Raw genomic sequence first — 47,633 nt, 5'->3', positions numbered from 1 at the left:
ATATCGCTTTGTCCAAAAGTGATATGGTTAAAAGTTAGTGCTAAAGCCAGAACCAAACTGGTGCACTATGCCTCGGAATGTGGTGTACTTTGTTCGGAATAATCATTTCAGACATATTCAAAATTAAGAAATTATTTATTGTAGCGAATATCAAATAACGTTATGCATTAATCACTTAACGTATTTCCTTTTATTCATAATTTTATCAAGCCTATCATCAGCTTTCTGTTCAAATGATTTTTGTTTTACTGGAAGTTTTTTCAAAGTGTCTACCTCCTGGGCATTAATCTTCTTGAATTTAGATGTGGTATCAGTCGATACATTCTCTTGGTTATCTTTTGCACTGCAGGCAGAAAATCCAATAATTATTACAAATAATGCCTTTTTCATAGTCCAATTAAAATTAATAGGTTGTTTTAATAAGTAAAACTACAAAAATTTTACTTATACCTGTATCGGTGTTTAGAAAAGTTGCTTTTCCGTTATTGCATCGCAATGAGTAAAGCGCTTTTAAAATCAGAAATAGATATTTATGTAATTAATAAAGTACGTGAATTAAGAACTGTTGCTGGAATTTCACAAGCTGACTTGGCACTTGCATTAGATTTATCTGTTGGATTTATTGGTCATATTGAAAGCACAAAATATAGAGCAAAATACAACTTAAGTCACTTAAACAAATTGGCAAAAATATTAGGTTGTTCAATCAAGGATTTTCTTCCTGATTTACCCCTTTAACTACCCAAAAAAAAATGAGTTGCGAATTTTTTAATCAAAATTTTCTTTAAAAAATTTTGCAAGACGTTATTGTGTAAATCATAAAACCATAGGTTTATGATACACAAAAACACACCTTGCAGTATACATTACAACCGAGAGAAATTAGAACAAAATCTAACAGCCATAATATATACAGATATACATATATACCAATATCTGTATATACGGATATATGGTTAATTACTTCGGCAACTTTCTTTACAAAAACAACAGATTTTGGGCACACAAAAGACATCTCGCACTATAAAACCATCCATTATTTTACCTACATTTTCAATTCAACTTTGTATATCTGTATATACGTATAATTAGATAGCCATATATCTAGATATTCATATAACTGTATATGCAATCTTTATCATTCTTAAAAAGTCTGCGCTTATTGAGATATAATTTAGAGTTGATATTTATGATATTTTGATATTAAAAGAATATAAATAACTATATAACAATCATTTATGTATAAAAAATAAATTTTAAAGCTGATATATTTAATGATACTTTGATATTTTCAATAAACTTTATAAATCAAATAAAAACCTAAAAGACAGACAGTTGAAATTACAAATATCAAAATATCGAAAATATCATTTTATAAAACACTATAAATTCCGTGACTAATTTTAACGAATAAAAGTGGCTCATTTTTATCACTGTTTTTTCTTAACCATCGCTTTGCTGTGGCAATAGGAATTTCCATAGAATTAGTTATCGAAATAAAATGAGAAGTGGTAAATGTTTCTCCTAAATTCGGTAACACATCATAAACACTTTTCCAATAGCCTTGTAATAATTCAGATGGCTCTTTCACCCTCACTTTTTCGACCATACTATAAAAATAATTTGCCATTTGTACAGCTCCTTTTGCAGATTTTATTCCTACAGCTTCAGAATTATTTTTATAATCACTACAGCTAATTTCAATGATGTGAAGTATTAAAGCGAACCTATGAACATAAATTTCAAATTTTGACAGTATAGCTCTTTCCACATCATTTTCTGTATTATTTTGCCTGTCAATGGCTTGTTTCTGCCAATGATTAATAATGTCAAATGCTTCCTGACTATAACTTAATTCTGTAGTAACCAAACCATTAGCATTTAAACAACAAAGTGTTTCTATTATACTTTTATATTGGTTTTCTATTGCTTTATCAATTCTTTCATCAGATGGATATTTCTTCTTGATATGTTCAGGATAACAAAGCAACCACCTATCAAAAAAACCACTTTCTGCTTTCGAGGAAAAATATTTATTTAGAATTGATGGCTGGGTAGTACCTACAATAGTTAAAAATGTATTTATGGTTATGGTATCTTCTGCATTTAATCTATTTCTGATTATTGAACTACCGTTGAATAATGATAAATACATTTGTTCATCTGCGCCACTATGATAACGATTAAATGAAGCGACAAAACCCGCTATTTCATCCATAAAAATAGTAACACCTCTTGGATTGTTTGCCAGCGATACCATAACTGCCTCTGGAGTGGTATCAGATAAAATGCTACTATGAATTGTTTTGGTTTCCTTATCAGGATTTATTTTGCGGTGTTTTTTATTTTCTTCTAATACTGTTCGCTGTTTTTCAATTAAATACTCATAGGCGTGATTTAGTGGGGCAGTTTTATTTAATCCTGGTTGTCCAACTATAACTAACCATAAAGATGCATTTACCGTGTAATTTCCAGTTTTTAGAATATAGCTTCTACCTATTGCCGATGAACACGCAGAAATTACAGCAGAAAAAAAATAATCAATTGGATATTTACTAATCGAAGAATAATGCTTGATAATGTTTTGTAGCTTCTCGGGTAAAATTTCTACTGGAACTTTACTTTTATACTCTTCTTGAATTAAACTTTCAGCTTTGGTAAAAGACTTTTTCATCTTTTACCTCCCTTATTTGTTAAACCTAATGATTGTATAACTTCATTGAAATCATATCTAATTACCTGACCAACTTGTGTAAATGGTATCAGCTTCTTTTTCCTCCAGCAAGCTAAAGTTTGCCTTGTAATGTTTAATTTATTACACAGATAATCTCCATCTACTATTTCAGAAACATTTTTGTTCTGATTTTCTTGAATTCTTACTAGTGCATCCTCTACACTTTTAGTAACTAGTTTTTCAAAATCGCCTACTGATAGTGGCGAAAAAATGATGTTTTCCATATGCTGTTGTTTTTAAGTACAGCACAAAAGAATAACTTAAATTAACCTAAAAAGACACAGGGACAGCGCATTACTCGGAATGCTCACTATACTCTATTTGTTATTTTGATAAATTGGTATGTTTAATGAAATACCGTCATTTCCTCCAGTATTTCCACCAGTCGGAATTTGAGTAAAGTATGTATATGTGATATCTAATCCAAAAGTATTTTTTGCAATTATTATTAACTCCCTAACATTCACTTTTCGGTAAAAGTATTTTTTCAGTTTAATTTCTTTGAGAATACCAATCAAATTACTTTTACTATCAAGAAAAATATGAGTTTCTGGCTCAATTAATATGTTGTTTTCTAAAAGCTTTATAAGTTCTTTGTATGCACCCTCATAACAAACATCTTTTAGGGTTAATTGTGGATTGGAAATGTTTTTTTCTTTTTGCTGTTCTGAAACTATATTATTTGAACTTGATAATTGTAGCTCGATAAGTTTATCTGATAAATAATCAAAATATTTCTTAACCGTCATATTGGTATTCTCGTTTAAAAGAGGAGTATCAATATCATCAGGGTCTAATTTTGTAAAAAGTGTCTTGATGTCATAAAATGGTTGAAAAATTTTATGATACTTAATATTTTTACTGGTTTGCTCAACCTTTTTATTTGGGGATAAGGTAATGGGGATTTGCAAAATAAAATTACATTTATCAATTTCCTGATTTACAAAATCGGTTTCGTTGAAAAGAAATTTTCTGTACTCGTCCTTTAGCAATAAATCATCATCTAAATATTTTACCAAAACTTCAATTCCAAATTTTTCAAATTCATCAAATGGATTAAATCCCTGTATAAAATCATTTTTCAGCAAAAAGAAAATATACTGCTCGTGATAAAACTCTTCAATATCTCCCGATAAATAAAGAGATTGAAAAATATATTTTATTTCAGGTATTGTACTAAAATTCTCCATTATCTTAGCTATTTAATACTTTCTTTAGGTGTTCCCCAAGCTTTATTCATTTCATTTCTTTTACGCTCTTCGGTTACTTTTACATACCGTTGAAAACTCTTATAATCTGAATGGCCAGTAATTTCCATTACGGTTTCAGCAGGAATACCTTTTTCGAGTGAAAGTGTTGCAAATGTTTTTCTACCCGTATGAGCGCTTATTAAATCAAATTTTGGATGTACAGTAGCCTCTTTAATTGCCCCCTTAAAACGGATGATTTCAATTTTTTCATTAATTTCTGCCAGTTCACATAGTTCTTTAATGTAATCGTTAAACTTCTGATTTGATATTACTGGGATTGGCAAAAGGTGCTCATTATACTTTTCTAAAATACTTTCAGCGTAAACATTAATTGGTATTATTAACTGCTCCTTTGTCTTTTTGATAGTTAAGCATATTTCGGTTGCTTTAATATGCTCTCGACGCAATTGAGCCAAATCTGAATACCTTAGACCCGTTACACAACTAAAACAGAAAACATCCCTTACTTTAGCTAACCTTTCATTTTTGGTTAAATCTAGATTATATAAAGTTTCAAATTCCTCGTTAGTTAGTGCAATAACTTCCAGTTTTTGCTTACGAATTTTAAAGTCTCTGTAGCTATCAGTAATTTTAATGCCATTCATTTTAGCGTAACCCAAAAATGTTTTTAGTGTACTTAATTGCTTGGCAATAGTGATATTATTAATTCCACGGTGCTTAATCAAGTAATTTTGAAATGATTGAAAAAAGGAATAATTGATATCTTCAAACCTAATTCTTGTTCTGTTATGCTTTTCGAAAGCACCTAAATGAGTTTTTAATGCTTTGTAAACACTTAAGCTACCCTTTGCCCTACTTGGTTCATTCTCTGTAACGTAATTATCAATAAAATCGAATACGATATTATTTTTTTCTTCCTTTTTAGTTTTTACATTATTCTTATTCTTTAGTTTTTCGACTAACATATCTGCGCTGTATGGCACATTGTCAAGCTCATACCGATGGGCAATGTCTTCAAGACTTTTCTTTAAGTCTTGCAAATCATCATTAATTCTTTTGATATCGTTAAGTAATGGGCTTAAACTCAAATCATAATCCTTACTAACTTCTTTTAAAGATTTTTTATTTAAATAAATCGCCTTTTGATTTTCGTTATCCCAATATTCGGGAAGCAGGGTTATTCCAGTAGGTATCTTTTTCCTTTGAGCTTCTACTCTCAAAATTAAGATGAGGGGGTGTTCGCTCTTTTTATTTACTACATCTTTTCGAAGTTCATACCTAAGTGATAATGCCATTTTTTCGCCTTTTAAATAACTCCTTCAAACATAGCAAAAAATAGTCTTGTGGGGCTAATTGTGGGGCTAATTTTACTAACATTGGTTAACTTAGCCTAACACGTGTTAACACGAATATAGCGTTAAAGCTATTTAAAAGGCATTTTATGTAAATATGAGTACATCAAAAATACATAGGTTAAAATCCCCCACTCTCCGCCAAATGGTATCAAAACCAACAAAAAGCCTGCAAATCGTAAGATAGCAGGCTTTTTTGATTTTAAAGTATTCCAAAATACACATTAAATCGGATCATGTACAAAACCTGTGGGATGGAGAATAAATGGATCAAAACTTTGTTTAAATCGCTCTTTACTTCTTTTATCATAAATCTAGTGTTGCAATAATGATTGAACAGCTATGAAGTTGGCCGCTCTAAAAAAATCTTATATACTGAACCGTGGATGCAAGTTGCTATATAGATCGATTCTGAAAAATGAGATCAATCGAGGGTGCGAAACAACCTGTGCTTATTATTGATGCAAACACAGGTTGTTTATCAGTTCGACAATTAAAAAGCAGCGTTTTTTATCCTTATTAACTTACCATTCAACTCATCAGTAAGAATGTAGAGCTTACCCATAGGACTTTGTGCCACTTTTCGTATTCTAACTCTATCGTCTGTGAAAAGTTCTTCAGCACTTTTTATGGTTTCCCCATCTAACACCATCCGCCATAAACTACCTTTTGATAATCCTCCAACAAGTAAATTCCCTTTCCAAGATGTAAACTCATTTCCCGAGTAAAAAAGTAACCCAGTGGGCGCTACGGTCTGTAACCAAGACCAGGCTGGGTCTGTATAATTATGGTCAGGGATAGGTTTTGGAGCAAATTCAGCAAAGCGATATTTGCCTGTTGTTTTCATGGGCCAGCCATAATTTGCTTTTGCTTTCAGCACATTGATTTCATCTCCCTGGTGCGTGCCATGTTCGGTAAACCAAATCTTGTTGGTATTGGTATCAAGCGCTATACCTTGTGCTGCCCTGATACCTGTAGCGTACAATCCTGGCGTTGCGTTAGTTCCAAAATCCGGATTATCCTTTGGGATGGTTCCATCAGAATTTATCCGATAAATTTTCCCCCTTTTATCTGCTGTATTTTGCGCAATAGGAATGGCAGGCTCATCCTTTTCAGTAAATAACCGCTCACCTATGGTAAAATAAAGTTTGCCATCTTTTCCGAAGGTCATTCCTCCTCCGTAATGATACCGTTCTTTAGTATAAGGCTCTGCTACAAAAAGCACCTTGACCTGTTGCAAAGATTCATTTTCCAGTACTGCTCTGATTACTTTAGTTGTTCTACTACTATCTTTTTGAGCAACGTATGACAGATAAATATATTTATTGATGTTGAAAAATGGATCAAGCACCACTTCGAATTTGCCCGTGTTATCTCCGAATCCAATACTACTTTCATCCATATCAGCCGGAAAACCTTGGATCTTTTTTTTTTCTTTATTCAATAAATTGACTTTTAACAGGTTACCTTCCTTCTCTGAGATCAATACCTCATTTTCTCCTATAAAAGCGATACTCCAGGGGCGCTTCAGGCCTTCCAAAGTGATTTCTTTCTTTGGCAGCATGGCATTTGGATTAAAGGTTTTATGAGCTGTTCTGGTAGAAACTTTATCCGCTATAAACCATCCTTCATTAGTTTTCATAAGGTTAAAATAGTCGGTAAACAGGTCCTTTGAAGTACTGATTTCGACTTTTGCACTCCCCATATTGTTGGTAATGTCCAGGGCAACTATTCGCGTACTCAGATTTTTAATTCGCTCCCTGGGTACGAATGTACTGAGATACTTATTTCTCGTAAATTCTATAAAAGTTCCATTGTTATAGTTCTTTAAGTGACAGGAACTATGCATGGCTTTACCCAATTTGGTGGTGTCTCCTGTTGCCCAGCCATCAAAGTACAATTGTATTGTGCTTTCTATTAATTGCCTTTCGGAAGGCGTGTTTTGGGAAAATGCGGAAAAAAATCCGACAGTCATGCCGATAGTAAGGATTACTTTTTTCATAAAAGTGTTTTGATAATGAATGAAATATTTTATTCGTTTCTCAAATATGTGTTACACTTTTATAATCAAGGTCTCATAAGCTGAATTCCGTAGTACGGTTTTATAAATCTAGAGTATTTAACTGCTGATAAACGCTGGGTGTCATGCCTTTCAATTTTTTAAAAACTGAGAAGAAAGTAGATTTAGCATTAAATCCTACTTCATCAGCAACAGCCTCAATCGTCAGGTGTTTGTTTCTTAACAATAACTTACAAGCTTCGTTTATTCGATACTCATTTACGAAAAGCATAAAATTCTTGTTAATATTATCATTTAGAATCTGGGATAGTTGATGTCCGGAAACGTTAACCGCCTTGGCAAGATCATATAATTTTAGGTTTGGATTTTTGAAGAGCTCTCTCTCTGTCATCAAATCTGTTAACTTTTTGATAATAAGCTGCACTTCTTCATTATCAAACCTTTTATCCGCGTATTTTTGAACAGAAAAAGAAGATAGATCGTTTGATTTCTTCCTATAGAGTAATGTAAATACCACAAAATAGAGGATCAAAGAAAAGAATACAGCCCCATTAATATAGCTGCCCTTGGTAATATTTAAAAATGCCCATACATAGCATACAAAAAGAACGAATACTCCACCAAAAATGCCAAAAATCCATTTTTCAAAAGTCTTTAGCGCTTCTTTTCTGAATATTTTTTTTATTATTGGTATCAATAACAAGGTCGAAAAGCTTATATATAGCCCCCATTGAAAGTAAATAACAGGGATAATATAGTTCCACCATAATGGGGCGAAGTCCTGATAAGAATAAATGGCACCTACAAATACGCTCAGCAAAAGCCAGCATACTAGTTGCCAGATCCAGGAAAATGGTAATCTTCTGATTTGTCTGGTCTCAGATTTTATGAAGAAATACAAAAACGGACCTATAAAAAAACAAGCAGTCAATCCAATTTGGAGATATGTCCTTGGTAAATTACTGTCAAAAAAGTAGAACACTGACTTACCTATCCTCATGCTTAAAACAACTAATAATGCTCCCAAAAGATAGTTGGACAGGTATTTTTTAGGGCTAAAGAAAAGAAAATAAATACCTAGAATGAAAGCGTTAAATGCCCCTAGAAAACTAAAAAAGAAGAGTACCTTATCTCCAATGCTCATAATAATTCATGTACGCTTAATTCCTGCTAAATATACACTTTGCTACTGTTAGCCGCTAGGTAAAGTTATTAAGCCAATAAATAAATCGGCTAAGCATGCAGTGCCAAGCCGTATGATCTGGAATCATACCTAACTTTTTCGGATATGCCCAACTATTTTATGATCAACTCTAATCAGAAAGTTATTCTAGAATTATTGCTCGGCAAGTAGAGAATAGCATGTTTTCATTATTTATTGCGTTCATTTTTAATTGGGCAACGTTATATATTTAAACATTTACCCATAATAATCACCAAACTAAGCATCAATTATGAAGTAATTCTGTAGTTTATAATTTGAAACGCAGCTAACGTTCAAGAAAATCTCAAATTCAATAAAAGTCAAAAAAGGGGGATTAATAAAATCTTAAAACCTTCCTGATAGCATAAGCCCTTTCGTACCTTGTCCGTAAAAAGGCATGAGCGTAAAATTGCTTTGCTGTTTTGGAGTAAATAAGCTTTTGATATAAGGATAAATCAGGTATGAAATTTTTGTTGATGCAATGCCAAAACCAGCTCCAGCTACCACATCACTAAACCAGTGTTTATTATTATACATCCGTAAGGCACCAGTGGCCGTAGCTACAAAGTAACCAGCGTACCCAATCCATGGGTTTACATCTTTATATTCCTGATGCAAAAATTCGGCAGCCATAAAAGCGGAAGCGGTATGACCCGAAGGAAATGAATTTTCACCATTGTTATTAGGACGTTCTCTCCCTACACCTTGCTTTACAAAATGTGTTGAAACCCCCATAATTGCAGCAGATGTAGCATACAGCATTGAGGCATCAAATAAATTATGCTTACCTTTTATACCTGATAAATTAAGGGCATAAACAGCTGCAGCGGGAGCAAATTGAATATAATCATCAACATGTGCTGCAAATAATGGGTGGTCTTCTTGAAGTTCTGCTTTTGTACTCAAATCTAGCTGTTTTAAAGCGCCTTTATCATAAACCGCGGCAAAGCCATAACCTATCAAAACCGCTGGAGCAATAAATGTAGCAGGTTTAAATTTTTGTTTCGGAATCTCTTGACCAGCATACCAATTACTCAATGAATCGGTTTTTTGACCAATTAGCGAATCTCTTTGAGAAAAGGCAGAGACTTTAAATGCAAGAATAGTAAAAAAAGTAAGGATGAATTTCTGCATGTTTTAGTTTTTTAAAGCATTTTTATTTACATAAAATAAAAAATCTTCTTTTTACTATCGATAACATTAGTAAGGAAAAAGCTATTTTATGACTCGAAAAAAAAACTTCTCATAGTTTTAATTTTTAATAAAACTATGAGCCAATTATGTAGAAATTCTGAAGTTGTGCTACGAATTAAAATAAATCGAAAAGATATGTTTACCATCAGGATTTGAGTATTCTAAATCAAATCCATACAGGTTGCAAATTTGATTCATGATGGCAGGCCACCAATTCCTTCAGATTCTGCTGATTTAGAAAAACGAGCAAATAAATTTAATCCCTCGCCTCCTGGTAAACCCAGGTCAAGCAGGGCGCAATCGTAAGTATAAAGGCTTATTTTCTCATGAGCTGTATCGAAGTTCTGTTAATATTTTATGATACTGCCTCTATAATTAAACTATCTCTTGCTGAGCTAGTTTAGTGTTTGATGGTCTGCCATTTTTAAAAGCATCACGCGTTTTTAATCCAAGTAGTTCAAACATTGCCATATCGTCTACAAACGCAGGGTTTGGAGTAGTTAATAATTTATCGCCAGCAAAAATAGAACTTGCTCCAGCCATAAAACAGAAAGCTTGCTCTAAAGTGCTCATTTCATTTCGACCAGCTGATAAGCGTACAACTGAATTTGGCATTACAATACGTGCAGTAGCAATCATTCTAACCATGTCCCAAATTGGAACACGAGGCTGATTTTCTAATGGTGTTCCTTTAACGGGAACTAAAGCATTAACAGGAACCGATTCTGGATGTTTCTCCATATTCGATAAGGTTTGTAGCATCGAAACTCTATCTTCAACAGTTTCTCCTAAGCCAATAATTCCGCCACTGCACACCGTTAATTTTGCTTTTCGTACATTTTTAATTGTGTTTAAACGGTCGTCATAAGTTCGGGTAGAAATTATTCGTTTATAATCATCTTCCGATGTATCAATATTATGATTATAAGCATATAAACCAGCATCAGCCAATCTTTGAGCCTGGTTTTCAGTTAGCATACCAAGTGTACAGCATACCTCCATATCCATTTCGTTTACTGCTTTAACCATCTCAATTACACGGTCGAAATCGCGGTTATCGCGAACTTCACGCCAGGCGGCGCCCATGCATAAACGAGATGCTCCCCCCTCTTTTGCTTTTACTGCAGCACTAACAACCTCGCCAATTTGCATTAATGGTTGCACTTCTAAATCGGTATGATATCTTGCTGCCTGTGGACAGTAAGAGCAATCTTCTGCGCAACCACCGGTTTTAATAGAAATTAATGAGCTCACCTGAACTTCATTGTAATCTTTATTTGCTCTGTGAATACTTGCGGCTTCGTAAACCAAATCTAAAAATGGTCTGTTATATATCTCTGAAATTTCTTCTCTACTCCAATCGTGTCTGGTAGTTTGCATGTTGTCAGTTATTGATTTTTAAGGTTGACAAGATTATCTATAATAAGTTATAATAAAAGTTTACTGGCTAAACCTAAAATTAACAGGAAGCCAAAAACGTCTGTAAAAGTAGTAATAATAATAGATGAAGCAATCGCCGGGTCGATACCAACACGTTTTAAAACTAAGGGAATTCCGGCGCCTGTTGCACCTGCGATGAGTAAATTACCCGTCATTGCCAGGAAGATAACTAATCCCAACATAGGATTTCCATCGAAAAAGAATGCAAAAACAAATACAATTAAACCATTTACTGCACCATTAATTAAACCAACAGTGAGTTCTTTCAATACCGCATTGTATGCTTGCTTATCTGTTAAATCGTATAGAGAAATACGTCTTACAGTTACTGCTAATGCCTGAGTTGCGGCATTGCCGCCCATCCCCGCAATAATTGTCATATATGCAGCTAAAGATGGAATCAATTTTATAGTCGGATCGAAATACCTTACAACCGAAGATGCAAGAAAAGCAGTTCCTAAATTGATAATCAGCCATGGTAAACGAGATTTTACAGCTTCAAGCCAATTACCACTAAGTTCTTCATCCTCTGATACACCTGATATTTTTAAAATATCTTCAGTACTTTCAGCCTCCATTACATCGATAACATCGTCGAAGGTTACTCTTCCTAATAGTTTTTGGTGTTCATCTATTACTGGAATACTTGTTAAATTATACTGAGAAATTAAGTTTGCTACTTCTTCCTGGTCAGTATCTGGATGAACATAAACGGCATCAATTTTTACAAGTTCAGTTATTTGTGCGTTGTGCCTAGCTTTGATTATATCTTTTAAAGAAACAATACCCTTAAAAATTTCATTATCATCTACAACATAGATGGTGTAGAATTCTTCCATTTCTTCGCTTTGGCGAATAATTTCATCAATAGCATCTTTTTTTGTTAGGTTAATGTTTACGCGGATTAATTCCGTGTTCATTAAACCACCTGCCGTTTTCTCGTCGTAAGTTAATAGGTTACGTATGTTAGAGGCATCTTCCTCGTTCAGATCTCCAAGAATTTCTTTCTGTTCGTGATCTTCTAATTGAGAAATGATATCGGTCGCATCATCGTAGTCTAGTTCCTCTACAATTTCGGTTCTCTTATCTGGATGGAGTTGAAAGAGTAAATCTTCAGGATGAGATTCCTCATCCATTTCCGAAATAATCTCTGAAGCAATTTCTGCAGGCAACAAATTGATAATATGTTGCTGCTCTGTTTTGTGTAAACGCTCAAATAAAATTGCAATTTCTGAGGCGTGATATTCCGCTAAAACTTCTTTTAAAGTTTCATCACCAGCTAAAATTGCGTTTTTAACTTTTAGTACGTCGCTTTTATCTATTTCGAATGATGACTGCATATTTCTAAAGCTTCTAAATTAGTAATTCTAACACATTTTTAATGTTTAAATATCAATTTAGAATTGAGAAAAATAATATTTACTTTATTTAAACCAGCCCCTACGCCAGAAATAGATAACCTGAACAATGGCAATAACGAGCATCACTAACCAGGTATATAAATATCCGTGTTCTGCGTAAAGCTCTGGCATATTATCTCTGAGGATTTTACCTGTAACCGGGTCTTCCCTGCTAAAGTTCATTCCGTAAATACCTGCAATAAAAGTTAGCGGAATAAATATGGATGAAATTATGGTTAAAACTTTCATTATCTCATTCATCCGATTGCTAATGATGGATAAGTTCATATCTATATTTGCGGATGCAATTTCTTTCAAAGATTCAATAAAATCGATAATTTGAATGCAATGGTCGTACGCATCTTTAACATAGGTTTTGGTTAAATCAGAAATTAATGGGCTATCGCTACGCAAAATATCGTTTAATTTATCTCTTTCTGGCCAGGTAACTTTTCTTATCGTTATCAAAGAGCGTTTAATTGCCTGCGTATCATACATGATGCGTTTATCTGGATTATCAAATAAACGGTCTTCAATGGCATCTAATTCTTCGCCCCAAAAATTAAGAAGGGTAAAGTAATTATCTACAATGGCATCCATAATGGCATACATTAAGTAACTGCTCCCCCCAATGCGAATGTTTCCTTTACCTAGTTCAAGTCTTTTCCTAACCGGGTTAAAGCAATCTTCATAATTTTCTTGAAAGGTTACCAAGAATTGTGGAGTGAGGATAAAAGAAATCTGCTCGTTGCATAAACCATTTTCTTCAGATAAATATAAATGTCTGCTCACCGAAAAAACATAATTATCATTATCGTATTCATCAAGCTTAGGCCGTTGATAAGAACTCGTAATATCTTCGAGCACTAATCTGCTAACGTTTAACTTTTCGTATAAAGTTTCGAAAATACTTGGATCGGCTAAGCCTTTAATATCGAACCAGTAGAAAAAATCTTTATTTTGAGTTAGTTTATCAATATTATTGATGTTTTTTAACTCTTCCTTCTTATAAGTTTTATCATTATAAGTGTGGAAAGTTATAATGGGCTTTAACGCATTTTCATCAATAGTATATAAACCCGGACTTGTACCCGGCTCAGGAACCTTGTAGTGAATATGTTTATTACGCTTTTTATTTTTAGCCATAATTAAAGGTATAACTTGGCCTGCGGACCTTGATTAAATAACAAATCAACTATACTTAAATTAGGTATAAATTGATGCTTATCTTCAAAAACCTGAAAGTATTGCTTATTGTTTAAATATTCGTCAGTTTTCTTTGGGCTCATCATCTCACGATAATCAAACTCGGGTTCGATATCATCATAATATTCTGTAGTAAAATTAAACTCAACAGTAAGCTTCAATTTTTTAGAAAGCCATTCCATTAATTCAAGATTGTAATCGAAAAGGAAATCGAATTTTTTATTGTAAAACAGAGCCAGTTCATCTTCATAATATTCAAAATAAGCTGAGCTCCGGTAGCAACTTTCTAAACTCATCCAGTGTAAGCGCTGCCATCTAAAATCGTAACTAATTCGAACGTCTTTCACTGCGGTACGCATTTTTGCACCCTTAACTACAGGCACAGTTATATCGAGTTTTCCGTTCGGAGAATATATGGCAGCCCTATTTCTGAAGGTTTGTTTAGGAAAATGCTCAAATTTTTCGATTAAAAAATCTGGGTTAAGTTGTTGTATTTTACTAAAATAGCTTACAGGAGGAAGATAAAATAAAGGAAGTATAGCGGTATTTTGCATTTGAAAATATATGTTTGCAGTTCAAACGTTTTAAAATTAATGATTAAAAGAGGAATTGCGCATGTAGGCGTATTTTTTTTATGCCTGATTTCGCTGCTGCCTCTGCAAGTATTATTTGTTTTTGCAAGATTACTATATTATATCCTTTATTACGTAATCTGTTATCGAAAAAATGTTGTTAGAACAAATCTGACTAACTCTTTTCCAGAAAAATCTGAGCAAGAAATTACTACAATCGAAAAGAAATACTTTAAATTTTTAGCCTGCCTAATTTTCGAGATTATTAAACAAACAACAATATCGAAAAAAGAAACTTTACGTAGAGTTAAATTTACTGGATTGGAGCAATTGGAAGCGCATTTTAGCAAAGGTGAAAGTGTTTTAGCTTGCACGGGGCATTATGGTAACTGGGAGCTTGGTACTTTAGCCTTAGGATTAAATATTTCGGCAAAAACGATTGTAATTTATAAACCCATAAATAATAAAACTTTCGATTACTGGTTTAATAAACTTCGTACTAAATTTGGAAATATTTTTGTGGCCATGAGACAAACTTTGCGTTGCATGGCTAATTACAAAAATGAACCAAGTTTACTGTGTTTTGCAAGCGACCAATCGCCTACACGCGAAGAAAGTAAGCATTTTCTAACTTTTTTAAATCAGCCAACTGCGGCATTATTAGGTGTTGAAAAGATTGCAAAATCGACTAACAGGCCAGTATATTATTTTAAAGTTAGCACAGTAAAAATGGGTTATTACAATATTGAAGTTTTGCCAATGTGCTTAAACCCTTCTTTAACTGCCGATGGTGAAATTACAAATATGCATTTTAAGTTTTTAGAAGATATAATTAAAGAACAGCCTCAGTATTGGCTTTGGAGCCATAAACGCTGGAAATTTAAACCCGAAGAATTATAATGAATCCATCAGTAGCGGTTGTAATTTTAAACTGGAACGGAAAAGCTTGGTTGCAACAATTTTTGCCAAGCGTTTTGCATTCTCAATACGATAATTTGCAAATTGTTGTAGGCGATAACGGCTCTACTGATGATTCTGTAGATTTTCTTATCGAAAATTTTCCGACGGTAAAAATTATAAAAAACGATGTAAACTACGGTTTTGCTGGTGGTTACAATAAAATTTTAGAACGTGTTGAAGCAGATTATTTCGTTCTTCTAAATTCTGATGTTGAAGTTACACCAAACTGGATACAACCAGTTATCGATTTAATGGAAAGTGACGCTGAAATTGCGGCTGCACAACCCAAAATTAAATGGCAGGAAAATAAGGCACAATTTGAATATGCAGGTGCTGCTGGCGGTTTTCTAGATATTTACGCTTTTCCGCTTTGCCGTGGAAGATTGTTTAACATCTATGAAATTGATAAAGGCCAATACAACGATACCAAAGAAATTTTTTGGGCAAGTGGAGCCGCATTTTTTATTAAAAGTAAATGCTGGATAGAAACTGGTGGTTTAGATGCCGATTTATTTGCCCACATGGAAGAAATTGATTTGTGCTGGCGCTTAAAAAACCTCGGTTACAAAATTGTTTATTGTCCTGATGCTGAAGTTTATCATGTTGGCGGCGGAACTTTACAAACTGAAAATCCTTTTAAAACTTACTTAAATTTTAGGAATAACTTAATCATTATGCAGAAAAATCTTCCTGCTGGAGATGCTATTTTTAGAATTTTTATTAGAATGTGTATCGACTTTGTAGCTTGGTGGCACTTCCTTTTAAGCGGTAAACCTAAGTTTACGATGGCTGTAACTAAAGGTCATTGGCATTTTATGAAGGCTTTAACAAAAACTGCATCTAAAAGAAAACAACACCAAAAACCGTATGCCGAACATACAGGAGTTTATAAAAACAGTGTCGTTTGGGCTTTTTTTATTAAAAAGATTAGATTCTTTTCTGAGCTTTAAAGTTCTACTAAAGATTCAATAATAGATTTTTCTATCCAAAAAATAGTATTCGGGGCCAATCCTAATGTACTGAATTTTATTTTGCCTGTTTTATCAATAACTGCATGAGTTGGGTACGCCTTTACATTGTACTTTTCAGCGATAAATCTGCCATTATCAACAACATTATAACTATATGGGTTAATTTTTAAAAAATCTTTCAGAAGATATTTTTCATCTAGTGCAATGGCCAGAAAAATAACATCTTTATTGTCTTTATATTTTTCTGTAAGCTCATTTAATTGAGGAATTTCTGCTTTGCAAGGCGGACAATTGATAAACCAAAAATTTAAAACGATAACCTTGCCTGTTGTATTTTTAAGGTCAAATTTATTACCATGAATGTCTGACGTTTTAAAACCATTAAACTTTTCTCCCACTACGAAAGAATCACTTTGTTTAGGCTTAGGCATTTTTTCCAGCATCGAAGTTTGTTGCTCTTTGGTCATTTCGTAGACAAGATATTCAGGCTGACCATCTTCTGTTTTAGTATTTCTACTTCTAATTGAGAATTTGCCTGTTTTTAAAAGTTTTTGCCAAACCGCATAAGGATAAACCATACCATTTTCGCCTCTAACAACAGAGTTCTCATCTAAAGTTGTCTTTACAGGATTAATGGTTTGAGCTAAAGAAAATAGAGAACACAAAATTATGGAGAGTAAAAGCGTTATTCTTCTCATTATTAAGCATTATTAATTAATAAGCTTTCTATCGCTAAACGATAACCATTCATTCCGAATCCGGTTAAAACACCCTGGCAGTTTTTACCCGTTAAAGAAACATGTCTGTATTCTTCTCTAGAATAAATATTAGAAATATGAACTTCTACAACAGGTGTTGTTATGGCTGCAATAGCATCAGCAATCGCAACCGAAGTATGTGTGTAGCCACCTGCATTTAGGATAATCCCATCGTAAGTAAAACCTACTTCATGCAGTTTATTTATAATTTCGCCTTCAACATTGCTTTGAAAATATTCAATATCAATAATAGAATATATCTCTTTTAACTGAACAATATATTCATCGATGCTTGTATTTCCATAAATTGATGGTTCGCGTACGCCTAAAAGATTTAAATTCGGACCGTTGATAATTTGTATTTTCATATTGATATTATAACGTTAAATGTTGTAACGTTGCAATGTTATAAAAAAATCTGAAATAAAAACATGCTTTGGCAATCATATATTAAAGGATTTAAAGCCTACTTAAAATTAGAACGTTCGTTATCAGGTAATTCTGTTGATGCTTACCTTAATGATATTGATAAATTAAGTCAGTATTATCAATCTTTAAATGTAGAACCAGCTTTAAATACTATAGCTGCTACAGATATTAAATTATTTATCAGCTGGTTAAATGAACTGGGAATGCAAGCGAGTACACAAGCTAGAGTTATTTCGGGTTTAAAAGCATTCTTTTCATATTTAATGCTCGAAGAAGTAATTGTTAACGACCCAATGGCGCTGATAGAAGCACCAAAACTGAGTAGAAAGTTACCAGACACCTTAAACATACATGAAATAAACAGCCTTATTGATGCCATTGATGCCTCTAAACCTGAAGGAATGCGCAATAAAGCCATTATAGAGGTTTTATATGGCTGTGGGTTGAGGGTTACAGAATTAACAGAACTGAAAATTTCTAATCTATACCCTCAAATAGAGTTTTTAAAGGTTATTGGCAAAGGGAACAAAGAAAGGCTTATTCCAATTGGTGGGGTGGCTTTAAAGCTTTTAGATATTTACATAAATCAAATAAGAGTACATGTAAAAATTAAAAAAGGCAATGAGGATTTCATTTTCCTGAATCGCTTTGGCGCTAAACTTTCCAGGATTTCAATTTTTAATCTAATCAAAAGTTTGGCTGTTACAACCGGATTGAAAAAGACAATTAGTCCGCACACTTTGAGGCATTCTTTTGCAACGCATTTAATAGAAGGCGGAGCAGATTTAAGAGCCATACAAGAAATGTTAGGGCATTCGAGCATCACGACAACAGAAATTTATACGCACATAGATAGAGATTTTTTAAGAGACGTAATTACTCAATTCCATCCTCGTTCTTAAGGATTAGTTCTTGCCATAATCATTCTGTCTTTACCTTGTATATCTTTCTTTAACTCTATATTTTTAAACCTCTTATCTATCAATATATCAAGTGTTTCCGAACATAAATATTCGTTAATTTCGAAGAATAAATATCCATTCGGATTAAGATTATTAAAAGCAAAATCGGCTATTGCATTATAAAATACCAAAGGGTTTTCATCACTAACGAATAAGGCAGTATGAGGTTCGTGAGCGAGAACATTTTCATGCATTTCCGCTTTTTCAAGTTCTCTAATGTAAGGCGGATTACTCACAATCACATCATACTTTTCACCCGATGAATAATTTAATATGTCGGCTTCTATAAGATTTATATCAACCTTGTTAAGCTTTGCATTTTCTGCAGCAATTTTTAAGGCTTCTGCAGAAATATCAATTGAAGAAATATCAAGGTGATGTAAATGTTTTTTTAATGCAATTGGAATACAACCAGAACCCGTACCAATATCTAAAAGTGATTCTTTTTTATTCTTAACTTCCTTAATTATCCAATCTACAAGCTCTTCAGTTTCGGGTCTTGGAATTAAAACATGCTCATTAATTTTAAATGGTAAGCCATAAAATGTAGTTTCACCTAAAACTTGCTGAATAGGTTTACCTGTTTTTAATTCGTCTAAAACTTTTGCGAGTTTATTAGAATCTTTAATTAAAAGTTCTTTATCCTTTCCCGTAAGCGCTTCACTTTTAGTAATTTTTAAAACACTAATTATAGCTACATTAAATATTGATTTTGCTTCGTCGGTATCGTAAAAATGATTTAAACTCTGTATATATTCTTTTTCTAAGGTTCTGATGTTCATCGATTACAAAAGTAATAAATTGATAATTATCCTTGTCATAATTTAACTACTTTTGCGCTTATGGGCGATGAATTTTACATAAAACGTTGTTTAGAATTAGCAGCGATCGCAATCGGAAATGTAAACCCAAATCCGATGGTTGGTTGTGTTATTGTAGTTGAAGGGAAAATCATTGGCGAGGGTTATCATCAAAAATTTGGTGAGGCACATGCAGAGCCAAATGCTATAAAATCTGTGTTTGAAAAACATGGAAATGAAGCCGAAAACTTACTAAAACAAGCTACAGCTTATGTTAATTTAGAGCCTTGTGCGCACTTCGGTAAAACGCCCCCCTGTGCAGATTTATTTGTAAAGCACCAGTTAAAAAAGGTTGTTATTGGCAACAGAGACCCTTTTTCGGGAGTTGATGGTAAGGGAATTGAAAAGCTAAAAAATGCAGGAATTGAAGTTATAAGTGGTGTTTTAGATGATGAATGCAGATATTTCAACAGAAGATTTTTCACCAGAATTCAACAACAACGTCCATTTATAATTTTAAAGTGGGCAGAAACTGCAAATCGTTATTTTGCAACAACCGATGGCCATCAGAAATGGATTAGTGGTACATTAGCTAAGCGTTTGGCACACCAATGGAGAACTGAAGAAGATGCAATTCTTATCGGAAAGCAAACAGCAATCATAGATAATCCACAATTAACAAGTAGAGAATGGCCAGGTAAAAATCCAATTCGGTTAGTTATCGATAAAAATCTTCAGGTTCCAGAAAGCAACCACATATTTAATAAGGAAGCAAAAACCATTATTTTTAACGAAATAAAAACAGATGTGATTGATAATATTCATTACATCCAAATGGAAGATATGCAATTCTATTTGCCTCAAAAAATTGCCTTCCAACTTTACTTAATGGATATTCAATCTGTAATTATCGAAGGTGGAGCAAATATTTTAAAACAATTTCTAGAATCTAATCTTTGGGATGAAGCCAGAATTTTCACTTCAACGAGTAGTTGGACTGAAGGTATCCCATCTCCGGTTGTAAATGGTAATTTAACAGAACAATATCAAATTGGTAACGATAAACTCTCTATTTACAAAAACGATATAACTAAATGATATACATAATTTTAAGCGTTTTTTGCAGTGTAACGGTTGCCATATTATTAAAGCTTGCAAAAAGATATAAAATCAGCATTATACAAGCTGTAACTTTTAATTATTTAACGGCTTTAGCATTATGTTTTCTGTTTTTTAAACCCGATGTTAAAGCAATTACTGCAGAAGCACCTTGGCCTATATATATATCGTTAGCCATACTTCTGCCAACTATATTTTTATTTTTAGCAGCCTCGGTTAAAAATTTGGGCATTGTTAAAACAGATATTGCGCAACGTTTATCTCTGTTTATACCAATTCTGGCTGCATACTTTATTTTTAAAGAAGATTTTAATCAGCTAAAATTTATTGGCTTAGGAATAGGCTTTTTAGCTATAATTTTAACTTTCTTAAGAAAATCAGAAAACAAATCAGAATCTAATAAATGGATTTATCCGATAGTGGTTTTTGTAGGTTTTGGAGTTATAGATGTACTTTTAAAGCAAATTGCATTACATAAGGAACTTCCTTACACAACATCTCTATTTACAGTTTTTAGCCTTGCATTCTTTGTTTCCCTGGCGATTGTAATCATCATGACGATCACCAAGAAAATCAAACTTCAATTAGTAAACGTGGGTTGTGGCCTAATATTAGGTTTATTTAATTTCGGTAACATTCTTTTTTACCTAAAAGCCCACAAAGCTTTAGCTTCAAATCCATCTACAGTGTTTGCAGCGATGAATTTGGGCGTAATTGTAGTTGGGAGTTTAATAGGCATTATCGTATTTAAAGAACGACTTACAAAACTTAATTACTTTGGCATTGCGCTTGCAATTTGCGCTGTTATTTTAATCACCATATCTCAATTAAATGTTGTTCGATGATTCTTACAAAACCATAAATGGTTCTGCCGAGGGCATTTTCAGAGATAAAGGAAGCAAATTTATAGGCTACGCCTATCCTATCCGCTCAGAAGAAGAAGTTAAACCGCTAATCAATAACTTAAGAGCAGAACACACTAAAGCAAGGCATTTCTGTTATGCATATCGTTTAACACCAGATAGGTCTGTTTTTAGAGTTAATGATGATGGAGAACCATCTGGAACAGCTGGCAGGCCCATTTTAAATTGCCTTTTATCAGAAGATTTAACAAATATCCTAATGGTTGTGGTTAGGTATTTTGGTGGTACTTTACTTGGCGTTCCAGGTTTAATTAATGCTTATAAAAGCGCAAGCATTGAAGCCATTAAGGCATCGAATATCATTACAAAAACAGTAAACGATGTTTATGAAATTCGTTTCGAATACCTGCAAATGAATTATGTTATGAAGGTTGTTAAAGACGAAAATCTGGATGTGTTAGCACAAAACTTCGATATTAATTGCACATTAAAATTTGAGGTAAGAAAGGCACAATTAAATCAGGTTTTAAGTAAGTTTGATAAAATTGAAGGTATCAAATTAAAATATCTTCAAACCATTTAACTAAACAAAAAACATGAAGCTGTTTAGGGTTTCATAATAAAGTTAATTACCTCATGAAAATAGCAGAAAGCGATTTAATCATTAATCCCGATGGTAGTATTTATCATTTAAACTTATTACCAGGCGATATTGCTGAAACTGTAATAACCGTTGGCGACCCAGACCGTGTTGGAGAAGTTAGTAAGTACTTCGATAGCGTAGAATTTAAAAAAGGTAAACGTGAATTTATTACCCATACAGGTTTTGTTGGTAGCAAGCGTGTTACCGTATTATCTACGGGTATTGGAACCGATAATATTGATATCGTTTTTAACGAGCTGGATGCTTTAGTAAATATTGATTTTGAAACTCGTGAAGTAAAAAAAGAGCTTACTTCGTTAAATATAATACGCGTTGGAACCTCTGGTGCCGTTCAGCCAGATATTCCGATGGGAACAATTTTAGCTTCATCTTTCGGTTTAGGTATGGATGCTTTAATGAATTATTATCTTCATGATTTATCTGGCGATGAAAGAAGTTTGCTTGATGATGTAAAAATTCACTTCGGGCATTTAAAAAACATAAATCCTTATTTAACAGCAGCCAATGATAATTTATTGAGTACGATTGGTAAGGATATGGCAAAAGGAATTACCATTACTGCACCAGGATTTTATGCTCCACAAGGCAGACAAGTTAGAGCTAAAAACGCAGTTCCAGATTTTATTGGGCTAATTAACACTTTTAAAAGTAACGAAAATAGAATCACAAATTTAGAAATGGAAACCGCCGGAATTTATGCTTTAGCAAAAGTTTTAGGACATAAAGCACTATCAGTAAACGCTATTTTAGCAAGTAGAGTGAAGTTCAACTTTAGTAGTGAACCAGATAAAATTGTAGAAAAAGCTATAAAAATGGTACTTGAGAGAGTATAAAAAAACTGCTACGATTTTCGTGTCAGTTTTTTTTATATCGATGAAATTTCTTCCTTAATAAGCTCCTTTTGTTCGGTATCCAGATAAATGCAGGTCATTTCATTCAAATCAATCACCCATTTTTCTACGCCAGCATCAGCGGCTTGCTTACAAAATGTAATATAATCCGTTTCCCCATTTTGATGAATTTTTAACGCATGTTGTAGTTTTTCTGCTGAAGATTCATTATTAATAATTAATGCAGGGTATTCATCTTGGCTTGCCTGAAGCGAATAATCCTCTTCGCCAAAATAAACAGATAAACCATTTGCAACATATACATCGTTTCGAATAACGCCCAAATCTTTAATTTCCTTAATAAATCGAGGAAAATCTGCCCCTGTTTTAATTTTAGATTCTGCGGTTTTAATCTCTTCGATGCTAAACATAATTACTTGGTTAGTGAAACTTTAAAAATTGTTGTTTGCGTGTACAAATCCTCAGGGCGTAATATTGTAGATGGAAATTCCTCAATGTTTATCGCATTTGGATGGTGTTGGGTTTCGATACAAAATGCATCATAAGCTCCATAAGCTCTTCCACCCTTTCCATTTTTAACCTTTAAATATTTCGAGGTATATAAATGTGCTACTGGCTCTGTAGTGTAAACGCTTAATGTTAAACCGCTTTCATCCTCAATTGTTTTGCTCGCCAGAGATAAATCGCCATAAGTTTTATCCAGAACAAAAGTTTGGTCGTACCCTTCCTCAGGATTCCAATCTTTTGAAATTTCTTTTAGTTCAGTAAAATCGAGTGCTGTACCTTTTACAGGAATTAATTTTCCGGTAACACAATAATTTTCATCTTGCTCTAAGTAATTATCAGCAAAAATTTGTTGCTTATGTTTTCCAATATTTCCACCCTTTGGCGATAAATTAAAATAACCATGATGGGTTAAATTGATTGCGGTCGCTTTATCTGTTTCAGCTTCGTAAGTTAAAATAAGCTCATCATTTTCGGTTAATTCGAAAGTTAAATCCACTATTAAACTTCCCGGAAAACCTTCCTCCCCGTCAACACTTTCATATTCAAGCGTTACAAATGATTGATTGTCTTCGCCAATTTCAACAATATCCCAAACCTTTTTGTCGAAACCCACAATTCCGCCATGCAAGCTATCGGTGCCAGTATTTTTAGCTAGTTGATAATTTTCTCCATCAATAGAAAATTCGCCACCTTTAATTCTGTTAGCATAACGGCCAATAACGGAACCAATGTGAGGATTATTTTCTAAATACTCAGAGTCAAAATATTGTTCAATATCATCGAAACCTAGTACTATATCTTGCATGTCTCCTCTTGCATTTTTAACTACAAAACGGTTAATAATAGCGCCATAATTAAATATTTCGACATAAGTGCCTTTACTATTGCTTAGTTCTATGGCGATAATTTCTTCGCCATCAATAAATTTTCCTGTAGATGTTTGCTGAATGCTCATAAATTGTAACTTAGGGCTTTTATTTCCTAAACAAACATACTATTATTTAAATATTTTCAACCAAATGAAGATTAAACTTGAAGAAAAATTTGCAGAGCAATACCATAAAAATGCAGATGCCGTTTACTTTACACCGGGCCGTGTAAACCTTATAGGTGAACATATCGATTACAATGGCGGTTTAGTAATGCCATGCGCAATTACCTTAGGAACTTGGCTTGCACTTGCTCCAAATACAGATAATAAATTCAGATTTAAAAGCTTAAACTTCGAGGCTCAAACGGAAGTTGAAAGTAATACTAAGCACGAAAAAAACGGCAGTTTATGGGCAAATTATCCAATTGGTGTTATCAATGAGTTTTTAAAAGATGGTAAGGAAATTCCGGGAATGGATTTTCTCTATTTTGGAAACATTCCTATTGGTTCCGGCTTATCATCTTCTGCCTCAATTGAAATTGCTACGGCCTTTGCTTTAAATCATTATTTTAATTTAGGTTATGATAATCTTGAATTGGTTAAAATTGCAAAGCGAGTTGAAAACGATTTTATTGGTTTAAACTCTGGTATAATGGATCAGTTTGCAGTTGCCTTTGGCGAGAAAGGCAAAGCAATTGTTTTAGATTGCGAAACACTAAAATATAAAATGGTCGACGTTGATTTAGGAAATTACGTTTTAGCAATCATCAATACTAAAAAACCTCGCGAACTTGCCGATTCTAAATATAACGAGCGTGTAGAAGAATGTCAAACAGCACTAAAACTATTAAACGAAGAAATTAAGCTAAACAATCTTTGCGAGTTAACTGCTGAAAAATTTGCATTGCATAGTCATGTAATTACGGATGAAGTAATTTTAAATCGTGCTACACACGTTGTTAAAGAAAACGACCGTGTTCACTTGGCGGCAAAAGCTTTAAATGCTGGAGAATTAAATGAATTTGGAAGATTAATGTATGCTTCTCATCAATCGTTAAAAGACTTATACGAAGTTAGCGGAAAAGAACTTGATGCTGTGGTAGATTTTTGTTCAGATTATGAGCATGTAATTGGTGCTCGTATGACCGGAGCTGGTTTTGGTGGTTGTGCAATTGCTTTATTAGAAAAAGGTTACGAAGAAGATTTCGCCAAACATTTAACCGATTATTATGTGGCCAAAATTGGTTATCCGGCAGAAATATATGTAAGTGAGATTGGCAATGGTCCGATAAAATTATAAAATTAAATAAACAGCAATGCTGGTTTTAAATCAATTCGGTTTGGAACCAGCATTTTTAATAAGAATGAAAAAATTAAAGTTAGATGAGCTAAACAGGGCTGATATAAAATCTTTTAAAGCACAAGAAAAACTTCCTGTTATTGCTGTTTTAGATAATGTGAGAAGTATGCACAACATTGGCTCTATCTTTAGAACGGCTGATGGTTTTGCGCTAGAAAAAGTCGTGCTTTGCGGTATCACAGCTCAACCCCCACACCGCGAAATCGAAAAAACAGCTTTAGGCGCTACACAATCTGTAGATTGGGTTCATTATTCAGATACAACAAGTGCCGTTGATGAGTTAAGGGCACAGGGATACGAAATCGTAGCAATTGAACAGGCTGAAAAAAGTACAATGTTAGATACATTTACACCCGATCAAAACAAAAAATATGCACTAATATTCGGTAACGAAGTTGATGGCGTGAGCGATGAAGTAATGGCAAAAATTGATGAATGTATAGAAATCCCTCAGTTTGGCACGAAACATTCCTTTAATATTACCATTTCTGCTGGTATCGTTTTTTGGGATTTCTTTGCTAAATTGAGATTATAACATTTATTAAATGGAAAATTTGTTTTTAAAGAAACTACAGATAAAAGCAAATAGTGTGGTTAAAGTTGTAGATGCACCTGAAAATGCGGCCGCTATTTTTGGCGATATTCCACCTGATATTTTCGTAAAATATGCTGAGGATACCGCATTCGATGTGCTTATTACATTTTCTATTACTAAAGCTCAATTAAATACTCAAATTGAAAGCAATCTAAAATCCATTAATACAAAAACAATATTCTGGGTTTTTTACCCTAAAAAATCTTCTAAAATCCCATCTGATTTGGATTTAATGAAAACCTGGAAGGAGCTAAGTGTTTACGAATTATCGCCATGTGCATCGGCTGCAGTAAACGAAATCTGGACGGGTTTAAGACTAAAATTAGCTTCAGAGGTAAAACATTCGGGATTAGGAAACGAACAAATTAAATCAAATGAATACGGCGATTATATTGATCCGGTAAAAAAAATCGTTAAAATACCAGAAGATTTAGCGGCAATATTATCTCTAAACTCTAATGCCTTAAATTATTTCGATAGTCTTTCTTACTCCAATAAAAAAGAATATGTTCTTTGGATATTGATAGCTAAGCAAGATAAAACCCGTGAAACAAGAATAAAAAAAACGATAGAATTACTATCTATAGGCAAGAAAAATCCAACTGCTAAAGTTTAATTCTTCGGGGATAAAATTCTACATTGTATAGAAAAGCCTACGAAATCTGATCGAATCTAGCTAGTTACGTAACTTTTTTGTGAAATATTTTCGCCCCCTTAATCTTCTGATTATATGATAATTGTGTTCATATTTTAAATTTTGGCAAGATTTTTTCTTATCGGTGCCCAAACAGTATTACAAAAAAGCTGTTAAGTCACTATTATTTAGAAAATAAAAAGAATGAATACGAGAATTACAAAATCAACAATGTTGGTTGCCTTAATAGGCTTATCAACACAATTATTTGCTCAGGAAACGCCTACTACATCTGGTAGATTTGGTAAGCAAAGTTTAAGAACCTGGAGCATTGGTGCGCATGGAGGCATATTAAGCCAAAACACATTTTTAGGAGGCGGAAGCGTTAAAGCAGAAGAATTTAAAAGTATTGGTTATGGTGCTTTTATTAAAAAGCAAATTTTACCAGCTTTAGGTTTACAAGCAGATTTTTTACGTGGTGAAATGAAAACATTAAACACTACAAGTACCATTGAACAAAAAAACAGTATTAACTGGGCTGGATCGTTAACAGCGGTTTTAAACATTGCTAACTTTAGCTTAAACACAGAAAATGCAGTTCTAATTCCTTACGTTAAAGCGGGTGCAGGTTACATGTCATCTGATTCACAAGTTGGAGCAACTCAGGTTTTCCAGGATAGAGAAGGTTGGTACATCCCTACCGGAGTAGGATTTAAATTTGGTGTATCTAAAGGAATCAACATCGATTTAGGTTACGATATTAACTTTATCAAATCTTCACCAACTGTTAAAGGTGCCTACAATGGTAGCAGATACTCTTACTCTCACGTTGGTTTAGAGTTCGCTTTGGGTAACAAAGAAAATTCTCAATTACAAAACTATAGCGCAGTTGCAGATTTACGCAAACAAAGTGCTGAAGAAAGTGCAGAATTAAGAAGAGCATTATCTACTGCAGAACAAAACGCAGCAGCAGATAGAGCACAATATGCAAAAGATTTAGGTGATGATGATAACGATGGTGTTGCAAACAAATTTGACAAATGCCCGGGAACAGCTTCAGGAACTGTAGTTGATGGTTCTGGTTGTCCAATTAAAGTTCAACGCGAGATTATCAAAGAAACTAAAGTTGTTGTAACTGAGGCTGACCGTAAAGTAGTTAAAGATGCAATCTCTAACTTAGAATTCGATTTAGGTAAATCAACAATTCGTTCTAAATCTTACACTACTTTAAACCGTGTTGCATCTTTATTAGTTGAGAAAAACTTTAGTTTAAAATTAGCTGGACACACAGATAACACTGGTGGTAGAGAGTTAAACTTACGTTTATCTAAAGACAGAGCTGAATCGGTGAAAGCTTATTTAGTTTCTCAAGGAGCAAATGCATCAAGGATTGAAGCTACAGGTTACGGACCTGACCAACCAATTTCTACAAACAAAACAGCGACTGGTCGTCAAGAAAACCGTCGTGTAGAATTTACAATCTACTAATCGTAAATAACGGTTAATAAAAAAGGTTCTCAGATTAATTTCTGAGAACCTTTTTTGGTTTACAAACCTTTCGTCATTGCGAGGAACGAAGCAATCTATCCTGCTAATCAGATTTAATTTAGTTTTTCACAATTATGTTTAATCATGTAAACAGAAGCCCTCAATAATCTAAAATAATGGTAAAAAAAAAGTTCCGATAAATAAATATCAGAACCTTTTTTAGTTTATAGTTGATATATTCCCATCAGTGTGGGACATTCGCAATGAATATTTTTGATTTATGACAGACCTTTCTTGTTCTTGTAAGTCATTTTAGCTTTTGTACCAGCACTATAATTATAGTTTTTTAAATTACTTGCTTTCTTTTCATGAAATGCTGCCCCACGTTCTGAATTATCTTCCTCCTCTTCCGATTTCTTTTTCTTCGGTTTCGATGCGGCGTCAACAATTTTCAAGTCATCAGGAAGTTCCATTACATCCATTCTTTGTCCAATAGCCTGTTCAATTTTCTTCACTTCAATTAGTTCAATATCTGTAGAGAACGTAATTGCAACAACTTCTTCATCGCCATGCTTAACGATACGTTGAATTAAAGTTTCTTTTTGTTCTGGTAATTCTAAATGAATAATAAAAGGAATTCCCGTAATATCTAAATCTTCAAGATTTTCGTTAGCAACGATCAAAACCCTCGAATTAGGATTTTCTTTAAAATCCTCAATATCATCGTAACCTTTATCATCAAAAAATAACGAACGGTAAATTGTAAACTCTTCATCATTTGTATGATTAAAGTTTTTATAAACCGTTTGAGCCGTTAAACGTGTATTTACGAAAACCACAACCTTATCAAAAAACTCAACATCGCTCATTAATAAGGTTAGCAAATTAAGTTTAGTTCTAAAATTCGGAACCTGATAAAGCATTTGTTGATAAACTTCGGCTTGTTTTTCGCCAATTTCATCAACCTCAATCGTTGCAGTAGAATCTTTCATGAAAGGAGAAACCATGTGATTAAATTTCTCATGCATAACCTCAGTGAAAACCACGTGCTGAGATTTGTATGCACTTTTCGCCAACTCCACAACGGGAAGCTGTAGACCTTTTTTTATAATTAATTCGGCATTATCAACAATAAATAATTGAATTTTATTGGTATTTAGAGCCAATTTCAAATATAATGCACGAGCTCTATCTGGCACAGCAACAATAATATCGCAACCATCAGTAATTTCGTTCATTTGGGTATCTACCGCACCACGACTATCAATTCCTAAAATCCTGAAGGTATTATTGCGGTTTAATAGCTTAAACTGTTCCAAAACATGATCAACATGATCTGCATCTGGAACCAAAATTAAAGCTCTTGGCGCCTCTTCGAAAGCATATTTCAACTTCATTAAGGTAGCTAAAACATAAGTTGTTGTTTTTCCTGCCCCCTCTGGCCCTACCGCTATAACATCCTGGCCACCTAAAATTCGCGACATGGTTTTTGCCTGGATTTCCTTTGGAGTTAAAAATCCTGCATCAGTCATTGCTGCTACAAGTGGTTTGCTTAGTTTTAATTTATCTAAAGACACTGCTTAAATTTTAATGTTTGAAAATGCAAATATCCTCAAAATAATTAGCTTTTAAGAAATAGAATTGAAAGGTTTGGAAATGAATGCCGCTAATTCTTAGATACTTCAGTCCTGCTATCCATTATTTTCGATAAAAAATCAAAACCATTTCTATCAGGTTTATTTAATTCTTCTTGTTTTTCAACTCCACAAACTTATACTTAAAAATTAATTAACTGATTTACAACAAATTAATTTAAATCAAATAATTAAAACTACTAAATCTATAGATTATATACTTATTTATATATTTGCTCAACACTAATCATTATCTAAAGAATATGTTAAACAATAAAAGGTAAAATTATGTCCATCTATTTTCAATACCCCAGCATTAACGAATATCAAAATATAGTTTATCCATTAAAAACGGAGAAAATCGAAATGCAAAAAATTATTGATGAAGATAGGATTAATCAAGAACACTTTGATGAATTGAAAGACTTTTTAGCTTTAAAACCAGTTTAAATATGGCCAGTTGATCGATTGGAAGGTTGAGGTTTTATAAACTTCCGTACAGTGGTTCGAATCCACTACTAGGCCGCTAAGTGTTTCTCATAGGCACTTATCCTGATTCTGCTCAATCAGGTAAGATTTGGTTATCTTATATTTGTTTTGTTGTTAGCAAAGGCTATCCGCGATGGATAGCCTTAACTTTTAGTTGGCTACCATTTTCCTAAACCGTCATTTCGAAGTGGAGAAATCTATGAAATTGGAAGTGTGTATTTTTGGAAGAATATACTGGTTAACACATTCCAATGATTTGGGAAGTGTTCGAAGATTTCTCTGTTTCGCTGCGCTCCAATCGAAATGACGACTAATTATTAGTTCAACATGCTAAAAACCATAAAAAAACAAAAAAAATTAAAACTTTTTATTTCATTATCGGTTATCTATACATAATTCACATTATACTAATCTTTTACAGATTAATTTGTTTGGTTTAAAAAAGGGATTTATGGATATAAATCCCTTTTCTTTTTTACGAAAATTTTAAATCATATATTCGCCTTTATAACCTATCATTTTGATTTTTGATGAATAGAAAATACTTCCTTTCTTCTTTTATTGCTGCTGCAACAATTTTACCCGCTTTTAAAAGTTTAGCAAATACTACAGAAAACGAGAATTCATCATTCAAAATCCCTCGATATTTAAAGCAAGGCGACACGATTGGGATTACGAGTCCGGCAGGATATATTACTTTAGAACAAGTTCAACCCTCTGTTTTACAAATGCAAAGTTGGGGTTTTCAAGTTAAAATCGGGGCAACAATTGGTAAAAGAGATTTTACTTACGGTGGAACTGATGAAGAAAGATTGACTGATTTTCAGCAAATGCTCGATGACCCAAATATTAAAGCCATTATGTGTGCTCGTGGGGGTTATGGTTTTGTACGAATTATAGATAAACTGGATTTTACTACTTTTAAACGCAATCCAAAATGGATAATTGGTTTTAGTGACATCACCGTTTTGCATTGTCATTTGGCTAAGAATTACGGTATTGCATCCATTCATTCTAAAATGTGTAATAGCTTTCCAAGTGATTGGGCCGCGGCAGAACCTATACAAATTGAAACCATTCTATCTATAAAAAATGCTTTAATTGGTGAACAAATGGGTTACACCGCTCCTATTAATATTAATAATCGAATAGGAAAAGTTGACGGAGTTTTAGTTGGCGGCAATTTAAGTATCATTGAAACGCTGGCAGGAAGTAATTCTGATTTAGATACAAAAGGTAAAATTTTATTCATTGAAGATACTGGCGAATATTTATACAGCATCGATAGAATGTTGTGGAATTTAAAACGGAGTGATAAACTCAAACACCTGAAAGGATTAATTATCGGTGGCTTTAAAGTTAAACCAGACGATGTTGGAGAAGAATTTGGCAAAACCATTTACGATATTGTTTTAGAAAAAATAGCCGAATATAATTATCCAGTGGCTTTTGATTTTCCTGTCGGGCATCAACGAAATAACTTCGCCTTAAAGTGCGGTGCTAATCACATGCTAGAAGTAAGTAAAACAGGTAGTATTTTGAGAAGTATTTAGATATTTCAATTATACTGTTTTAACTTCATTCTCTGCGTAATCCTCAATATCAGTAATATAACCATTAATCAAAAGGAAATCAAAAAGCGGTTTCGCCTCTGGTGTTATAGGCATATTTGAGGTATTAATTACCTGATTAGTCTTTTTATCTAAAAATGGATAAGCAAATAAACGAACATTAGTATTAAACATATCATTTACATAACTCAACAACTGTCCTGAATAATTTTCGCCTTTAAAGTTTGAGGAATTAAATACGAATTTTAAGTTGTTAATGTTTGTGGCTAAACCAACACTTTTTGGTTTACAACGGGCTAAATATTTTGCCAAACGATTGTGGCGGGTAAAGTTAGATACGATTACAATATTGCCTGTATCGCACATTTCTTGTGCCCTTTTAGCAACCGATTCTAAATCAATATCATCAGGAGTTTCCTGTCCATCTGTTAAAACATTGGTTAACAAAACTTCGATCATAACAGCAAGATTGCCGTCATCAACTTTGTTAGTACGCTTAAACTGGTCAGTAGCTTTATTAAACAAGTTAAAATTTGGCAATGATTTCTGTCCGTATTTGGTTCTTAAAATCATAATATCTTTCTTGTATAACAGATCTTTAGCCTGACGAGGATGAGCATCCGAATCAAAAATTGCAGCTGCAGAGAAATCTTTCATAATCATATACAGATTAAGCAAGATATTATCAACCTGGGGAAACGCAGGACCTTTAACAGATATTAAATCGATTTCTACAGAACCAATGGTCAGGTTATCTGCAAGCGATTCAACCATCAATTTTGGTTCTTGGTTGTGGTAAAAAGCTGCGTAAAGTAAATTTACACCAATTATACCCAAAACACGTTGCTGCATATTTACATCTGTATCCAGCAAACGAACATGGAAAAATATTTCATTTGGTAAACCCCCAGGCTCGTTCTGAAAACGGAGACCAACCCAGCCATGAGGCTCATTATTGCGTTTGTAATTTAGGGTAGTAACGGTATCTGCAAATGCGAAGAAAGTACGGCTTTCGTATTTTTCGCCAGATAAACGCTCCGTGAGTAAACCAAATTCATGGTCAAGCATTTGTAGCAGCCTATTCTGACTAACATATCTTCCATTGGCTTCTGCTCCATAAATCGCATCACTAAAAGTCATATCATAAGCCGACATGGTTTTGGCTACCGTTCCAGATGCTGCACCAGCGTTAAAAAAATTTCGCGAAACTTCTTGCCCTGCGCCAATCTCAGCAAAAGTGCCGTAAATTCGTGGGTCGAGGTTTATTTTTAAAGCTTTACGTTTAGTATCCAGAATTTCTCTTTCCATGCCGCAAAAGTACGAAAAATGACCTTATCATGGTTTTAAGATTCTAACTTAAAATCAATCTAAATACATAAAAACAAAATAAGGTTAGCATCATCCAATGCTAACCTTATAAACCTAAACTTAAACTATTATGAAACCTGCAGCAGCTATCAACTAAATCAACCACACTAATCAGCTGATGCAAGCTTCATAACCTTTTACCTAAAACTAAACTATTATGAAAAACCCTCTTTCGAGAATATTTTTATTATGATACTACAATCTCTTTGTGTTGTAATTTAGCATCGTTCTTTTTGCTGATGTTGATATTTAAAATACCATCTTTATATTCAGCTGTAATTTTATCACCATCAGCTTTATCTGGTAAATTAAATGACCTTGCAAATGAGCTAAAGTCAAATTCTTTACGTGTAAAATCTTTAACTACTTGAGTTTCGTCTTTTTTAACTTCTGCCCAAACAGAAAGAGTGTCTTTTTTTAAATTGATTTGAAAATCTTCTTTTTTTAAACCTGGTGCAGCCAACTCAATAATATAAGCAGTTTCATTTTCGTAAATATTTACGTTTGGCGATTTATCAACCATTTTATTTTTAGTTACTGCATCGCTAAACAATGAATCAAAAACATTGTTAAAGTAAGGAGCTGTGTTGCGAGTTCTGTTGTTAAAATTTACAAGTGTCATATCTCTAATTTTTTATTTTTTTAATTGATATTAACCTTTATTCAACTTACATACCAAACCAAATATTTATGATTTTTAAGACATTTTGGCAAAATAAATCCAAATCAAAAGACAAATTGTCAGAAATACAACGTTTTTCCGACAAATTCAACTACAAAACGAATATTCATTTGCGCTTTATCGATTTTGATATGATGGGCCATGTAAACAATTCGGTTTACTTTACTTACTTAGAAATTGCCAGAACAAAGTACTGGGAAGAAATTATAAATTGGGATTGGAAACAAACAGGAATTGTGATCGCACATGCGGAGCTAGATTATATTCAATCTATTGTGATGAATGATAAAATCGCTATTCACGTTAAAACATCAAGAATTGGAGAAACCAGCTTTGATTTAGATTACCAGATTGTAAAAATGAAAGGTAATGAAGAAGTGATTTGTAGCAAAGGCAAAACGGTTTGCATAGCCATAGATTACGCAACGAAGAGACCAACTGCAATTCCGGCTGCTGAAAAGCAGAAAATGGCTGGATTTGAGCAATTAGCCCCATAACCCCCTGAAGGGGGAACTCCATACAAGTTGGCTAAGCGAAGTCTATCAAGTAAAACGGATAGTTAAAAATTCTTTGAAACCAATTCGAAACCTTGCATGGGCGAAAGAAAGGCAACTCCTCCTTTAGGGGGTTGGGGGGTTCGGCATTATTTTCCCTGGGTTTAAAATCCCATTTGGATCGAAAACTTGCTTGATGCCTCGCATTAAATTCAAATGTATCTCAGAATATTTAATTGGCATATATTCTTTCTGAACCAAACCAATTCCATGTTCGCCAGATAAAGTACCACCTAATGCAGTTGTTAATTCAAAGATTTCTTTAATACCAAACTTTAACTTATTCTTCCAATCTTCGTCACTCATTCCAGCTTTGATAATGTTTACATGTAAATTTCCATCACCAGCATGACCATAGCAAACACTTTCAAAACCATATTTAGCACCAATTTCTTTTATTCCATTTATTAATTTTGGTAAAGCTGCACGAGGAACAACCGTATCTTCTTCCTTGTAAACCGAATTAGATTTTACCGATTCAGCCATCGTTCTACGCATTCGCCAAAGCTCTTCTTTTTGTTGTGCGCTATCTGCAAAAAGCACTTCAGAACAATTATGCTCTTCTAAAACAATATTTGTTTTTTCGCAATTTTTGAAGATGTCATCCAAATCATCACCGTCGAATTCAATCATTAGCAAAGCAGCAACGTTATCCTTCAGATCAAATTTAATATCATCAAATTTGATTACCCACTCCACTCCTTTTCTTTCCATAAACTCTAATGCTGATGGCGTTACCCCTGCTCTAAAAATAGCTGAAACAGCCGCACAAGCATCTTCATTTGTAGCAAAAGAACCCATCATTAAAACTGATTGAGTTGGTTTTGGCAAAAGTTTAGTTACAATTTTAGTCACCACGCCCAAAGTTCCCTCCGAACCAATCATCAACTGTGTTAAATTATATCCTGATGCATATTTTAATGTGTTTGCTCCAGTCCAAATGATATCGCCGTTAGGCAAAACAACTTCCAGATTTAAAATATATTCGCGAATAGTACCATATTTTACTACTCTTGGCCCACCAGAACCATGCGCAACGTTACCGCCAATAAAACAAGAACCTTTACTACTTGGGTCAACTGGATAAAGCAAACCTTTTTCGGCAACAGTATCAATAAAAACCTCTGTAATAACTCCAGGCTCAACTGTAGCTTGTAAATTTTCGGTATCAATATCCAAAATAGCTTTAAATTTTTCCATCGATAAAGAAACACCGCCATAAATTGGTAAAGCAGCACCACTTAAACCCGTTCCGCCTCCACGAGGAGTAACTGGTACATTATATTGATTACAAATTTTTAATAGTGCAGAAATTTCTTCTGGTGTAGTTGGTTTAACTACAACCTCGGGTTGAAAACGCAAATCTTCTGTTTCATCATGACTATAATTATCCAGACTTTCGGCATCTGTAAATACTTTTTCTTCGCCTATGGCTGATTTAATTTCTTCTAAAATCTCAGAAGTTATCTTTGCAAAGTTCATTTTATTTAGGTGATATATGGGTTAGTTTAACAAAAGAATGGCCAATTTGCCCTGGCATTGGGGGATTAAGTTTTTTAATACTCACTTCAATTTTTTCAACAAAGGGATAAAGCTCCATCACCTTAGAAATAATATTTTTTAATACCGTTTCTAAAAGTTTTTGAGTGTTTTTCATTTCATTTAAGATAATAACATTCAAATCTTCATAATTAACTGTTTGAGAAAGCTCATCTTCAAAGTTAGTTGGCGTAAATTCAGTTGTTAAATCGATAACAAAATGATTACCAATCAATTGCTCTTCAGGATAATAACCGTGCAATGCAAAGCATTTTACATCTTTAAGGGCTACTGTTTGTTTAAAATGGCTCATCAATGTTTTGTATGCTGTAAAATTAAATTTTTATTCATGAATACAAAGCCCATTGTTGTAAATTGTTACCTTTGAAATGAACACTTGTTCGAAACCAAATTAGATTAAACAATGAGCAAATCAACAAGAAAAGACTTATACGAGGCACCAGACTATTATTTGTTAGACGAATTGCTAACGGATGAACATAAATTAATCCGAGCAACTGCCAGAGAATGGGTAAAAAAAGAAGTGAGTCCAATTATTGAAGATTATGCCCAAAAAGCAGAATTCCCGAAGCATTTAATAAAAGGCTTAGCTGATATTGGCGCTTTCGGGCCGACAATCCCTGTTGAATATGGTGGAGCTGGTTTAGATTATACAGCTTATGGTATTTTAATGCAAGAAATTGAGCGTGGCGATTCGGGAATTCGTTCTACGGCATCGGTTCAAGGTTCTTTAGTAATGTATCCAATTTATGCTTATGGCACTGAGGAGCAACGTAAAAAATATTTACCAAAGTTAGCCAGTGGCGAGATGATGGGCTGTTTCGGATTAACTGAGCCAGACCATGGTTCAAATCCTGGTGGAATGGTTACAAATATAAAAGATGCGGGTTCGCATTACATTTTAAATGGCGCCAAAATGTGGATTAGCAATGCTCCTTTTGCTGACATTGCCGTTGTTTGGGCAAAAGATGAATCGGGAAAAATTAGAGGAATGGTTGTTGAACGTGGCATGGAAGGGTTTTCTACACCAGAAACACACAATAAATGGAGCTTAAGAGCTTCAGCAACCGGAGAGCTGGTTTTTGATAATGTTCAGATTCCTAAAGAAAATGTTTTCCCAGAAATTACTGGTTTGAAAGGTCCGTTGGGATGCTTAAATCAAGCTCGTTATGGCATTGCATGGGGTGCTTTAGGCGCTGCGATGGATTGTTATGATACAGCGCTTCGTTATTCTAAAGAAAGAATTCAATTTGGAAAACCTATTGGTGGATTTCAATTACAGCAAAAGAAATTAGCTGAAATGGTAACTGAAATTACAAAAGGTCAGCTTTTAGTTTGGCGTTTAGGCATGCTTAAGAGTGAAAACCGTGCAACTGCAGAGCAAATTTCTATGGCAAAAAGAAACAGCGTTGAAATTGCTTTAGATATTGCCAGAAATGCTCGCCAAATGTTAGGTGGAATGGGAATTACAGGTGAGTATTCAATCATGCGCCACATGATGAATTTAGAATCGGTAGTAACTTACGAGGGTACACATGATATTCATTTGTTAATTACCGGGATGGATGTTACTGGATTGAATGCTTTTAAATAAGACCAGGATTTTTCAGGATTTAAGGATTTGCATGATAAGTTTTTAAAGTAAATTACAATACCAAGCTTTCAAGATTATTCATAGTTTTAAAGTAAAAAATGAAATTTTGCATATAGTTTAGATTTCTGAAACTATAACCTTGAAAGTCCTTAAATCTATTTAATCCTTCTCCCTGTTGTTGTAGTTTTCATTCCATTAATTTATTATTATGGATATTGAAGATTTAACTTACAGAATAAATGGATGCGCTATGAAAGTGCATAATATTTTAGGTAACGGATTTCAGGAAGTAATTTATCAGCGTTGCTTGGCAATTGAACTGAATAAGGCGAATATAAAATTTAAAAGAGAGGTTGAACAAGAAATCTTTTACGATGGCGCTATTGTAGGAAAAAGAAGGGCAGATTTCGTAGTAGAAGAATTAGTAACAGTAGAAATTAAAGCTTGCATAAATTTAGAAAACAATCATTTAGCACAAGCGAAAAATTATGTTGTTGGTTATGATTTCAATATCGGATTATTAATTAATTTTGGAGCAACAAGTCTTCAGTTTAAAAAGATTTATAATCCTGCAATAAATAAGTATAGAACAGGATTAAATAAAAAAAAACAGGATTAAGGAAATTTTAAAATCTAAGCAATAAGTTTTCAAAAAATCTTTTCCTAAAAATTTTAAATTTCAATAAATTATTAATCGGATTTGATTTTCTTGAACTATAATCTTGAAAATCCTTAAATCCTAAAAATCATGTTCCAGAATGGATTATAAAAAATATACTTACATAAGCGCTACACCTGAAGAAGTTTATTTAGCACTTACAAAAGACATTAGCATAAAACTTTGGACTGGTGCTGAAGTTGAATTTGAAGAAAAACCTGATACAGAGTTTTCGTTCTGGGATGGCGATATTGTTGGTAAAAACATAGAATTTGAAACCAACAAGAAAATTGTTCAACAATGGTATTTCGGCGAAGATGGTGAACCATCGATTGTTACGATTAAACTTCACGCTGATAAATCAGGAACGTCTTTAGAGTTTAAACAAACTAATATTCCCGAAGAAGATTTTAAAGAGTTTACTGAAGGAATTGAAGAATATTTTATCGGCGGCTTAGTCGATTTCTTTGATGAGTAAAACATAAACTTAGTCTTGCTGTTTAGATTTTAACCAATTGATAAAATCATGAATAAAACAGTAGGACTAATATTAATCTTTATAGGAATTGCAATGCTGGTTTGGACTGGCTTCACTTACACAAAAAAAGAAAAAATTGTTGATGCTGGTCCGATTCAAATATCGGCAGATAAAGAGAAGTCTGTTAATTGGCCGCCTTATGCAGGTGGTATAATTTTAGTAGCAGGTGTATTTGTGTTTGTGGTCTCGAAAAGGAGATAAAAAAACTTGTCTCATTGAGCTTGTCGAAGAACTTTAAAAAATTTCGACAAGCTCAATGAGACAAAAATCTATATTTCGTTACTATAAACAGACCTTATTGCATCTCTCAAATTATATTTAGAAGCCATTACTTCTCCATAAGCACCTGCGCTACGAATTGCAAAAATATCCCCTCTAAAAGACTCTGGCTGCTCTACTTCTTTACCAAAACAATCTGTGCTTTCGCAAATTGGCCCCACAATATCATATTTTACTGTGGTTTCGTTTCCACGAGTTAAGTTTTCAATTTTATGGTAAGCTTGGTACAATGCCGGACGCATTAACTCAGTCATACCTGCATCTAAAATAACAAAGTTTTTCTTCTTACCATTTTTGATGTATAAGGCACGGGTAATTAACGATGCTGATTGACCAACAAGCGCCCTTCCTAATTCAAAATGAACTTCCTGTCCTGCTTTAACTTCTAAAAATTCGTTGAATATTTTAAAGTACGAATCGAAATCAGGTATTTGATTATCAGGACTATAATAATCGATACCTAAACCACCACCAACATTTAAAACCTCAATTCTGAAACCTTTATCTTCAAACCATTTGCTGAATTCGTTTACGCGAACGCAAAGATTTTTGTAAACATCGAGATTGGTAATTTGCGAACCAATATGGAAGTGAATTCCAATAAACTTTAGGTTTTTAGATGCTTTTAGTGTGTCAGCACATTCTGGTAAATCCCAGGAATTGATACCGAATTTATTTTCGTCTAAACCTGTTGTAATGTTATGGTGTGTATGTGCATCTACATTTGGGTTAATACGAATAGCCACCTGAGCTATTTTACCTTTTGCAGCAGCAAGTTCATTTAAAACTTCCAACTCCTGAATAGATTCTACATTAAAGCAGAAAATATCCAAATCTAAGGCCTCGTTTATCTCCTTATCAGATTTACCAACTCCGGCAAAAACGATTTTTTTATGGTCAAAACCAACTTCAACAGCTCTTCTTACTTCACCAGCACTTACACAATCGGCACCAAAACCAATGGTTTTAATTTGCTCAAGCAAAACAGAATTGAAGTTTGCTTTAAGCGCATAATGGACATGGAACTGAAATGGAGCAGCAGCGTCGGCACAAGTGCGCAAAGTTTTCTGCAATAATTCCGTATCGTAATAGTAAAAAGGCGTTTCTATATTATTAAACTTTGATATATCTTTATCGGCGAACATGTTCAAATTCCTTATTATAATTTTAATTTTATTCTTTGGGCTTATTTATGTAGGTAATTACCTCGATTTAAAGCATGGAAGAATTACCCAAAAACAATACAACGGAAAAATGCGATTCTTTATCGTATTATTAGTGATTGTATTATTCCTTTTATTCATCAAAAAATGAAAATAGTAGCAGCCATATTTATCTTAATTATTATTTCTTTAGGGTTATTTAATTCTTATAAGAAATATAAAAATGAATTATTACCATCAAGCTTTTTAGCTTTTCATTTCCTAATCGGATTGCTGGTGATTATTGGTGCTTTTTACCTTCTATTCGAATAATCTATTGTGCAGGCTTCTTAAAGCCTCTGTTTTATACTTGCTCAAAATTAATAGCGAAACGTTATAATTACTTCCTCCGTAAGAAATCATACGAATTGGAATATGTTTTAACCCTTCTAAAACTCTGCTTGCGAACCCATGTTTTTCAGAGCCGAAATCGCCCACCACGCAAACAATGCTGTGATCGGTATCAACTTCAACCGTTCCGAAACTTTCTAATTCCTCAATAATTTTCGAAAGATTTCCAGTTTCATCAATTGTTAACGAAACTGCAACTTCTGATGTTGTAATCATATCGATTGGCGTTTTATAACGCTCAAAAACTTCGAAAACACGACGTAAGAAACCGTAAGCCAACAACATTCGGCTCGATTGAATACGAATTGCCGTAATACCATCTTTCGCAGCGATAGATTTAATCTTTCCTTTTTCGCTATCGTGTGTAATTAAAGTACCTGCTGCGCTTGGCTCCATGGTATTTAATAAACGAACAGGGATTTTATATTTTTGCGCTGGAAAAACAGATTGTGGGTGCAAAATCTTTGCTCCAAAATAAGCTAATTCAGCAGCTTCATCGAAAGATAATTGTGCAATTGGCTTAGTACCTTTTACAATTCGAGGATCGTTATTATGCATTCCATCAATGTCGGTCCATATTTGAACTTCTTCTGCTAAAATTGCGGCACCTAATAAAGATGCGGTGTAATCACTTCCGCCACGACGTAAATTATCAACTTCGCCAAAGCTATTGCGACAAATAAATCCTTGTGTGATAAATAGTTTATTTCCTTTATTTGCCTCTAATAGTGGTGTTAAATGTTTGGTTGTAAATGGAATATCTGGCTCGTTATCCTCATCAGTTTTCATAAAATCTAACGCTGGCAACAAAACAGATTCAATACCAATTGACTTCAGATAGATATGATACAAAGTTGTTGATAATAATTCGCCTTGCGCCAACACCACTTTTTCTTCAATTGAAGTAAAAATATCATTTGTTAAAACCGCCAAAAAGCTGAAATGATAATCAATTACCTCATTCCCCATCTCCTGAAAATCAGCAGCTGGCAAAAGCTCAATAACAAAGTCTTTATATTTTGAATATAGATTTTCTACGCACTCGCTTCCCTTCTTCTTATCTCCAGCTAAAAAATAATTTGAAATTTCTACTAAACTATTTGTAGTACCAGACACGGCTGATAGAACTACAATTTGCTCTTCATTTGGATTAATGATATCCAACAACTTCGTCATGCGCTCGGGACTACCTACTGAAGTACCCCCAAATTTTAAAATTTTCATCCGTTTATAGTTTGTTTTCATCTGCGATTGAAGCCATCAGTTTTTTATCCCACTATGTGGTTTTAAAACCATGATGGTTTCATCTAATTAATATTTTTTTAGCTGTAATAAAAAGAACACAAATTCCATTATGCTTACCAGATTATAAAAAAATGTGTTTTGTCTCATTTTTAATACTGGATTTTCTTTATTATTGTATCGGGGCGTGAAAATAAGAAAAACAAGCTTAAAAGCAACACCTCCAACAAAATAAAATTTGGGAAAGTTTAATTTATTTTGATTACAACCAAACTTCCAGACATATTTTTTTGTTCAACACCAGATATTAAATTAAAATAAAGATCAATGCAAGCAATTGACCAATCAACACAAGCTACCATTAACCAATGGTTAAGCGGCAATTACGACGAAAAAACTAAGGCAGAAATACAAGCCCTTGTCGACCAAAATGCAACAACGGAACTTACCGATTCATTTTATAAAAGTTTAGAGTTTGGAACTGGTGGTTTACGTGGAATTATGGGTGCAGGTTCAAACCGCATCAATAAATACACTATAGGAACCGCAACACAGGGTTTAGCCAACTATTTAAATAACAAATATCCTGGCGAAAAAATTAGTGTAGCTATTGCACATGATAGCAGAAACAATTCTGATTATTTCGCGAAAATTACTGCTGATGTTTTCTCTGCAAACGGAATTCATGTTTACTTCTTCAAAGAATTAAGACCAACTCCAGAATTATCTTTTGCTGTTCGTCATTTCAACTGCAAAAGTGGTGTAATGTTAACAGCATCTCACAATCCTAAAGAATATAATGGTTACAAAGCTTACGGTGCAGATGGCGGTCAATTTACTTCTCCTGATGATAAATTGGTTATCGATGAGGTAAATAAAATTCAAAGCATTGATGATGTGAAATTTGACAGAGTTGATGCAAACGTGGAATTGATTGGCGAAGATGTAGATAAATTGTATTTGGATGGAATTACCGCACTTTCTATTTCTCCTGATGCAATTAAAAGACAACACGATTTAAAAATTGTTTATTCTCCTATCCACGGAACTGGAATTACTTTGGTACCAAAAGCCTTAGCGCAATTCGGTTTTACCAATGTTACGGTTGTTGAAGAGCAAAGTAAGCCTGATGGAAATTTCCCAACGGTTATTTATCCAAATCCGGAAGAAAAAGATGCTTTAACGTTAGCTATTAATAAAGCAAAAGAAATTGATGCTGATTTGGTTTTAGCTACCGACCCTGATGCTGACCGTGTAGGTATTGCCGTGAAAGATAATAGTGGCGAATGGGTTTTACTTAATGGTAACCAAACAGGAAGTTTATTAATTAATTATGTTGTTTCGGCTTGGGAAGAAAAAGGCAAATTGACCGGTAAAGAATTTGTTGTTTCTACCATTGTAACTACAAGTTTAATTAAAGCAATTTGCGATGCTAAAAACGTTGAATACTTTAATACTTTGACTGGCTTTAAATGGATTGGCCAGATAATTACAAAATTGCAAGGCGAAAAAACTTTTATTGCTGGTGGAGAAGAAAGTTATGGTTATTTAATTGGCGATTTAGTTCGTGATAAAGATGCTGTTGTTTCTGCTGCTTTCATTTCTGAAATGACGGCTTACTATAAAGACAAAGGTGCAAGTTTATACAACGCCTTATTAGATATGTATGTTGAATACGGTTTGTACAAAGAAGACTTAGTTTCTTTAACGAAAAAAGGTAAATCTGGCGCTGAAGAAATTAAAGCCATGATGGAGAAATTCAGAAACAACCCGCCTGCATCATTAGGAGGTTCTAAAGTTGCTGTATTAAAAGATTACGAATTAAGCCAGGAAACTGATTTAGCTACTGGAAAAGTAACAAAATTAGATTATCCGGCATCTGATGTTTTACAATTCAACACAGAAGATGGAAGTATCGTTTCTGCTCGTCCGAGTGGTACTGAACCTAAAATTAAATTCTATTGTAGCGTGAATGCACCTTTAGCAGATAGAAAAGATTTCGAGAAAGTGAATGGAGAATTAGGCGATAAGATTAAGGCTGTTATGGCAGATTTGCAAGCTTAGGTTTTGTTTGAAAATAAATAGCCCCAAAAAGTTAGAAACTATTTGGGGCTGTTTATTTAAGCTTTTAACAACGCTGGTCGCTCATGGTAAGTTCGCCAAATTAACTCTCCAAATAAGGTATTAGACCATGCAAACCATGCTCTAGTAAATTTAGAAGGGTCGTTCTTATTAAACGATTCATGCATAAATCCTTTTCCTGCATGTGTTTTCTGCAAAGTTTCTATGCACATTTTAATTTCTTTATCATCTTTCGAGGTTAAAGCCCTCATGGTAATACTCATTGGCCAAATCATATCCTGACCAGCATGAGGTCCACCTATTCCTTCTGCAGCAGTACCTTTAAAGAAATATGGATTATCTAATGAAAGTGCAAATTTTCTTGTATTCTGATAAATCGGGTCATCAAGTTTAACAGAACCTAAGTAAGGTAAGGCTAATAAACTCGGTACATTAGAATCATCCATTAAATAAGAACTTCCAAAACCATCAACCTCAAAAGCATAAATTTTGCCGTATTTCGGATGGTTTACGATTGCATGTTTTTGAATGGCTGCATCAACCTCATCGGCCAGATTTAACAAACTGCTTTCTAAGGTAGTATCAGGCTGCAATGCCTTTATCATTTCAGCAGCTTGTTTAAGACTTGTAACTGCAAAAAAGTTAGATGGAATTAAAAATGGAAATATTGTTGCATCATCACTAGGGCGAAATGCCGAACAAATTAACCCAACTGGGTTTACCGGAAAGCCATAACCAGCCATTGGTAAACTATCGGTTGGCTGGGTAGTTTCCCTCTGAAAATGATATGGCCCTTTGGTTGTTTTACGTTGCTGCTCTTTAAATGTTTTTAAAGTAGCTTCAATTCCTTTTTTCCAATCGGCATCAAAAGGGGTTTTATCATTTGTTTTTTTCCAATAATGATATGCCAATCTAATTGGATAACATAAAGAATCTATTTCCCATTTTCTTTCGTGTACGCCAGCTTGCATAGATGTTTTATCAGTTTTCCACTCGCCAACTTTATTTGAATCACCATAAAAAGCATTGGCATATGGATCTTTTAAAACGCATTGTGTTTGATGTATAATAACACCAGCAATTAATTTTTTTAATGGGGCATCTTCATTTACAAACTGTAAATATGGCCAAACCTGTGCTGAACTGTCACGTAACCACATTGCGTCGATATCGCCAGTAATAACATAAGTATCAGGGCGTCCATTTTTATCAGAATGATAAACAGTGGTATCTAAAGTATTAGGAAAGCAATTTTCGAAAAGCCAATTTAATTCAGGATTTTTAACATTTGCCTGAAAAGTTTTAATTGCCTCATCAACTGCTTTACTTTTAAAATGTCTTTTACCTTCGGCAACTCTCACAACAGGAAATTCAGGTGCTAAATCAGCCGCAAATGAAAATTTTGAAGCCACTACTCCGGCACCTAAAAGGCTCGTTTTTTGAATAAAAGTTCTTCGTTTCATAATTATTTTGTGTGTTATATTTAGTTCAGGTTAATGTTCTTTTTCAAATTAGAAATGTTTTGAAAACATATTCGAAAACGATAAATTTTGATGATGCTATAATTAATATCGTATTATTTGGTTAGAACTAAAGCAAATATATATTAAATAATTATGAAGATCAAAATCAAAAACACCAATTAATCTATTCCTAAATCGTTTTTCTTCTTCCATATTCAATATACTACAAAAGTTCTTTCCTAAATAAAAATAAGTTTGTAACTGATAATATTTCAGCAATTATAAAAGATATACAAAGATATTTTCAACTATAGCTAACTCGTAAATGTAGTTCAATTTTTAACGCTTCAAAAACACTTTCAAATAATCTAAAATTTTGTAACTTTAAATAAAAACCCCGAAAATATTTACGCAACACATTTGATTACAACACTTTACGCATAGCTTAACTTCTTTATTGAATTAAAACTAATATCAACTAAATTAGAGATATCTATTTATTATGATTCATTTCAATGAGGCTACCTATCAGGCTTTAGAGTTTATTAGACAAATCGTAATGGCTTTACCATCTGTTACAGAAAAGATTTGTTTTGAAACACCTGCCTTTTATGTAAATAAAAAGATTTTTGCCAGAATTAATGAGGATTGTAAAAATCTGGTTTTATATAATGAAGACAGAGATTTTTGGATGAACAAAGCTCCTGAAACTTATTTCATTACCCCTCATTACAAAAATTACAAATACATGCTCGTAAGTTTGGATCGTGTGGAACCCGAAGAACTTAAACAACTTTTATTTGAAGCCTGGCAAAAACGTGCACCAAAAACACTTATAAAGCAAATGAATTTATAAGCAGATTAAGTTCTGAAAAGAATTCTAAATTATCCTAAACAAATGAATGCTGACCAAAAGCTTTTATCAAAGCGCATACTTTCAATTGATATATTACGTGGGCTAGTCATGATAATTATGGCACTAGATCATACACGTGATTTTTTTCATATTGCTGCCATGACGGGAGACCCTCTCAATCCTGAAACCACAACAGGCATTTTATTTTTCACCAGATGGATAACTCATTTTTGTGCACCAACTTTCGTGTTTCTATCTGGTTTATCAGCTTACCTTTCTGCCAAAAACAAAACACCTGCTAAAGCAAGTTTATTTCTATTAAAAAGAGGTATTTGGCTGGTAATCGTCGAAATTTTAATTATTACATTCGGACTTACATTTAACCCAACATACAACTTTGTAATTCTACAAGTTATATGGGCAATTGGTTGCAGTATGATTCTATTAGCATTATTTAGTAGAATTTCTTACAAACTGGTTTTAATCATCGGGACACTAATCGTAGTTGGCCATAATATTTTTGACGTCTTCCCTGCCCCAAAAAATGAGACGGTTGGATTATTGCTGAAAATATTTTTTACAGCCTCTGGCACCGTTGTTCCAATAGGAAGCAACCATTTAGTTGGCGTGTTTTATACCATTTTACCGTGGACAGGCATTATGTTTTTGGGTTATGCGGCAGGTAAATGGTTTGCTAGAGATTTTAATCAAACTACACGATATCGAAATCTGATAAATTTCGGAGCTTTAGCAATGGTTTGTTTTATTGCCTTACGTTTGCTTAGCCTTTATGGCGACCCGGTGCCAAGAAAAGAATATCACGATGTTTTTAAAAATTTACTTTCGTTTATGAATGTGAGTAAATACCCACCATCTTTAGAATATACATGCCTTACAATTGGAGTTGCATTACTAATTTTATCCATATCAGAAAATGTGCAGAATAAATTAAGCAAGGTACTTTCTGTATACGGAAGCGTTCCTTTCTTTTATTATGTTATCCATTTCTATCTTTTGCATACCTTTCTAATTTTTCTTTTCTTTTTAGAGGGAAATACAACCAAACAAATTGTGCAAGTTCCTTTCTTTTTTCGACCAGCAAATTTTGGTTACGATTTATGGATAGTTTATTTAATCTGGTTGTTTGTAGTAGCAGTGCTTTATTATCCTTGTAAATGGTTTAAAAAATACAAAGCTACACACGAAGAATGGTGGTTAAAGTATATTTAACTGAGCTTTAAAAATCGAGTAGGAAGATAGGGATTAGTTCCCTATCTGTCCTCTCACACCACTGTACGTACCGTTCGGTATACAGCGGTTTGTTGAAATAGTATCTCTTGACAAC

48 protein-coding genes are annotated in these 47,633 nt (G+C 33.6%); 23 read left to right on the top strand and 25 right to left on the bottom strand.

What is annotated here, in order from left to right; translation table 11 throughout:
• Window positions 1-171: 171 nt before the first annotated feature.
• Window positions 172-390: a hypothetical protein gene (locus ACFOUY_RS04720; protein WP_378959315.1), complete on the bottom strand. Its 219-nt coding sequence runs from the start codon at window positions 388-390 to the stop codon at window positions 172-174.
• A 105-nt stretch (window positions 391-495) separates the two neighbouring features.
• Between ACFOUY_RS04720 and ACFOUY_RS04715 the strand changes: the two genes are divergently transcribed.
• On the top strand, window positions 496-738 hold the full coding sequence (locus tag ACFOUY_RS04715) for a helix-turn-helix domain-containing protein (protein WP_378959314.1): 243 nt from the start codon (window positions 496-498) through the stop codon (window positions 736-738).
• Window positions 739-1,372: 634 nt separating this feature from the next.
• On the opposite strand, the gene ACFOUY_RS04710 is transcribed toward ACFOUY_RS04715, so the two are convergent.
• From ACFOUY_RS04710 to ACFOUY_RS04660, 11 genes are all read right to left on the bottom strand, one after another.
• The gene (locus tag ACFOUY_RS04710; protein ID WP_378959313.1) at window positions 1,373-2,674 is read right to left on the bottom strand and encodes a DUF3987 domain-containing protein; all 1,302 of its coding nucleotides are present in this window, start codon (window positions 2,672-2,674) and stop codon (window positions 1,373-1,375) included.
• Complete coding sequence (locus ACFOUY_RS04705) at window positions 2,671-2,958, bottom strand: helix-turn-helix domain-containing protein (RefSeq protein WP_378959312.1); 288 nt, start codon at window positions 2,956-2,958, stop codon at window positions 2,671-2,673. Before ACFOUY_RS04705 ends, ACFOUY_RS04710 begins: the two co-directional genes overlap by 4 nt.
• A gap of 93 nt (window positions 2,959-3,051) precedes the next feature.
• Window positions 3,052-3,924, bottom strand: coding sequence for a hypothetical protein (locus ACFOUY_RS04700; RefSeq protein WP_378959311.1), 873 nt, complete (start codon window positions 3,922-3,924; stop codon window positions 3,052-3,054).
• 8 nt (window positions 3,925-3,932) lie between these two features.
• Window positions 3,933-5,240, bottom strand: a complete 1,308-nt coding sequence (locus ACFOUY_RS04695; RefSeq protein WP_378959310.1) for a site-specific integrase — start codon at window positions 5,238-5,240, stop codon at window positions 3,933-3,935.
• 550 nt (window positions 5,241-5,790) lie between these two features.
• Window positions 5,791-7,299 (bottom strand): PQQ-dependent sugar dehydrogenase, encoded by a 1,509-nt coding sequence (locus ACFOUY_RS04690; protein WP_378959309.1) that lies wholly within the window; start codon window positions 7,297-7,299, stop codon window positions 5,791-5,793.
• A gap of 100 nt (window positions 7,300-7,399) precedes the next feature.
• On the bottom strand, window positions 7,400-8,461 hold the full coding sequence (locus ACFOUY_RS04685) for an AraC family transcriptional regulator (protein WP_378959308.1): 1,062 nt from the start codon (window positions 8,459-8,461) through the stop codon (window positions 7,400-7,402).
• Between the two features lie 405 nt (window positions 8,462-8,866).
• The gene (locus tag ACFOUY_RS04680; protein ID WP_378959307.1) at window positions 8,867-9,655 is read right to left on the bottom strand and encodes a phosphatase PAP2 family protein; all 789 of its coding nucleotides are present in this window, start codon (window positions 9,653-9,655) and stop codon (window positions 8,867-8,869) included.
• A gap of 435 nt (window positions 9,656-10,090) precedes the next feature.
• Window positions 10,091-11,095: a biotin synthase BioB gene (gene bioB, locus ACFOUY_RS04675; protein ID WP_378959306.1), complete on the bottom strand. Its 1,005-nt coding sequence runs from the start codon at window positions 11,093-11,095 to the stop codon at window positions 10,091-10,093.
• Window positions 11,096-11,142: 47 nt separating this feature from the next.
• Complete coding sequence (gene mgtE, locus ACFOUY_RS04670; RefSeq protein ID WP_378959305.1) at window positions 11,143-12,495, bottom strand: magnesium transporter; 1,353 nt, start codon at window positions 12,493-12,495, stop codon at window positions 11,143-11,145.
• Between the two features lie 84 nt (window positions 12,496-12,579).
• Complete coding sequence (corA, locus tag ACFOUY_RS04665; protein ID WP_378959304.1) at window positions 12,580-13,701, bottom strand: magnesium/cobalt transporter CorA; 1,122 nt, start codon at window positions 13,699-13,701, stop codon at window positions 12,580-12,582.
• A 2-nt stretch (window positions 13,702-13,703) separates the two neighbouring features.
• Window positions 13,704-14,315, bottom strand: a complete 612-nt coding sequence (locus ACFOUY_RS04660; RefSeq protein WP_378959303.1) for a WbqC family protein — start codon at window positions 14,313-14,315, stop codon at window positions 13,704-13,706.
• A 39-nt stretch (window positions 14,316-14,354) separates the two neighbouring features.
• Here ACFOUY_RS04660 and ACFOUY_RS04655 point away from each other — a divergent pair, with 39 nt between their 5' ends.
• A complete protein-coding gene (locus ACFOUY_RS04655) occupies window positions 14,355-15,233 on the top strand; it encodes a lysophospholipid acyltransferase family protein (protein WP_378959302.1) in 879 nt (292 codons plus the stop codon).
• The gene (locus ACFOUY_RS04650) at window positions 15,233-16,243 is read left to right on the top strand and encodes a glycosyltransferase family 2 protein (RefSeq protein WP_378959300.1); all 1,011 of its coding nucleotides are present in this window, start codon (window positions 15,233-15,235) and stop codon (window positions 16,241-16,243) included. Before ACFOUY_RS04655 ends, ACFOUY_RS04650 begins: the two co-directional genes overlap by 1 nt.
• Here ACFOUY_RS04650 and ACFOUY_RS04645 read toward each other — a convergent pair.
• Both ACFOUY_RS04645 and aroQ read right to left on the bottom strand, forming a co-directional pair.
• Entirely contained in the window at window positions 16,240-16,962 is a 723-nt protein-coding gene (locus tag ACFOUY_RS04645) for a TlpA family protein disulfide reductase (RefSeq protein WP_378959299.1), read from the bottom strand. The genes ACFOUY_RS04650 and ACFOUY_RS04645 overlap by 4 nt on opposite strands.
• Window positions 16,963-16,964: 2 nt before the next feature.
• On the bottom strand, window positions 16,965-17,390 hold the full coding sequence (aroQ, locus tag ACFOUY_RS04640) for a type II 3-dehydroquinate dehydratase (RefSeq protein ID WP_378959298.1): 426 nt from the start codon (window positions 17,388-17,390) through the stop codon (window positions 16,965-16,967).
• Between the two features lie 63 nt (window positions 17,391-17,453).
• On the opposite strand from aroQ, the gene xerD reads away from it, so the two are divergent.
• Complete coding sequence (gene xerD, locus ACFOUY_RS04635; RefSeq protein ID WP_378959296.1) at window positions 17,454-18,353, top strand: site-specific tyrosine recombinase XerD; 900 nt, start codon at window positions 17,454-17,456, stop codon at window positions 18,351-18,353.
• On the opposite strand, the gene prmC is transcribed toward xerD, so the two are convergent.
• Window positions 18,350-19,195 carry a peptide chain release factor N(5)-glutamine methyltransferase gene (prmC, locus tag ACFOUY_RS04630; RefSeq protein ID WP_378959294.1) on the bottom strand — a complete coding sequence of 282 codons (846 nt, stop codon included), beginning with the start codon at window positions 19,193-19,195 and terminating at the stop codon, window positions 18,350-18,352. The two genes, xerD and prmC, sit on opposite strands and share 4 nt — an antisense overlap.
• 60 nt (window positions 19,196-19,255) lie before the next feature.
• Here prmC and ribD point away from each other — a divergent pair, with 60 nt between their 5' ends.
• Genes ribD through ACFOUY_RS04610 form a run of 4 tightly spaced genes read left to right on the top strand, consistent with a single transcriptional unit; the run spans window position 19,256 to window position 22,692 of the window.
• Window positions 19,256-20,311, top strand: a complete 1,056-nt coding sequence (ribD, locus tag ACFOUY_RS04625) for a bifunctional diaminohydroxyphosphoribosylaminopyrimidine deaminase/5-amino-6-(5-phosphoribosylamino)uracil reductase RibD (RefSeq protein ID WP_378959292.1) — start codon at window positions 19,256-19,258, stop codon at window positions 20,309-20,311.
• Window positions 20,308-21,177 (top strand): EamA family transporter, encoded by an 870-nt coding sequence (locus tag ACFOUY_RS04620; RefSeq protein WP_378959290.1) that lies wholly within the window; start codon window positions 20,308-20,310, stop codon window positions 21,175-21,177. The genes ribD and ACFOUY_RS04620 overlap by 4 nt, the downstream gene beginning before the upstream one ends.
• The gene (locus ACFOUY_RS04615) at window positions 21,164-21,778 is read left to right on the top strand and encodes an IMPACT family protein (protein WP_378959289.1); all 615 of its coding nucleotides are present in this window, start codon (window positions 21,164-21,166) and stop codon (window positions 21,776-21,778) included. Before ACFOUY_RS04620 ends, ACFOUY_RS04615 begins: the two co-directional genes overlap by 14 nt.
• A 53-nt stretch (window positions 21,779-21,831) precedes the next feature.
• Window positions 21,832-22,692 carry a nucleoside phosphorylase gene (locus tag ACFOUY_RS04610; protein ID WP_378959288.1) on the top strand — a complete coding sequence of 287 codons (861 nt, stop codon included), beginning with the start codon at window positions 21,832-21,834 and terminating at the stop codon, window positions 22,690-22,692.
• 32 nt (window positions 22,693-22,724) lie between these two features.
• Here the strand turns inward: ACFOUY_RS04610 and ACFOUY_RS04605 are convergent, their stop codons facing one another.
• Together ACFOUY_RS04605 and ACFOUY_RS04600 are read right to left on the bottom strand one after the other, a co-directional pair.
• A complete protein-coding gene (locus ACFOUY_RS04605) occupies window positions 22,725-23,120 on the bottom strand; it encodes a DUF1398 domain-containing protein (protein WP_378959286.1) in 396 nt (131 codons plus the stop codon).
• 2 nt (window positions 23,121-23,122) lie between these two features.
• On the bottom strand, window positions 23,123-24,172 hold the full coding sequence (locus ACFOUY_RS04600) for an aldose epimerase family protein (protein WP_378959285.1): 1,050 nt from the start codon (window positions 24,170-24,172) through the stop codon (window positions 23,123-23,125).
• A 64-nt stretch (window positions 24,173-24,236) separates the two neighbouring features.
• Between ACFOUY_RS04600 and ACFOUY_RS04595 the strand changes: the two genes are divergently transcribed.
• The 4 genes from ACFOUY_RS04595 to ACFOUY_RS04580 all read left to right on the top strand — a co-directional run bounded on the left by ACFOUY_RS04595 (window position 24,237) and on the right by ACFOUY_RS04580 (window position 28,165).
• The gene (locus ACFOUY_RS04595; protein WP_378959284.1) at window positions 24,237-25,388 is read left to right on the top strand and encodes a galactokinase; all 1,152 of its coding nucleotides are present in this window, start codon (window positions 24,237-24,239) and stop codon (window positions 25,386-25,388) included.
• Window positions 25,389-25,452: 64 nt separating this feature from the next.
• On the top strand, window positions 25,453-25,983 hold the full coding sequence (locus ACFOUY_RS04590; RefSeq protein ID WP_378959283.1) for an RNA methyltransferase: 531 nt from the start codon (window positions 25,453-25,455) through the stop codon (window positions 25,981-25,983).
• A 10-nt stretch (window positions 25,984-25,993) separates the two neighbouring features.
• Window positions 25,994-26,659 carry a YdeI/OmpD-associated family protein gene (locus ACFOUY_RS04585; RefSeq protein ID WP_378959282.1) on the top strand — a complete coding sequence of 222 codons (666 nt, stop codon included), beginning with the start codon at window positions 25,994-25,996 and terminating at the stop codon, window positions 26,657-26,659.
• A 222-nt stretch (window positions 26,660-26,881) separates the two neighbouring features.
• A complete protein-coding gene (locus ACFOUY_RS04580; RefSeq protein WP_378959281.1) occupies window positions 26,882-28,165 on the top strand; it encodes an OmpA family protein in 1,284 nt (427 codons plus the stop codon).
• A 278-nt stretch (window positions 28,166-28,443) separates the two neighbouring features.
• Here ACFOUY_RS04580 and ACFOUY_RS04575 read toward each other — a convergent pair whose 3' ends face one another.
• Window positions 28,444-29,742: a DEAD/DEAH box helicase gene (locus tag ACFOUY_RS04575; protein ID WP_378959280.1), complete on the bottom strand. Its 1,299-nt coding sequence runs from the start codon at window positions 29,740-29,742 to the stop codon at window positions 28,444-28,446.
• A 345-nt stretch (window positions 29,743-30,087) separates the two neighbouring features.
• On the opposite strand from ACFOUY_RS04575, the gene ACFOUY_RS04570 reads away from it, so the two are divergent.
• Together ACFOUY_RS04570 and ACFOUY_RS04565 are read left to right on the top strand one after the other, a co-directional pair.
• On the top strand, window positions 30,088-30,249 hold the full coding sequence (locus ACFOUY_RS04570; protein ID WP_378959279.1) for a hypothetical protein: 162 nt from the start codon (window positions 30,088-30,090) through the stop codon (window positions 30,247-30,249).
• Window positions 30,250-30,818: 569 nt separating this feature from the next.
• Window positions 30,819-31,841: a S66 peptidase family protein gene (locus tag ACFOUY_RS04565; RefSeq protein ID WP_378959278.1), complete on the top strand. Its 1,023-nt coding sequence runs from the start codon at window positions 30,819-30,821 to the stop codon at window positions 31,839-31,841.
• Between the two features lie 9 nt (window positions 31,842-31,850).
• On the opposite strand, the gene ACFOUY_RS04560 is transcribed toward ACFOUY_RS04565, so the two are convergent.
• Both ACFOUY_RS04560 and ACFOUY_RS04555 read right to left on the bottom strand, forming a co-directional pair.
• The gene (locus ACFOUY_RS04560; RefSeq protein WP_378959277.1) at window positions 31,851-33,167 is read right to left on the bottom strand and encodes a nicotinamide mononucleotide adenylyltransferase; all 1,317 of its coding nucleotides are present in this window, start codon (window positions 33,165-33,167) and stop codon (window positions 31,851-31,853) included.
• A gap of 247 nt (window positions 33,168-33,414) precedes the next feature.
• Window positions 33,415-33,849: an Hsp20/alpha crystallin family protein gene (locus ACFOUY_RS04555; protein ID WP_378959276.1), complete on the bottom strand. Its 435-nt coding sequence runs from the start codon at window positions 33,847-33,849 to the stop codon at window positions 33,415-33,417.
• A gap of 116 nt (window positions 33,850-33,965) precedes the next feature.
• Between ACFOUY_RS04555 and ACFOUY_RS04550 the strand changes: the two genes are divergently transcribed.
• Window positions 33,966-34,406: an acyl-CoA thioesterase gene (locus ACFOUY_RS04550; protein ID WP_378959275.1), complete on the top strand. Its 441-nt coding sequence runs from the start codon at window positions 33,966-33,968 to the stop codon at window positions 34,404-34,406.
• 123 nt (window positions 34,407-34,529) lie between these two features.
• Here ACFOUY_RS04550 and ACFOUY_RS04545 read toward each other — a convergent pair whose 3' ends face one another.
• Both ACFOUY_RS04545 and folB read right to left on the bottom strand, forming a co-directional pair.
• The gene (locus ACFOUY_RS04545) at window positions 34,530-35,945 is read right to left on the bottom strand and encodes an FAD-binding oxidoreductase (RefSeq protein WP_378959274.1); all 1,416 of its coding nucleotides are present in this window, start codon (window positions 35,943-35,945) and stop codon (window positions 34,530-34,532) included.
• Window position 35,946: 1 nt separating this feature from the next.
• Entirely contained in the window at window positions 35,947-36,315 is a 369-nt protein-coding gene (gene folB, locus ACFOUY_RS04540) for a dihydroneopterin aldolase (RefSeq protein WP_378959273.1), read from the bottom strand.
• A 111-nt stretch (window positions 36,316-36,426) separates the two neighbouring features.
• Here folB and ACFOUY_RS04535 point away from each other — a divergent pair, with 111 nt between their 5' ends.
• The 4 genes from ACFOUY_RS04535 to ACFOUY_RS04520 all read left to right on the top strand — a co-directional run bounded on the left by ACFOUY_RS04535 (window position 36,427) and on the right by ACFOUY_RS04520 (window position 39,014).
• Complete coding sequence (locus ACFOUY_RS04535; RefSeq protein ID WP_378959271.1) at window positions 36,427-37,617, top strand: acyl-CoA dehydrogenase family protein; 1,191 nt, start codon at window positions 36,427-36,429, stop codon at window positions 37,615-37,617.
• A gap of 208 nt (window positions 37,618-37,825) precedes the next feature.
• A complete protein-coding gene (locus ACFOUY_RS04530; protein ID WP_378959270.1) occupies window positions 37,826-38,236 on the top strand; it encodes a GxxExxY protein in 411 nt (136 codons plus the stop codon).
• Window positions 38,237-38,375: 139 nt separating this feature from the next.
• Window positions 38,376-38,753 carry an SRPBCC domain-containing protein gene (locus tag ACFOUY_RS04525; protein WP_378959269.1) on the top strand — a complete coding sequence of 126 codons (378 nt, stop codon included), beginning with the start codon at window positions 38,376-38,378 and terminating at the stop codon, window positions 38,751-38,753.
• 48 nt (window positions 38,754-38,801) lie between these two features.
• Window positions 38,802-39,014: a hypothetical protein gene (locus ACFOUY_RS04520; protein WP_378959268.1), complete on the top strand. Its 213-nt coding sequence runs from the start codon at window positions 38,802-38,804 to the stop codon at window positions 39,012-39,014.
• 68 nt (window positions 39,015-39,082) lie between these two features.
• Here ACFOUY_RS04520 and lysA read toward each other — a convergent pair whose 3' ends face one another.
• Window positions 39,083-40,237, bottom strand: coding sequence for a diaminopimelate decarboxylase (gene lysA / locus ACFOUY_RS04515; RefSeq protein ID WP_378959267.1), 1,155 nt, complete (start codon window positions 40,235-40,237; stop codon window positions 39,083-39,085).
• 165 nt (window positions 40,238-40,402) lie between these two features.
• Between lysA and ACFOUY_RS04510 the strand changes: the two genes are divergently transcribed.
• A complete protein-coding gene (locus tag ACFOUY_RS04510) occupies window positions 40,403-40,567 on the top strand; it encodes a hypothetical protein (RefSeq protein ID WP_378959266.1) in 165 nt (54 codons plus the stop codon).
• Here the strand turns inward: ACFOUY_RS04510 and ACFOUY_RS04505 are convergent.
• A complete protein-coding gene (locus ACFOUY_RS04505; protein ID WP_378959265.1) occupies window positions 40,556-41,869 on the bottom strand; it encodes an aspartate kinase in 1,314 nt (437 codons plus the stop codon). The genes ACFOUY_RS04510 and ACFOUY_RS04505 overlap by 12 nt on opposite strands.
• A gap of 345 nt (window positions 41,870-42,214) precedes the next feature.
• On the opposite strand from ACFOUY_RS04505, the gene ACFOUY_RS04500 reads away from it, so the two are divergent.
• Window positions 42,215-43,951: a phospho-sugar mutase gene (locus ACFOUY_RS04500; protein ID WP_378959264.1), complete on the top strand. Its 1,737-nt coding sequence runs from the start codon at window positions 42,215-42,217 to the stop codon at window positions 43,949-43,951.
• Between the two features lie 56 nt (window positions 43,952-44,007).
• Here ACFOUY_RS04500 and ACFOUY_RS04495 read toward each other — a convergent pair whose 3' ends face one another.
• Window positions 44,008-45,432, bottom strand: coding sequence for a glycoside hydrolase family 125 protein (locus ACFOUY_RS04495; protein WP_378959263.1), 1,425 nt, complete (start codon window positions 45,430-45,432; stop codon window positions 44,008-44,010).
• Window positions 45,433-45,934: 502 nt separating this feature from the next.
• On the opposite strand from ACFOUY_RS04495, the gene ACFOUY_RS04490 reads away from it, so the two are divergent.
• Window positions 45,935-46,288 (top strand): MmcQ/YjbR family DNA-binding protein, encoded by a 354-nt coding sequence (locus ACFOUY_RS04490; RefSeq protein WP_378959262.1) that lies wholly within the window; start codon window positions 45,935-45,937, stop codon window positions 46,286-46,288.
• Between the two features lie 42 nt (window positions 46,289-46,330).
• Window positions 46,331-47,518, top strand: a complete 1,188-nt coding sequence (locus ACFOUY_RS04485; protein WP_378959261.1) for a DUF1624 domain-containing protein — start codon at window positions 46,331-46,333, stop codon at window positions 47,516-47,518.
• Window positions 47,519-47,633 lie beyond the last annotated feature (115 nt).

Origin of the sequence: Pedobacter jamesrossensis (genome assembly GCF_042650905.1) — a bacterium.
Classification (GTDB): Bacteria; Bacteroidota; Bacteroidia; order Sphingobacteriales; family Sphingobacteriaceae; genus Pedobacter; species Pedobacter jamesrossensis.
The sequence above is the reverse complement of the archived record's forward strand: the minus strand, read 5'-3'. Positions and strand labels throughout refer to the sequence as shown.

Bases quoted from the DNA above. Each gene is read 5' to 3' on its own strand.
- ACFOUY_RS04720 (WP_378959315.1), bottom strand. From the start codon at position 390: ATGAAAAAGGCATTATTTGTAATAATTATTGGATTTTCTGCCTGCAGT.
- ACFOUY_RS04715 (WP_378959314.1), top strand. From the start codon at position 496: ATGAGTAAAGCGCTTTTAAAATCAGAAATAGATATTTATGTAATTAAT.
- ACFOUY_RS04710 (WP_378959313.1), bottom strand. From the start codon at position 2,674: ATGAAAAAGTCTTTTACCAAAGCTGAAAGTTTAATTCAAGAAGAGTAT.
- ACFOUY_RS04705 (WP_378959312.1), bottom strand. From the start codon at position 2,958: ATGGAAAACATCATTTTTTCGCCACTATCAGTAGGCGATTTTGAAAAA.
- ACFOUY_RS04700 (WP_378959311.1), bottom strand. From the start codon at position 3,924: ATGGAGAATTTTAGTACAATACCTGAAATAAAATATATTTTTCAATCT.
- ACFOUY_RS04695 (WP_378959310.1), bottom strand. From the start codon at position 5,240: ATGGCATTATCACTTAGGTATGAACTTCGAAAAGATGTAGTAAATAAA.
- ACFOUY_RS04690 (WP_378959309.1), bottom strand. From the start codon at position 7,299: ATGAAAAAAGTAATCCTTACTATCGGCATGACTGTCGGATTTTTTTCC.
- ACFOUY_RS04685 (WP_378959308.1), bottom strand. From the start codon at position 8,461: ATGAGCATTGGAGATAAGGTACTCTTCTTTTTTAGTTTTCTAGGGGCA.
- ACFOUY_RS04680 (WP_378959307.1), bottom strand. From the start codon at position 9,655: ATGCAGAAATTCATCCTTACTTTTTTTACTATTCTTGCATTTAAAGTC.
- bioB (WP_378959306.1), bottom strand. From the start codon at position 11,095: ATGCAAACTACCAGACACGATTGGAGTAGAGAAGAAATTTCAGAGATA.
- mgtE (WP_378959305.1), bottom strand. From the start codon at position 12,495: ATGCAGTCATCATTCGAAATAGATAAAAGCGACGTACTAAAAGTTAAA.
- corA (WP_378959304.1), bottom strand. From the start codon at position 13,701: ATGGCTAAAAATAAAAAGCGTAATAAACATATTCACTACAAGGTTCCT.
- ACFOUY_RS04660 (WP_378959303.1), bottom strand. From the start codon at position 14,315: ATGCAAAATACCGCTATACTTCCTTTATTTTATCTTCCTCCTGTAAGC.
- ACFOUY_RS04655 (WP_378959302.1), top strand. From the start codon at position 14,355: ATGATTAAAAGAGGAATTGCGCATGTAGGCGTATTTTTTTTATGCCTG.
- ACFOUY_RS04650 (WP_378959300.1), top strand. From the start codon at position 15,233: ATGAATCCATCAGTAGCGGTTGTAATTTTAAACTGGAACGGAAAAGCT.
- ACFOUY_RS04645 (WP_378959299.1), bottom strand. From the start codon at position 16,962: ATGAGAAGAATAACGCTTTTACTCTCCATAATTTTGTGTTCTCTATTT.
- aroQ (WP_378959298.1), bottom strand. From the start codon at position 17,390: ATGAAAATACAAATTATCAACGGTCCGAATTTAAATCTTTTAGGCGTA.
- xerD (WP_378959296.1), top strand. From the start codon at position 17,454: ATGCTTTGGCAATCATATATTAAAGGATTTAAAGCCTACTTAAAATTA.
- prmC (WP_378959294.1), bottom strand. From the start codon at position 19,195: ATGAACATCAGAACCTTAGAAAAAGAATATATACAGAGTTTAAATCAT.
- ribD (WP_378959292.1), top strand. From the start codon at position 19,256: ATGGGCGATGAATTTTACATAAAACGTTGTTTAGAATTAGCAGCGATC.
- ACFOUY_RS04620 (WP_378959290.1), top strand. From the start codon at position 20,308: ATGATATACATAATTTTAAGCGTTTTTTGCAGTGTAACGGTTGCCATA.
- ACFOUY_RS04615 (WP_378959289.1), top strand. From the start codon at position 21,164: ATGTTGTTCGATGATTCTTACAAAACCATAAATGGTTCTGCCGAGGGC.
- ACFOUY_RS04610 (WP_378959288.1), top strand. From the start codon at position 21,832: ATGAAAATAGCAGAAAGCGATTTAATCATTAATCCCGATGGTAGTATT.
- ACFOUY_RS04605 (WP_378959286.1), bottom strand. From the start codon at position 23,120: ATGTTTAGCATCGAAGAGATTAAAACCGCAGAATCTAAAATTAAAACA.
- ACFOUY_RS04600 (WP_378959285.1), bottom strand. From the start codon at position 24,172: ATGAGCATTCAGCAAACATCTACAGGAAAATTTATTGATGGCGAAGAA.
- ACFOUY_RS04595 (WP_378959284.1), top strand. From the start codon at position 24,237: ATGAAGATTAAACTTGAAGAAAAATTTGCAGAGCAATACCATAAAAAT.
- ACFOUY_RS04590 (WP_378959283.1), top strand. From the start codon at position 25,453: ATGAAAAAATTAAAGTTAGATGAGCTAAACAGGGCTGATATAAAATCT.
- ACFOUY_RS04585 (WP_378959282.1), top strand. From the start codon at position 25,994: ATGGAAAATTTGTTTTTAAAGAAACTACAGATAAAAGCAAATAGTGTG.
- ACFOUY_RS04580 (WP_378959281.1), top strand. From the start codon at position 26,882: ATGAATACGAGAATTACAAAATCAACAATGTTGGTTGCCTTAATAGGC.
- ACFOUY_RS04570 (WP_378959279.1), top strand. From the start codon at position 30,088: ATGTCCATCTATTTTCAATACCCCAGCATTAACGAATATCAAAATATA.
- ACFOUY_RS04565 (WP_378959278.1), top strand. From the start codon at position 30,819: ATGAATAGAAAATACTTCCTTTCTTCTTTTATTGCTGCTGCAACAATT.
- ACFOUY_RS04560 (WP_378959277.1), bottom strand. From the start codon at position 33,167: ATGGAAAGAGAAATTCTGGATACTAAACGTAAAGCTTTAAAAATAAAC.
- ACFOUY_RS04555 (WP_378959276.1), bottom strand. From the start codon at position 33,849: ATGACACTTGTAAATTTTAACAACAGAACTCGCAACACAGCTCCTTAC.
- ACFOUY_RS04545 (WP_378959274.1), bottom strand. From the start codon at position 35,945: ATGAACTTTGCAAAGATAACTTCTGAGATTTTAGAAGAAATTAAATCA.
- folB (WP_378959273.1), bottom strand. From the start codon at position 36,315: ATGAGCCATTTTAAACAAACAGTAGCCCTTAAAGATGTAAAATGCTTT.
- ACFOUY_RS04535 (WP_378959271.1), top strand. From the start codon at position 36,427: ATGAGCAAATCAACAAGAAAAGACTTATACGAGGCACCAGACTATTAT.
- ACFOUY_RS04530 (WP_378959270.1), top strand. From the start codon at position 37,826: ATGGATATTGAAGATTTAACTTACAGAATAAATGGATGCGCTATGAAA.
- ACFOUY_RS04525 (WP_378959269.1), top strand. From the start codon at position 38,376: ATGGATTATAAAAAATATACTTACATAAGCGCTACACCTGAAGAAGTT.
- ACFOUY_RS04520 (WP_378959268.1), top strand. From the start codon at position 38,802: ATGAATAAAACAGTAGGACTAATATTAATCTTTATAGGAATTGCAATG.
- lysA (WP_378959267.1), bottom strand. From the start codon at position 40,237: ATGTTCGCCGATAAAGATATATCAAAGTTTAATAATATAGAAACGCCT.
- ACFOUY_RS04510 (WP_378959266.1), top strand. From the start codon at position 40,403: ATGAAAATAGTAGCAGCCATATTTATCTTAATTATTATTTCTTTAGGG.
- ACFOUY_RS04505 (WP_378959265.1), bottom strand. From the start codon at position 41,869: ATGAAAATTTTAAAATTTGGGGGTACTTCAGTAGGTAGTCCCGAGCGC.
- ACFOUY_RS04500 (WP_378959264.1), top strand. From the start codon at position 42,215: ATGCAAGCAATTGACCAATCAACACAAGCTACCATTAACCAATGGTTA.
- ACFOUY_RS04495 (WP_378959263.1), bottom strand. From the start codon at position 45,432: ATGAAACGAAGAACTTTTATTCAAAAAACGAGCCTTTTAGGTGCCGGA.
- ACFOUY_RS04490 (WP_378959262.1), top strand. From the start codon at position 45,935: ATGATTCATTTCAATGAGGCTACCTATCAGGCTTTAGAGTTTATTAGA.
- ACFOUY_RS04485 (WP_378959261.1), top strand. From the start codon at position 46,331: ATGAATGCTGACCAAAAGCTTTTATCAAAGCGCATACTTTCAATTGAT.